This is a genomic window from Methylopila sp. Yamaguchi (assembly GCF_002897035.1).
Classification (GTDB): domain Bacteria; phylum Pseudomonadota; class Alphaproteobacteria; order Rhizobiales; family Methylopilaceae; genus Methylopila.
Map to the genome: position 1 here is coordinate 169,216 of NZ_BAUX01000001.1, position 56,563 is coordinate 225,778.

The window sequence follows — 56,563 nt, forward strand, 5'->3', positions numbered from 1 at the left end:
TCCGCACGAGCGAAGTGGGCCTCGCTCATTTTTCCCACGCGATCGCGTAGAGCTTCGGATTGTTCGCGAAGGCCTTGCCGATCGCCTCCCGCACCTTGGGAGAGGAGTGGTAGATCTCCACGAACTTGAGAATGTCGGGGTCGGTCTCGCGCCCCTTCTTCGCGACGAAGCGGATCGCGAACTGCCGGTCCTCGATGCCGGAGTAGATCAGCGCGGAGCCCGGATCGAAGGTCTTGGCGGCGACGATGAAGTGCGGATAGCCGAGCGCCAGGTCGACGTCGGCGGTGATCCGCACGAGCTGCGGGCCCTCGACCTCGGTGAAGGTGAGCTTCTTCGGGTTCTCGACGATGTCGTCGAGCGTGCCGAGGAAGCCGACGCCGTCCTTCAGCTTGATCAGCCCCGCCTTCTCCAGCAGCAGCAGCCCGCGCCCCTGGTTCACCGGGTCGTTGGCGATCGCGACCGTCCCGCCGGTCGGGATCTCTGCAAGGCTCTTGTGACGGAGGGAGTAGAGCCCGATGTTCGCGAGCGTTCCGACGCCGGCGTCGGTAAATGCGTAGCCGCGCTGCTTGATGGCGTTGTTCAGGAACGGCTGGTGCTGGAAGTAGTTGACGTCGATGTCGCCGGCCTCGAGCGCGACGTTGGGCGTGGTCCAGTCGCTGAACTCCACCACTTCGACGGCGAGCCCCTGCGCCTTCGCCTCCTCGGCCGCGGCGGCGACCGAATCGGCATAGGCGCCGGGCGTCACCCCGATCTTGAGGCCGGCGGCGGCGGCCGGCGTGACGACCGCGGCGGCGAACAGGGCGACGGCTGCGAAAAGTCTGCGGTTCATTGTCCGAGATCCGGTGAAGCTTGAGGAAAGCGGGTCAGCCGTGGCGACTGTGAGCGGGCGCCCGCTCCAGGGCGGCGTCGAGGGCGGCGGCCACGGCGCGGGCGGCCTCGTCGAGGTCCGGCGACCGGCGGCGGCGCGGACGGGGGATATCGATCGCGATCCGCGCGGCGATCCGGCCGGGCTTCGCCGCCATCACGGCGACCTCGTCGGCGAGATAGACCGCCTCCTCGACGTCGTGGGTGACGAGGACCAGCGTGGTCTTCAGCTCCGCCCAGAGCTCCAGCAGGTGGTCCTGCAGGTCGGCGCGGGTGATGGCGTCGAGCGCGGAGAACGGCTCGTCCAGCAGCAGAGCCTGCGGCCGCGCCACCAGCGCGCGGGCGAGCGCGGCGCGCTGCGCCTGGCCGCCCGAGAGCTGCCGCGGCCAGGCCTCCGCACGGTCGGCGAGGCCGACGCGGGCGAGCGCGGCGTCGACCCGCTCCCTGCGCTCGGAAGCGAAAAGATGCTCGAGTCCGAAGCCGACGTTGCCGCGCACGGTAAGCCACGGCAGCAGCCGCGGCTCCTGGAAGACCAGGCCGATCGCCTCCGTCGGGGCCGTAACCGCCGCGCCGTCGAGCCGCACGCGGCCGGCGCTCGGGGCGTCGAGCCCGGAGGCCATGCGCAGCAGGGTGCTCTTGCCGCAGCCGGAGCCGCCGACGATCGCAAGGATGCGGCTCGGCGCGACGGCGAGCGAGACGTGCGACAGCACGAGGCTGCCGTTGGCGAAGACCTTGGTGACGTCCTCGAAGGCGAGCGCCGCGCTCACGACCGCGTCTCCGCCGTGTCCTGCCAACGCAGAAAGGGTGCGGAGGCCGCGACCAGCAGGCTGTCCGTCGCCTTGCCGAGCAGGGCGAAGACGAGGATGGCGGCGACGATCTGGTCGGGCTTGCCCAGCTGCTGGCCGTCGACCAGCAGATAGCCCAGGCCCTCGGAGGCGCCCATGAACTCGGCCGCCACCACGAACATCCAGCCGAGGCCGAGGCCGGCCCGGAGCGAGAGCGCATAGGCCGGCAGGATCGCCGGCAGCAGCACGCGGCGGGCGAGCGCGAGCCGCGACAGCCGGAAGATGCGGCCCACCTCGATGGTCTTCCGGTCGACGGAGGCGATCGCGCCGAGCACGCCGAGATAGACGGGGAAGAACACCCCCGCCGCGATCAGCGCGATCTTCGGCGTCTCCAGGATGCCGAGCCAGAGGATGAACAGCGGCACCCAGGCGATGGACGGCACGGCGCGCAGGCCCTGCAGCGTCGGGTCGATGATGCGGCGCACGAGGGTCGATCCGCCGGCGATAGCGCCGAGCAGGGTGCCCGCCGCGACGCCGATGCCGAAGCCCGCGGCGACGCGAGCCGCGGTCGCGCCGATGTGGAGCGCCAGATCCCCGGTCCGCCACAGCTCGACCAGCGTCGTCGCGATGCGGCTCGGCGGCGCCATCAGCCGCCCGTCGGACAGGCCGGCCCGCACCGCGAGCTCCCACGCGGCGGCGACGCCGAGCGGCAGGGCGAGGCCCAGCAGCGGACGCGACCAGCCGCTTGCAGCCCGCCGGACCGCCGGGCGCTCGTCGCGCGCGGCGGAGCCGGATTGCAGAAGCTCGACGGCGGACATGGCTCGGCCGCCCGTCAGTTCGTCAGCTTGGCGTCGAAGGCGCGGTCGATCAGGTCGCCCGTCACCTTCGTCACGTCGGTCTCGGCCGGAATGACGCCGGCTTGGGCGAGCGCCTCGCCTGCCGCGGCGACCGCCTTCACGTCCCCGTCCCCGATCGGGGTGTACTTGATGGTCGTGCGCTCGAGCTGCCGGGCGACGACGTCCTCGGGCAGCTTCGCCGCCTTGGCGAGCAGCGCGTTCAGCTCCTTCGGATGCTCCAGCGACCAGGTCCGGGCCTGGTCGTAGGCCTTCAATACGGTGTCGACGAGGGCGGGGTTCTCGGCGGCGAAAGCCTGCCGCACGTTCAGCGCCCCCCAGCTGTTCAGCGAGGGATCGCGATAGACCAGCTTCGCGCCGTCCTGCAGTTCGGCGGAGGCCATCATGGGATCGAGGCCCATCCAGGCGTCGATGTCGCCGCGCTGGAGCGCGAGACGGCCGTCGGCGTGCTGCAGCAGCACCAGCTTGACGTCCTTGTCAGTGAGCTTCTCGCGGGCCAGCGCGCGGATCAGGAAGATGTGCGGATCGGTTCCACGGGTGACGGCGACGCGCTTGCCCTTGAGGTCCGCGACGCTCGCGATCCCGCTGTCGGGCTTCGTCACCAGGGCGGTCCATTCGGCGCGCGAGTAGACGTAGATCGACTTGATCGGGTTGCCGTTGACGCGGGCGATGAGGGCGGCGGCGGACGCCGAGGAGCCGAAGTCCAGCGAGCCCGCGTTCAGGAATTCGAGCGCCTTGTTGGAGCCCAGCGACTGCACCCAGCGCACCGAGATCCCCTGCGGCTCGAGCGCCTTCTCGAGGAAGCCGTTCTCCTTCAGCGCGACGCTGACCGGGCTGTAGGTCGCCCAATCGAGCCGGATTTCGGTTGGCGCCGCGTGGGCCCGGAACGGCGTGACGAGGGCGGCGAGCGCAAGGCCGAGGGCGGCGGCGCGGCGGGTGAGGAACATCGAACCAGTCTCCAGACGCCGCGACCCCTGCCGGCGGCTCGATCTAAAGACATTAATTCCATAAATTCAGTCAACATAATTTTGCATGCCACGCCGGGAGGCGGTATCAAGCCCTCCTGACGAGTCGACGCGACCGGAGACGACGCTCATGACCAAACCGCTCAGCCTGTTCTGGTTCATCCCCACGCAGGGCGACGGGACCTATGTCGGAACCGACGTCGGCCATCGGCCCGCGGACTACGGCTACCTGCGGGAGGTCGCGACGGCGGTGGACCGGCTCGGCTTCGAGGGCGTTCTGCTGCCGACCGGCAAGGGATGCGAGGAAAGCTGGATCGTCGCGACCGCGCTCGCGACCGCCACCGAACGGCTCAAATTTCTCGTGGCGCTGCGGCCGGGGGTGACGAGCCCCGCCTTCGCCGCGCGGCAGGCTGCGGCGCTCGACCGGATCAGCGGCGGGCGCTTGCTGCTGAACGTGGTGGTCGGCGGCGACGCGGCCGAGCTCGCAGGCGACGGCGTGTTCCTCGACCACGACGCCCGCTACGACCAGGCGGCGGAGTTCCTCACCGTGTGGCGGCGGATGCTCTCCGGCGAGACGGTCGACTTTGAGGGACGGCACTTGACGGCGAAAGGCGCGGAGCTGGCGTTCCCGCCGGTGCAGACGCCGCACCCGCCGCTGTGGTTCGGCGGCTCCTCGGACGCCGCGATCGAGCTCGCAGCGGACCAGACCGAAGTCTATCTCTCCTGGGGCGAGCCGGTGGAGCAGGTCGCGGAGAAGATCGCGCGGGTGAAGATGGCGGCGGCGAAGCGCGGGCGCACGCTGCGCTTCGGCCTGAGGATCCACCTCATCGTGCGCGAGACGGCGGAGGAGGCCTGGGCCGCGGCGGACCGGCTGATCAGCAAGGTCAGCGATGAGGCGATCGCCGCGACGCAGGCTAAGGTCGCGCAGTCGGACTCGGTCGGCCAGCAGCGCATGACGGCGCTCCACGGCGGCCGGCGCGACCGCCTCGAAATCGCGCCCAACCTCTGGGCGGGGCTCGGCCTCGTCCGCAAGGGCGCCGGCACCGCGCTGGTGGGCGATCCCGCGACCGTCGCCGAGCGGCTGCGGGAGTACCAGGCGGTTGGGATCGACACCGTCATCGCCTCCGGCTACCCGCATCTCGAGGAATCCTACAAGGTCGCCGAGCTGCTGTTCCCTGAACTCGGGATCGGCCCCGCCCGCCGAGGCGCCCATGGCACGATCGCGGGCGAGTTCGGCGTCCGCGCGCAGGACAGGCGCGCCGCGACCTCGTGACCGCGGTCCGCGACTGGCGGACCCGCTAACGCAAAGCCTCGACGCGAAGGACGGCGGGTACTATATCAACCGGTACAAAAACACTGGGATACCGGAGATGGGCCGTCACAAGGAGTTCGACGTCGACGAGGCGCTCTGCGCCGCGCTGCAGGTGTTCTGGCGCCGCGGCTTCGAAGGCGCGTCGCTGACCGATCTGACGGAGGCCATGGGCATCACGCGCCCCAGCCTCTACGCGACCTATGGCAACAAGGAAGAGCTCTTCCGCAAGACGCTCGACCGCTACGAACAGATGCACCTCTGCTTCGTGGCGCAGGCCATGGAGGCGCCGACCGCGCGCGGCACGATCGGCGAGCTGCTGCGCGGCTACGCCGATGTGTTGACCGATCCCATGCATCCGCCCGGCTGCCTCGGCGTCAACAGCTCTGTCTGCACCGGCGGCGGCGAGGCGGAGACGATCCGGCAGGAGCTGATCGCCCGCCGCTCCCTCAACGAGGAGACGCTGAAGCGTCGTCTGGAGCGGGCCGCCTCCGAAGGCGAGTTTCCCGCCGACGAGGACCCCGCCGACTGGGCGCGCTACGTCATGTCGGTCGGTCTCGGCATGGCCGTGAAGGCGGCCGCCGGCGCGACGCGCTGCGAGCTCCACCGCGTCGCCGAGATCGCGCTGCGCGCGCTCCCCGCGCGGGAGCCGGCGCTGGCCTGAGCCAGCGCGTCTTTTCCCTCTAATTCAGATACGAGCCTTGAGCCGGGACCCGGACGCTCGCCCGCTCGAGAGCTGACGCCCCGCCCGTCCCTCCCTGTCTGAAACGGGCGTTCCTGGGTCCCGGCTCGAGGCCGAGACCGCAACCGAAGCGTCCGTGGCGACCGTTCGGCCAGCCTCGATCCACCTTGCAAAACAGCGACGGCCGCCGGGGGATCGTCGGCGGCCGTCGTCGTCGGGAGGGGCGAGAGAGCGTGGGACGCTTCGCGTGCCGCCCCTCCTAACCGATGGAAAGCGGATCGGCGTGGCCGGGCGCCGGTCCTGTCGGCGCAGGGCCTGCCGGCGACGGCTCATGGCCGTGGCTCTTGAGCTTGCGGCCGCCGGCGAGCGTGCGGATCACGACGTAGAACACCGGCGTTAGGAACAGGCCGAAGGCGGTGACGCCGATCATCCCGGAGAAGACCGCGACGCCCATGGCGGCGCGCATCTCCGAGCCCGCGCCGGTGGAGGTGACCAGCGGCAGCACGCCCATGATGAAGGCGAGCGAGGTCATCAGGATCGGCCTCAAGCGGAGCCGGCTGGCCTCGACCGCGGCCTGCAGCGGCGTCCGCCCGGCGATCTCCAGCTCGCGGGCGAACTCCACGATCAGGATCGCGTTCTTCGCCGACAGGCCTACCAGCACGATCAGGCCGATCTGGGTGAAGACGTTGTTGTCTCCGCCTGAGAGCCACACGCCGACCAGCGCCGCGAGGATGCCCATCGGCACGATCAGGATGATCGCGATCGGCAGCGTCAGGCTCTCGTACTGGGCGGCGAGCACAAGGAACACGAGGAAGATCGCCACCGGGAACACGATCATCCCCGAGTTGCCGGCGATGAACTCCTGGTAGGTCAACTCGGTCCACTCGAAGGTGAAGCCTTTCGGCAGCGTCTCCGCCGCGATCTTGGTGACCGCCGCCTGGGCCTGGCCGGTGGAGAAGCCCGGAGCCGCGCCGCCGTTGACGTCGGCCGAGAGGAAGCCGTTGTAGCGCATGGCGCGCTCAGGTCCCGCGCTGGGCTTCACCGTCATCAGCGCCGACAGCGGGATCATCTCGCCCGAGGTCGCGCGCACCTTCAGGAAGCCGACGTCCTCGGCGCGGGCGCGGTAGTCCTGGTCGGCCTGGACGCGGACCGAATAGGTGCGGCCGAACTTGTTGAAGTCGTTGACGTAGAGCGAGCCGAAATAGATCTGCAGCGTGTTGAACACCTCCGCGATCGGCACGCCGAGCTGGCGGGCCTTGGTGCGGTCGATGTCGGCGAAGAGCTGCGGCACGTTCACCTGGTAGGAGGAGAACAGCCCCGCGAGCTCGGGGGCTTGGTTCGCCCGGGCCAGGAAGGCCTTGGTGGCCTCGTCCAGCGCCTGGTAGCCGCGGCCGGCCTTGTCCTCGATCTGCAGCTTGAAGCCGCCGATGGTGCCGAGGCCCTGCACCGGGGGCGGCGGGAACATGGCGATCACCGCGTCCTGGATGCCGGCGTATTGCTTGTTCAGCTCCATCGCGATGGAGCCGGCGCTGAGCGACGGGTCCTTGCGCTCCTCGAACTCCTTCAGGCCGACGAAGACGATGCCGGCGTTGGACGAGTTGGTGAAGCCGTTGATGGACAGGCCGGGGAAGGCGATCGCGTTCTTCACGCCCGGGGTCTTGAGCGCGATGTCGCCCATCTTCCGGATCACGTCCTCGGTGCGGTCGAGGCTCGCAGCGTCCGGCAGCTGGGCGAAGCCGACGAGGTATTGCTTGTCCTGGGCCGGCACGAAGCCGCCGGGGATCGTCTTGAACAGCTGGCCGGTCACGCCGATCAGCCCGGCGTAGAGCACGAGCATCACCAGCTTGCGGCCGATCGCGAAGGTCACGCCGCGGCCGTAGGAGTCCGCGCTCCAGGCGAAGAAGCGGTTGAAGCGGCGGAAGAACCAGCCGAACAGAAAATCGATCCCGCGCGTCAGCCGGTCCTTGGGCGCGCCGTGGCCCTTCAGCAGGAGGGCGGCGAGCGCCGGCGACAGCGTGAGCGAGTTGATCGCCGAGATCACCGTCGAGATCGCGATGGTGAGCGCGAACTGCCGGTAGAACTGGCCGGTGAGGCCCGAGATGAAGGCGAGCGGCACGAACACCGCGATCAGCACCAGCGCGATCGCGACGATCGGACCGGACACCTCCTGCATCGCCTTCAGCGCGGCGGCGCGGGGGGCGTGCCCCTCCTCGATGTTGCGCTCGACGTTCTCCACCACGACGATCGCGTCGTCGACGACGATGCCGATGGCGAGCACCAGCCCGAACAGGCTGAGCGCGTTGATGGAGAAGCCGAAGAGGTGCATCACCGCGAAGGTGCCGACGATCGACACCGGCACGGCGATCAGCGGGATGATCGAGGCCCGCCAGGTCTGCAGGAACACGATCACCACCAGCACGACCAGCGCCACCGCTTCGAGCAGCGTGTGCAGCACGGCCTCGATCGACGAGCGCACGAACTGGGTCGTGTCGTAGACGATCGAGTAGTCCACGCCGTCCGGCATGTTCGCCTTGATGTCCTCCATCTCGGAGCGCACCCGGTCCGCGATCTCGATCGCGTTCGAGCCCGGCGCCTGGAACACCGGCACCGCGACGGCGGACTTGTTGTCGAGCAACGACCGCAGCGCGTAGTCCGAGGCGCCCATCTCGAGGCGCGCGACGTCGCGCAGACGCACGATCTGGCCGTTCGCGCCGGACTTCACGATGATGTCGCCGAACTCCTCCTCGCTCTGGAGCCGCCCCTGGGCGTTGAGCGACAGCTGCAGGTCGACGTCCGAGGGCGCCGGCGCGCCGCCGACCACGCCGGCCGCCGCCTGCACGTTCTGCGCGCGGATCTCGGCGACGACGTCTGACGCCGAAAGGCCGTGCTCGGCGACCTTCTGCGGATCGAGCCACACGCGCATGGAGTAGTCGCCCGAGCCGAACAGCTGGACCTGGCCGACGCCGCGGATGCGGGCCAGCCGGTCCTTCACGTTCAGCACGGCGTAGTTGCGCAGATACTTGGAATCGTAGCGGCCGTCCGGCGAGGTCAGGTGGACGACGAGCGTCAGGTCCGGCGAGGACTTCACCGTCGTCACGCCGAGCGCGCGCACTTCTTCCGGCAATCGCGGCTCGGCCTGGCTCACCCGGTTCTGGACCAGCTGCTGCGCCTTGTCGGGATCGGCGCCGAGGGCGAAGGTCACGGTCAGCGTCATCACGCCGTCGGTGGTCGCCTGCGAGGACATGTAGAGCATGTCCTCGACGCCGTTGATCTGCTCCTCGATCGGCGTCGCCACCGTCTCCGAGATCACCTTCGGGTTCGCGCCGGGGTAGGTCGCGCGCACCACGATCTGCGGCGGCACCACGTCCGGGTACTCCGAGATCGGCAGCGCCGGGATCGACAACAGGCCGGCCAGGAAGATCACGGCGGAGAGGACGCCGGCGAACACCGGCCGGTCGATGAAGAACTTCGAGATGTTCATGGCCGGAGCCTTCGGGTCGCAGCTTGGGCGTCGTCCCGGACGCCGGCGTGCGGCGGAGCGGGGTCAGGCGCGGGGAAAGGCGTTCAGTTCTCGGGGGCGTCCCGGCGCGGCCTCGCGGCGGGTCGGGACGCCTTCACGTCATCGCGCCGCGGAGGCCTGGCGCTCGACCAGCTTTGCGCCGTCCATGCCGACCGGCTCCGGGGCGACCAGCGCCCCCGGACGAAGCTTCTGCAGCCCGTTCACGACCACCCGCTCGCCGGCGTTGAGCCCGCTCAGCACCACCTTGAGGCCCTCGGCGGACGGGCCGAGCTTCACCTCGCGGTACACCGCCTTGTGGTCATCGCCCACCACCAGCACGAAGGTCTTGTCCTGGTCGACGCCGACCGCCCGCTCGCTGACGAGCAGCGCCGGGGCGGACTTGGCCTGGCCGAGCCGCAGCCGCGCGAACTGGCCGGGCATGAGCTTGCCGTCCGGATTGTCGAACGCCGCGCGCAGCCGCACCGTACCCGCCGTCACGTCGACCGAGGGATCGACATAGGACAGACGGCCGATCACCGGAGCGCCCGTCGCGGTGGTCATCTCGACCGGAATGGCCGAGAGCTTGTCCGCGTGGTCGCCGCCGTCGGGAAGGCTCGCGAGCGCCCGCGCCACCGCGCCCTCGTCGGCGTCGAAGCTCGCATAGATCGGATCGACCGAGACCAGTCTCGCGAGCGACGGCGCGCCGGGACCCGCGGCGATCAGGTTGCCGACGGTCACCTCGATCCGCCCGACGCGGCCGGCGACGGGGGCGCGGATCTCGGTGTAGCCGAGGTTGAGCTCCGCGGTCCGGAGCGCCGCCTGCGCGCCCTGCGCGGCGGCCTCCGCCTGCCGCACCGCGCTGTCGCGGTTGTCGAGATCGCGCTCGGAAATGGTGGAGGCGGAGGTCATGCGGCGGCCGCGCGCGAGATCGTTGCGGGCGAGCGAGACCCGCGCTTCGGCCGCGGCGAGATCCGCGCGGGCGCGGTCCACCTCGGCCTGATAGGGCTCGGGATCGATGGTGAAGAGCGGAGCGCCCTTCTCGACCAGCGCGCCCTCGCGGAAGTGGACCGTCCGGATTTCGCCGGCGACCCGCGAGCGGACCTCCACGCGGTCGACCGCCTCGAGACGGCCTGAGAAGCTCGACCAGTCCACGATGTCCCGCGGCTCGACCGCGGCGACGCTCGCGGGCGTGGCCTGGGGCGCAGCGGGCGCGTCGGCGGACACCACGCCGGTCGGCGACAGAACGACGGCGGCGAACGCCGCGACGGCCGCGGCGCCCAGAGAGGCGGCGCGGGCGGAACGAAGGATCATCGGTTGCGTCCCCAGCACGATGCAAAACCATACCGATCAGTATGGTACCGATAGGTAGATTTGCGGGGGCGGGGAGTCAAGGCGAAAGATATCGGACGGTATGAAAAACGCCAGCACGCGTCCGCGCGCCCGGCGGCGCATAGCGCCGCAGGCTGCGGACGTCCGGGTTCAGCGAGGTCTGATCACGTCGCGGCATTCCGTTCGCCGCCGCAAACACGCTCCACGTCGTCCCGGCCGAAGCGCCGGGACCCAGAAAGTTAGCCGGGTCGGGTCAGTCTGCGACGCGGCATTGAAGGATGCCGGCGCTTCGGCCGCCATGGCGACGGCCCGCGGACCCGAGCGAGCTCATTCGGCGGCGACCGCTCGGCCTTCCGGATCGTCGCCGCGCTCGATGTAGGCCTGGGCGTCCTCGCGGCGCTCGAACACATGGGGCGCGAGGCCGCGCCGGCTAAGAGCCTCCTGCATCTTGAGGCGCAGGAAGGCGCTCGTCGCGTAGCGCGTGGTCTTCAGGTAGTGGTGCTCCGACATGTACTCGATCATCTCAGCGTAGGCGTCGTAGAGGTTCTCGCTGATCTTAAAGCCGTCGTGGTTGATCACCGAGTTCACGCGCCGCCCGACCGCCTTGCAGGCGTTGATCAGGATGCGGCGCAGGTCCGCGATGTCGTTCTTGCTGCGCGCCTGCCAGCCCTCGAGGTTGACGAACAGAATGTTGCGCTCGTGGTCGTAGCTGACGCGCTCCGGCAGGCGCAGGTTCAGCAGGTCGGCCTTCAGCTCCATGGGCTCGTCCATGAAGATGCGCCGATCCATCAGACCCGGGTTCTTCACGATCGGCTTGAAGTCCATGTGCGCGAGGATGTCCTCCTCGATCTCGATGCCCGGCGCGACCTCGATCAGTTCGAGCCCCTCGCGGGTGAGCTGGAACACGCAGCGCTCGGTGACGTAGATCACCGGCTGGCCGCGTTCGGCCGCGAACTCGCCCGAGAACGTCACCTGCTCGACATGGTCGATGAACTTCCGCGAGCGGCCTTCCTTGACGATCTTCACCTCGCCGTTCTCGATCTTCACGTCGAGGCCGCCGACGGTGAAGGTGCCGGCGAACACCACCGCGCGGGCGTTCTGGCTGATGTTGATGAAGCCGCCGCAGCCGTTGAGCTTGCCGCCGAAGGACGATGTGTTGACGTTGCCGTAGCGGTCGCACTCGGCCATGCCGAGGCAGGTCATGTCGAGGCCGCCGCCGTCGTAGAAGTCGAACATCTGGTTCTGGTCGATGATGCAGTCGGCGTTGCTCGCCGCGCCGAAGCTCGACCCGCTCGCCAGCACGCCGCCGACCGCCCCGGCCTCGGTGGTGAGGGTGATGTAGGGCGTCACCTTCTCCTCGGCGGCGATCGCCGAGATGCCCTCCGGCGCGCCGACGCCGAGGTTGACCACGCCGTTCGGCGGCAGCTCGAACGCTGCGCGGCGGGCGATGATCTTGCGGGCGTCGAGCGCCATCCTGGCCATGGAGGCGGCGGGCACGCGGACCTCGCCGGCGAGCGCGGCGTTGTAGGTCACGCCGTAGTTCATGCGATGCATGTCGCCTTCGGCGAGCACCACGCAGTCGACGAGGATGCCCGGCACACGCACGTCCTTCGGGCGCAGGGAGCCGTCCTCGACGATGCGCTCCACCTGCGCGATCACCACGCCGCCGTTGTTGCGCGCGGCCATCGCCTGGGCCAGCACGTCGAGCGTCAGCGCCTCCTTCTCCATGGAGATGTTGCCATGGGGGTCGGCGCTGGTGCCGCGGATGAAGGCGACGTCGATCTTGGTGGCCTTGTAGAACAGCCACTCCTCGCCTTCGACCTCGACCAGCTTGACGATGTCCTCCTCGGTCAGCTCGTTCACCTTGCCGCCGCCGAGGCGGGGGTCGACGTAGGTCTTCAGGCCGACCTTGGAGAACAGGCCGGGCTGGCCCGCGGCGCAGGCCCGGTAGAGCTGCGAGATCACGCCCTGGGGCAGGTTGTAGCCATAGATCTTGTTGGCCTTGGCGGCCTCCGCCACCTTGGGCATGCGGCCGAAGTTGGCCGCGATCACGCGCTTCAGCAGGCCGTCGTGGTGCAGCCGGCCGGTGCCCAGGCCTTTGCTGTCGCCGGCGCCCGCGGTCATGATCAGCGTGAGGTCGCGCGGCGCGCCGGTCTCGACATAGCGCTTCTCCAGGGCCGCGTGCAGCGCCTCGGGAATGCAGCTCTGGACGAAGCCCGTCGTCGTGACGACGTCGCCGTCCCGAATGAGCGCGATCGCCTCGTCCGCCGTGATGACCTTGTTCTTTTTCATGCCCCGCCGTGTCCTGACCTGCGCCGCCCGGGCCCGCCGTCCGGCGGCAGCCGCGCTCTGCGCTTGTCGCGAATGTAACGGATGCGTTCCAGAACGTGCAATCGCTCCGTAGGGAGGAATACCATCGGAGCGGCCGGAGAAAAGAGCACCCCGCGAACAGTTGTGCCAGGCCAAGGGCCTCCGCTTGTCGCCCGCTTAACGAGAGAATGCGGAACGACCGGCCTGCGCTGGCATTCCAGATGCCTTGCTGCAGCGCAGCATGAACATGGCAATACTTTACGGCCCGGCCATCGCGAGACGGCCCGACGCGACGGCTGCGTCGGGGATTGAACCGTGACGCCGGCCGCGCAATGGTGCCGCCGAAACACCGGGAACATTTTCCATGCGCATGCTCACTGTCGCCGTTCTTCTCGCCTCCGCCGCCGCCCTACCCGCGGCGGCCGCTGGTTTCGAGCTTCCGCCACGCAAGCCCGGCCAATGGGAGATGTCGATCCAGGTCGACACCGCGGCCATGCCGCCCCAGGTGATCCGGATGTGCCTCGACGCGGAGACCGACAAGCTGCTGAACCAGAAGTTCAGCGGCATGGCCTCCAACATGTGCTCCAAGCAGGAGCAGACGAAGGACGGCGACGCCATCGTGCTCGACAGCGTGTGCCAGCTCGGCGACATGAAGTCGGAGTCGCGCTCGGTGGTGACGGGCGACTTCGACAGCGCCTACACCATGAAGACCGACGTGAAAATGAGCGGCAGCAACGCGCCGAACGGGGTGAAGAACATCACCCCCGGCGGGCCGATGTCGCAGCAGACCACGCTGAACGCCAAGCGCACCGGCGAGTGCGAGGCCTCGATGAAGCCGGGCGACATCGATCTCGGCGGCGGCCGCGTGATGAACGTCCGCGACATGCCCTCGCCCAACATGCAGTGAGCGACGGCGGCCCCAGGGTCGCGTAAGGCCGCGTCAGGCCGCGCGCGGGCGCTCCGCCGCGCCGTAGAGCATCCGTCCCGCGTCGGTCAGCGCCAGCTTCGCGCGCTGGGTGCGGGCGTCGCGCGCCGCGACGGCCACGAGGCCGAGGTCGTCCGCGAGATCGGCCACGGCGCGCAGCACCAGCGCATGGGCGAGGCCGAAGACCTTGGCGAAGGAGCGGCTGTCGGCGGCGACGCCGGCCCCGAGCGCCGTCACCAGCCCCGCATGCAGCGGCGTCAGTCCCGGCGCGGCCTCGGTCACGGCCTCGACCGCCGCCATGAAAGCGGTCTCGTCTTCGGCGAGGGCGGCGCTCACGCCGCCGCCTCCGCGCGCGGCGCAAGCGACACCAGCACCGACTTCGACAGCGGCGTGTCGCTGAGGTCGCCGACCTTGTTGAACGGCACCACGGCGTTGAGCTCGGGGTAGTAGCCGGCGATGCAGCCGCGCGGGATGTCGTAGGCGATCAGGCGGAAGTCCTCGGCGCGCCGGGTCCGGCCGTCGTCGGCCGCGCCCAGCACGTCGACCCGCGCGTTCGGCTCCGCGCCCAGCGCGGCGATGTCGTCCGCGTTCATGAAGAGCACCCGGCGCTCGCCGTAGACGCCGCGGTAGCGATCGTCGAGGCCGTAGATCGTGGTGTTGTACTGGTCGTGGCTGCGGAAGGTCTGCAGCACGAACTGGCCGCCGGTCCGGCGCGCCGCCTGGTGCTCCACCTCGGCCGGGAGCGGGACGGCCGAGAACTCCGCGCGGCGGGAGGGCGTCTCCCACGCGCGTTCGGCGGCAGGATTGCGCAGCCGGAAGCCGCGCGGCCGGCGCACGCGCACATTGTAGTCTTCGAACCCCGGGATGACGCGGGCGATGCCGTCCCGCACGAGGTCGTGGTCCTCGGCCATGGCCGCCCAGTCCACGTGGGCCGAGCCGACGGTCGCCGCCGCGATGCCGCAGATGATCGCGACCTCGGACTTCAGATGCGGCGAGGCCGGCTTGTTGATGCCGCCGGACCCGTGGACCATGCTCATCGAGTCCTCGACGGTCACGATCTGCGAGACCTTGCGGGCGTTGCGGTCGATCTCGGTGCGGCCGAGGCACGGCAGGAGGTAGGCGACCTCGCCCACCGACATATGGCCGAGGTTCGGCTTGGTCGCGATCTGCACCGTCAGCCGGCAGGCGCGCAGCGCCGCCTCGACGACCTCGGTGTCCGGCGTCGCGCGGGCGAAGTTGCCGCCGAGCCCGATGAAGGCCTTGGAGCGACCCTCGACCATCGCCTCGATCGCGTGCCGCACGTTGTGGCCGGGTTTGCGCGGCATGGCCTTGCCGTAGACCGCCTCGAGGTTGTCGAGCAGCCAGGCCGGCGGGTTCTCGTTGATGCCGACGGTGCGGTCGCCCTGCACGTTGGAATGGCCGCGCACCGGGCATAGACCCGCGCCCTCGCGGCCGATATGGCCGCGCAGGAACAGCAGGTTCGCGATCTCGCGCACAGTCGCGACGGAGTGCTTGTGCTGGGTCACGCCCATCGCCCAGGTGGCGATGACGCGCTCGGCGCCGAGGTAGACGTCGGCGAGCGTCGCGATCTCGTCGTAGGTCAGGCCCGACTGGTCCTCGATCGCCCCCCAGGACGTCGCCTCGACCTCAGCGCGCCAGGCGTCGAGCCCCGTGGTGTGCTCGGCGATGAAGGCCTCGTCGAGCAGCGATGCGCGGCCCGCCGCGCGTTCGGCGGCGTCGCGGGCGAACACGACCTTCGCCACGCCGCGGATCGCGGCCATGTCTCCGCCGAGCTTGGGCTGGAAGTAGTGGCTCGCGATCGAGGTCGAGCCGCCGCGCAGCATCTCGATCTTCGCCTGCGGATCGGAGAAGCGCTCCAGCCCCCGCTCGCGCACCGGATTGAGCACCGCCACCCGGGCGCCGCGCTGCGCCGCCTTGCGCAGGTCGCCCAGCATGCGCGGATGATTGGTGCCGGGGTTCTGGCCGATGACGATGATCGCGTCGGCGTGGTGGAAGTCCTCGAGCGTCACCGTGCCCTTGCCGACGCCGATCGACTGGATCAGGCCGACGCCGCTCGCCTCGTGGCACATGTTGGAGCAGTCGGGGAAATTGTTGGTGCCGTAGATCCGCGCGAACAGCTGGTAGAGGAACGCCGCCTCGTTGGAGGCGCGGCCCGAGGTGTAGAACTCGACCTCGTCGGGGTGGGCGAGCGCGTTGAGCTCCTTCGCGATGCCCGCGAAGGCCTGCTCCCAGCTCACGGGGACGAAACGGTCGGTCGCGCGGTCGTAGGCCATCGGCTCGGTTAGCCGGCCCTGGCCCTCGAGCTCGTAGTCGCTCCAGCCCCGCAGCTCGCTCACCGAGTGCCTCGCGAAGAACGCCGGCGTCGCGCGCTTTTCCGTCGCCTCCCAGGCGACCGCCTTTACGCCGTTCTCGCAGAACTCGAAGGACGAGCCGTGCTCCGGATCGCCCCAGGCGCAGCCCGGGCAGTCGAAGCCGTCGGGCTGGTTCGCCTTCAGCATCGCCTTGGCGCCGGTCAGCATCGCGCCGCTCGCCATCAAGTGCTTCCCGCAGCTGCGAAGAGCGCCCCAGCCGCCGGCGGCGTGGGAGCGTTTGAGCGGAGCGGCCGCCTCGGTCATGAGTCAAACCATTCTAAGGAGAAGCGCGAGCCCTCACCATTTGGGCCAGCAATCGATCTGCGAGATAATCCCGGATCGCCCTCCCTGCAACAACAGTTCGCTCGAATACTAGCTTATGCGAAGCTGCATGGCTCCTATGCGTTAAGACTATAAAAATTCAAGAGAGAGCTATCCGCGTCCTTACTATCGCATCTCGCTATCGATCGATCGAAGAATCGGTATCAGTATTTAAGATCATCTACACGCATGATCGACCGATAGGGAAAACGCATCATTCCGCGGCGCAATATCGAAACCGCGTCCGTGGAGGGTTTTTCCGGCCGGGTCGAGTGATTAGATTGCGCGTCCGCCGTCGCCTGCCGCGACGGAGCAAAGGCGTCTGTCCCCGCATGCAATCCATCATTTCGATCTCGGGCCTGTCGAAGACCTACGACGGCGGGTTTCAAGCGCTGAAGCGCGTCGATCTCGACGTCGCGCCTGGCGAAATCTTCGCGTTGCTGGGGCCGAACGGCGCGGGCAAAACCACGCTGATCTCGATCGTCTGCGGTCTCGTGAACGCGAGCGGCGGATCGGTGCGCGTCGGCGGGCACGACATCGTCGCGGACTACCGGGCGGCGCGCTCGCTGATCGGCCTCGTGCCGCAGGAGCTTTCGACCGATCGTTTCGAAAGCGTGTGGGACACGGTGGCGTTTAGCCGCGGTCTGTTCGGCAAGCCGAAGAACCCGGCCTACGTCGAGAAGCTGCTCCGCGACCTCTCGCTCTGGTCCAAGAAGGACGAGCGCATTCTCGCGCTCTCCGGCGGCATGAAGCGGCGCGTGCTGATCGCCAAGGCGCTCGCCCACGAGCCGCGCGTGCTGTTCCTGGACGAACCGACCGCCGGCGTCGACGTCGAGCTGCGCCGCGACATGTGGCGGCTGATCCGAGAGCTGCGCGACACCGGCGTCACGGTGATCCTGACGACCCACTACATTGACGAGGCTGAGGAGATGGCCGACCGCATCGGCGTCATCCGCGCCGGCGAGCTGATCCTCGTCGAGGAGAAGACCGCGCTGATCGCCAAGCTCGGCCGCAAGGAGCTGATCCTGCAGCTCGGCGCGCCGCTGGCGGAGGTTCCGGCGTCGCTCGCCCGCTACGGGCTGGAGCTCCGGCGCGAGGGCTGCGAGCTCGCCTACGTCTACGATGGCGCCCGCGAGCGTGCGGACCTCGCGGCGCTGCTGACCGAACTGACGGCCGCGGGCGTCGCCTTCAAGGACATCCGCACCACCCAATCCTCGCTCGAGGACATCTTCGTCGATCTGATGAAAGAGCGCGCATGACCAGCTCCGTGAACCTGCGCGCCGTCGGAGCCATCTACAAGTTTGAGATGGCCCGCGCGCTCCGCACGATCATGCAGAGCGTGATCTCGCCGGTGATCTCCACCTCGCTCTATTTCGTGGTGTTTGGCGCGGCCATCGGCCAGCGCATGCAGGAGATCGACGGCGTCCCTTATGGGACCTTCATCGTGCCGGGCCTGGTCATGCTGTCGCTGCTGACGCAGAGCATCGCCAACGCCTCGTTCGGCATCTATTTTCCGCGCTTCGCCGGCACGATCTACGAGGTCCTTTCGGCGCCCGTGTCCTACCTCGAGATCGTCGTCGCCTACGTCGGCGCGGCGGCGACCAAGTCGATCGTGATCGGCCTGATCATCCTCGCCACCGCCTCGCTGTTCACGCCGCTCACCGTCGAGCATCCGGTCCTGATGGTGACCTTCCTGCTGCTGACGGCGGTCACCTTCAGCCTGTTCGGCTTCATCATCGGCGTCTGGGCGGATGGGTTCGAGCAGCTGCAGATCATCCCGCTGCTCGTGATCACGCCCCTCACCTTCCTCGGCGGCAGCTTCTACTCCATCGACATGCTGCCGCCGTTCTGGCGGGCGGTGAGCCTGTTCAACCCCGTGGTCTATCTTGTCAGCGGCTTCCGCTGGAGCTTCACCGGGAAGGCCGACGTCCACATCGGCGTAAGCCTCGCGATGACGGCGGTGTTCCTGCTGGCCTGCCTCGTGGCGATTCGCTGGATCTTCAAAACGGGATACCGGCTGAAGGCGTGAGGGGCGCGCGTCCCGATCGCAACAAGCCTAAAGCGTCGTTCCGGGCGAAGTCCCGGAACCCATCACCCCGCCGTTTAAGCTTTCCCGACACGGCGGGGTGATGGGTTCCGGAATTCCGCTTCGCTGCAGCCGGAACGACGCTCTCGCGCGCCTAGCCTGCAACCTGCTCAGTCCGCCGGCTTGACCTTCAGCGTCGAGCCCTCGGCCGCCATCACCCGCACCCGCGCGCCGGCGGGCAGGTCCGGTCCGGTCGCCCGCCAGACGGTGTCGTCGATCCGCACGCGCCCCGCGCCATCGACGAGCGGCTCGTCGAGCGACAGCACCCGCCCGACGCAGGCGTGCGCGCGCCGGTTCAGGAGCGGCCGGTCGCTGACGGCGGCGTTGTCGCGGCGGCCGAAGAACCACCAGCCCACCGCGGCTGCGAGGCCGAGCACGGCGAAGGCCAGCACCTCGGTCTGCCAGCCGGGATCGACGACGAAGGCGAGCGCGCCGACGACGACCGCCGCGAGCCCCAGCCACAGCAGCACGGTTCCGGGCGCGACGAGTTCGATCGCGAGCAGCGCCACTCCCAGCGCCACCCAGCGCCATGGCCCGAGGCCGCCGATGAGTTCGACCAGCACCGCCTCAGCCTCCCGACGCCGGAGACGGGCCGACGTTCGGCACCGAGCCGCGCCGGGACCCGGAGGTCCGGGCGGCTGGCGTCGCGCCGCCGTCGCTCCCGAAGGTGTCGCGCGCGATCTCCGCGATCCCGGCGAGCGAGCCGATCAGCGCCGTCGCCTCATAGGGCACGACCAGCGTCTTCTGGTTCGGCGAGGTCGCGAGCGCCTTCATGGCGTCCACGTACTTCTCTGCGATGAAGTAGTTGAGCGCCGCCATGTCGCCGCGCGAGACCGCCTCGCTGACCAGCGACGTCGCCCGCGCCTCGGCCTCGGCCTGCCGCTCGCGCGCTTCGGCGTCGCGGAAGGCGGCCTCCCTGCGGCCCTCGGCCTCCAGGATCTGCGCCTGCTTCGCGCCCTCCGCCACAAGGATCGAGGCGCGTTTCTCGCGCTCGGCCTTCATCTGCCGGCCCATGGCCGCGACGAGGTCCGCCGGCGGGGTGATGTCCTTGATCTCGATGCGGGTGACCTTCACGCCCCAGGGCCCGGCGGCGGCGTCCACCACGTGCAGCAGCTTGACGTTGATCTCGTCGCGCTGGGACAGGATGTGGTCGAGGTCCATGGAGCCCAGCACCGAGCGGATGTTGGTCATGGTCAGCGCCATCATCGCGCGCTCGAGGCTCGTCACCTCGTAGGAGGCCTGGGCCGCGTCGATCACCTGATAGAAGGCTACGCCGTCCACCGTCACGCTGGCGTTGTCGCGGCTGATGACCTCCTGGCTCGGGATGTCCAGCACCTGCTCCATCATGTTCACCTTGCGCCCGATCTGGTCGATGAACGGCACGATGATGGTCAGGCCGGGATCCAGCGTCCTCGTGTACTTCTGGAAGCGCTCGACGGTGTAGTTGAAGCCCTGAGGGACCGTCTTCACGCCGGCGAAGATGACGAAGATGATCAGCAGCGCCGCCGCGATCGCGACGATGTCGAAGCCGGACAGCATGAACGAGACCCCCCCTTTGGCGGGGGCCATGAGGCGCCAAAGGCCTTGGGAACGCAAGCCGCTGGGCCGGCGGCGCTTCTCCGGCGGCGGGACCCCTGCGACGCTTGAAAGCCGCGCGTCCCGCGCCCACCTTAACGATCGGCCGGAACCACCGGCCTTCGGAGCGCTTTGTTTACGAGGCTCCGTCAAAGTCGCTTATGCGAAGGACTTTGAACATGTCGCGTATGACGAGTTTTCAGAGCCCGTTTCTGCTCGGGTTCGACGGCCTTGAGCGCGCGCTGGATCGCGTGGCGAAGAGCGCCGACGGCTATCCGCCGTACAACATCGAACGGGTGGGCCCGTCCATCGACGGGCCGGAACGGCTCCGCATCACGCTCGCCGTCGCAGGCTTCCAGCCCGAACAGCTGGAGGTCACGATCGAGAAGAACGAACTGGTGATCCGCGGCCGGCCGCCAGCCGAGCGCGAGGACCGCGTCTACCTCCACAGAGGGATCGCGGCCCGTCAGTTCGTGCGAGCCTTTCTGCTCGCCGAAGGCATGGAGGTTCTCGGCGCCGATCTTGCGACGGGACTTCTGGTCGTCGATCTCGTTCGTCCAGAGCCGAAGCGCGAAGTTCAACGTATCGCCATCGCGTCGCGCGACGAAAGCAGCCGCTTAGCGGAGAAGGAGTGAGTCATGATCCGGGAAAACGCTTCGGTCCGTCGGGGTCCCCTGAGCTCGGCCGAATTTGCGGCCGTCGGCGACGGCCACATCGCTTACGTCAAGCCGATCCTCTCCGAGGAGCTCAACGCCCTGTTTCCGGAAGCCCCGGAGCTTGAGCCGGGCCTGAAGCTGTTCGCGCTGCTCGGCGCCAACGGGCAGCCGATCGTTGTCGCCGACAGCCGCGAAGCGCTGTTCGAAAGCGCCCGCGAGCACGAACTCGTCACCGTCAGCGTGCACTGAGATCAGCCGCGAGCGATGCAGAACGGGACGCCGCGTACCTCGGGGCGTCCCGCGCCTGCGTGACGCCGGCGTCCGCCTGTAAACTAAGCAGGCTACGCCGCGTTTGAGGCGATCGGCTGGGTGAGCACGGCGTGCAGCGCCGTGGCGTCACGGGAGGCGCGGAGCTTCTGCGCGGTCGCGGGATCGCGCAGCACCCGTGCGACCCGCGCGAGCGCCTTCAGATGGTCCGCCCCCGCGGTCTCCGGCGCGAGCAGAAGGAAAGCGAGGTCGACCGGCTCGCCGTCCAGCGCGTCGAAGTCGATCGGACGGTCCAGCCGCGCGAACAGGCCGAACAGCCGGTCGAACTTCGGCAGCTTGCCGTGCGGGATCGCGATGCCGGCCCCCACGCCCGTGGAGCCCAGCCGCTCCCGCTGCAGCAGCGTCTCGAACACGTCGCGCTCCGGCAAGCCCGTGAGCTCCGCGGCGCGGGCCGCAAGCTCCTGGATGGCCTGCTTTTTCGAATTCACTTTGAGCGCCGGTAATATCGCGTTCTGCGCGACGAGGTCGGCTAGGGGCATCTGACGTCGAAACCTCGGCTGCGCGGCCCGCAGCGACGCATGGGGAACTCGCCCACACGCCGCGACCGCGGCTCGAATTTAGTGGCCGTCCGCGCCGCCAACCGGGGGCGGGTCAATCCAGCCGACGTTACCGTCAGCACGGCGATACACCATATTGATGCGGCCGTGAACCGCATGCCGGAAAACCACCACAGGCGCGCCGGTCAGATCGAGCTCCATCACCGCGAAACCCACCGTCATGCGGCGCAGCTTCGTGGTCGTCTCCGCCACGATGACCGGGCTCCAGCCGTCGTCCTCGAGATCGGTGTCGTCCGTCGGGGTCTCGAACACGACGTAGGGCGCGCTGTCGTTCGAATCGGCGTCGGCGTGGTGGTCCTTGAGGCGGGCCTTGTACCGCTTCAGGCGGCGCTCGATGCGGGCCGCGGCCTGGTCGAAGCTCGCGTAGGCGTCCGCGGCCGCGCCGGCGGACTGCAGAACGATCCCGCTGTCAAGATGCAGCGAGCACTCGGTGCGGAACCCGGAGCCGTCCTTGGCGACGGTGACGTGGCCCGAGAAGCCGCCATCAAAATACTTCGACATCGCGCCAGAAATACGATCCTGAACTTGCTCTCGAAGGGCCTCTCCAAGATCGAGGTTCTTTCCGGAAACGCGCAACGACATGGATTTCGCTCCACGACTGACGACAGGAGGTCGGTCGGACGTCCGAACACTGCCTTCAACGCCGCCAAAACCGCGCCGCCGAACGCACCGTCGTCGCCCTCCTTTTAAGACCTAAGAGCCGCCCATATCGAAGTCAATCGGCCCTTCGGCGCGATCATTTTTCCGCTAATGCCTTGAAAAACTTATCGGAACTCTATTGGGCCGAGGCGTTGCGGCTCGACGTCTTCTCGCGCCTGCGCTGCACCGACGACGGAATGCGCAGGCTCTCGCGGTACTTGGCGACGGTGCGCCGGGCGATCTCGACGCCGCCGTCGTGCAGCCGCTTCACGATCGTGTCGTCGGACAGCACGTCGTCCGGACTCTCGGCGTCGATCATCGTGCGGATGCGATGCCGCACCGCTTCCGCCGAATGCGCGTCGCCGCCGTCCGCGCTCGCGATGGAGGCGGTGAAGAAGTACTTCAGCTCGAACACGCCGCGCGGCGTCGCCATGTACTTGTTGGCCGTCACCCGCGACACGGTCGACTCGTGCATGCCGATGGCGTCCGCGATCGTGCGCAGGTTGAGCGGCCGGAGATGCGCGACGCCGTGGACGAGGAAGCCGTCCTGCTGGCGCACGATCTCGGTCGCGACCTTGAGAATGGTCCGCGCCCGCTGCTCCAGGCTGCGCGTCAGCCAGTTCGCCGTCTGCAGGCACTCGGTCAGGAAGGTCTTCTCCCCCTCGTCCTTCGCGACCCGGACGACCTTGGCGTAATAGGCCTGGTTGACGAGCACGCGCGGCAGGCTGTCGGCGACCAGCTCCACCAGCCAGGCGCCGTCCGGGCCGAGCCGCACCAGCACGTCCGGGCTGACCGACAGCACCACCTCGCCGCCGAACCCGCGCCCCGGCTTGGGCTCGAGCCGCTTCAGTTCGGCCAGCATGTCGGCGAGGTCTTCCTCGTCGACGCCGCACAGGCGACGCAACGCCGTGAAGTCGCGGCGCGCGACAAGCTCGAGGTTTTCGATGAGCGCCTGCATGGCCGGATCGTAGCGGTCGCGCTCCCGCAGCTGGATCGCGAGGCACTCCGCGAGCGTGCGCGCGCCGACGCCGCTCGGCTCGAAGGTCTGGATGACGCGCAGCACGCGCTCGACCGCTTCCAGCGAAGCGCCGAGGCGCTCGGCGATCGACTCGATCGGCTCGCGGATGTAGCCGGCGTCGTCGACGAGGTCGATCAGGTGCAGGCCGATGGCGCGCTCGACGGTCGACGACACGGCGAGCGCGAGCTGGCGCTCGAGGTGATCGGCCAGCGTCGGGCGATCGGCCACGAAGGCCTCGAGGTCGGCGCCCTCGCCCGAACTTGCGGACCCCGGACCCATCGACGACCAGTCGCCGGCCTCGGGCGGCGTCTCCGCCGGCGTCCGGACCGCCTCCGGGGGAGCGTCGTCGGGGAAGACGTTGCCGAAGTCGGTGTCGAGCGGCTGCTCGGGCTCTGATCGGGAGCCGGCGCCGCCGTCCTCGCTCCAATCGTCGGGGCTTTTCGCGCCCTCGAAGGCCTCCTCGAGGCGGCGCTCCTGCGCCTCGTCCGGCCGGTCGTCGACCCGCTCCTCCTGCCGCTCCAGGAGCGGATTCTGCTCGAGTTCGTTCTCCACGTAGGTGGCGAGGTCGAGGCTCGACAGCTGCAGCAGCTTGATGGCCTGCATAAGCTGCGGCGTCATCACCAGCGACTGTGATTGGCGCAGAAGCAGCTTAGGGGTCAGGGCCATGAGTGCGGACGCTCGGACGGCTGAGGCGGCGCGGCCCCGGCCGTCGCGCACTCGTCAGCGGCGGCCAGTCCGCGTCGTCGACACGGGAACAGGACGGGCGCGAAACGCCCGCCGAGCCGATCGTCTGCGACTTCGACCCTCGCCGCAAGGCGTGTGGGCCGATTCTTGCATAACGAACCGCTTCGCCGTTCTTAAAGCCGAAACTCTTCGCCGAGGTAAAGCCGCCGGACGTCCGGATGAGACACGATCTCGTCGGGCGTTCCCTCCATCAGCACGCGCCCCGCGTGGATGATGTAGGCGCGATCGATCAGCCCCAGCGTCTCGCGGACATTGTGGTCCGTGATCAGCACGCCGATGCCGCGGTTGGTGAGGTGCCGCACCAGCGCCTGAATGTCGCCCACGGCGATCGGATCGATGCCTGCGAACGGCTCGTCGAGCAGCATGAAGCTCGGCCGGCTCGCGAGCGCCCGGGCGATCTCGACGCGGCGGCGCTCGCCGCCGGACAGCGCGATCGACGGCGACTTGCGCAGCCGCGCGACGCCGAACTCGTCCAGCAGCGCCTCGAGGTCGTGCTCGCGCCGCTTCCGATCGGGCTCCACGACCTCGAGCACCGCGCGGATGTTGTCTTCGACCGACAGGCCGCGAAAGATCGAGGCCTCCTGCGGGAGGTAGCCGACCCCGAGCCGCGCCCGACGGTACATCGGCAGGCGCGTCACGTCGTTGCCGTCGAGTTCGATCCGGCCGCGGTCGGCCGGAACGAGACCCGTGATCATGTAGAACACCGTGGTCTTGCCGGCGCCGTTGGGCCCGAGCAGGCCGACGGCCTCGCCGCGCCGCACGGAGAGGCCGACGTCGTGGACGACTGCGCGGGAGCCGTAGCTCTTGGCGAGCCCGCGCGCGACCAGCGCGCCTTCGGCGACGTCCGCGGTTTCGAAGTCATGACCGTCCGCCGCCGGCGAGTACGCGGCCTCAGGCTGCCGCCGGCCGGCGGCGAAACGCGACATCGGGTTCACGCGGCGCTCCTTAGGGCTGCTGGCGCTGCGCGGGCTTGAACACGCCCTGCACGCGGCCCCCGCCCGCCGCGCTCTCGATGCGCGACCGCTGGCTCGTCAGATCGACGTGCAGCCGGTCGCCGCGGATCACGTTGTCGCCTTGGGAGACCACCACGCCGCCCGTCAGCACGACGGTGTTGCTCGGCATGTCGAACACCCCGTGCTGGCCCGTGGCCCTCTGGTTCTTCGAGGTGACGACCACATTGCCGTCCGCCTCCAGCCGGCGGATGTCGCGGCCCTGGGGCGCGCTCGGCGTGCCGGTCGGGCCCGAGGTGGCGCCCTGGGTCGGACGCTGGCCATCCTTGGGCTTCTGAGGAGGCTGATCGTTCGGGCCGTAGTAGTAGATCGTCAGCTCTTTGGACTTCAGGGTCGAATCGCCCTGCACCACCTGAACGTTGCCGGAGAACACCGCGGCCTGGTCCTTCTCGCGCACCTCGAGATTGTCCGCCTCGACGTTGACCGGCTCGTTGGAGCGGCCGGAGAACCCTTCGAACGCGCTTGTGACGGACTGCGCCGAAGCGACCGCCGGCAGCGCGAGACTTGCGAAGATCGCGAGAACGAAACGCATCGGCGCCTCCTTGGGCGTAGTGTTTTGAGCTTTCACGGCGTTTGCGGGGGATTGGCGGGGGAAGCGGCGGCCGCGGCGGATTCCCGACGCAGCGTCAGCTTAACACGGCCGGAGAAGCGCATGCTGTCGCCGCTGTGCAGGATCTCCATGCGATCCGCGGTGAGCAGCGAACCGCCCATCTTGATGGAGACGGGTTGGTCGGACACGATTCGTCCCGTCTTCAGCTCCGCCCGGGCGCTGGCGAAGGTCGCGTCGTCGCCCTTGTCGGAGATGGCGCGCACGCTCTGCGTGAGGTCCAGCACCTGCGCCGTAGCGTCGTAGACGCCGGCGTTGGAGGTGAGCGTCGCCCACCCCTGGTCGGTCATCTCGATTCGCGCGCCGAGGCCGTCGAGCTCGATCCGGTTGGGGCTGGCGACGGTCTGCCGCGCGGTGCGGGCCGTGACGTCGTAGGCGCGGTCCTGGCCGTTGAAGCCGCGCAGCCGCGGCGCGTCCATCGCCACGGTGGAGCCGCCGACGTCGATGCCGGCCACGTCCACATGCACCTCGTCGGAGAGCGGCTCGAGCACCGCGGCCGCGCCGGCCGCGACGACGAGCGCCGCCGCGAGCGCCGGCGTGGCGATCCTTAGCCGCCGCACGAGCCGGCTGTGCCGTTCGGCGCGCCGGAACGCCTCGACCGGAACGGCGCCCGCCGCGGCCATGGCGATGATGGGGGAGGACCTCAGCACGCGGTCGTTCCGTCAGGCGTGCGAGAAGATGTCGTTCTCGGCCCAGCCCGCAAGATCGAGCGCCGCGCGCACCGGGACGAAGGCGAAGCAGGCGTCGGCGAAGGCAGTCCGGTTTTCGCGCGCGAGCACCCCATCCAGCTTGGCGCGCAGGGCGTGCAGATGCAGCACGTCGCTCGCAGCGTAGGCGAGCTGGGCGTCCGACAGCTCGTCCGCGCCCCAGTCCGACGACTGCTGCTGCTTGGAGATCTCGACGCCGAGCATCTCGCGCACGAGATCCTTTAGGCCGTGGCGGTCGGTGTAGGTGCGGACCAGCTTCGACGCGATCTTCGTGCAATAGACCGGCTCGGTCATGACGCCGAAGGCCTTGTAGAGGGCCGCGACGTCGAAGCGGGCGAAGTGGAACAGCTTGGTCACCGCGCGGTCGCGCAGCAGCGCCTCGATGTTCGGGGCGCGGGTCTGGCCGGGCGCGATCTGGACGAGATCAGCCGAGCCGTCGCCGGTCGAGAGCTGGACCAGGCAGAGCCGGTCGCGATGGGGATTGAGGCCGAGGGTTTCGGTGTCGATCGCGACCGCAGAACCGGGAACGTAATCGTTGGGAAGATCGCCCCGATGGAGTCGGATCGTCATGCGCGCTCTACCGATCATGCGCGCCGGACGCGGGACGGAACGAGGCCGCCGGGCGGGCGCGCGTCAAGACGAACACGTTCGAGCGCCGCGAATGAAACTTCGCGACGCTCGAACGTGGATGTGGTGCCCAGAAGAGGACTCGAACCTCCACGGTGTTACCCACACGGACCTGAACCGTGCGCGTCTACCAATTCCGCCACCTGGGCTCGCGGTGGGTCTTAGGGGGTCGACCGGGGGCCTGTCAATGGCGCCGTCGGGCTAATCCGCGGCTTTCGGCCTGAGCGCTCCGGCGGGCCGAGAGCCGCCGCGCGGCTGCGGGCTGCGCAATTCGGCCCTATTCCTTGACGAAGGATGAACGCGGGACCGGCCGAACGTCATCGCAGGGATTTGCACGATGTTTCTCAACACACCGTCCGCAGCCGCGCTCGCCGCGACGCTCGCCCTCGCCTCCTCCGCATCCGCCCAGCAGGCGCCGAGCGCCGCGCAGGCCGCCGTCGCATTGGTGGGTCAAGGCGTCGCCACGCGTGCTGCGGACGACGCCGCTTGCCCGCGTGTCGTGACTCTCAAGGGCGCGGAGAGCTTCCCACGCGGCAGGACGGGCGCGAATCGTGCGCAACTCGGAGCCCTCGCCCGCGACTGCGCCGCACTGGGCGCCGAGACGCTGGTGAAGGTCGCGGTGACGGGCGACGGCGCCCGCGCGACGACGGCGGGACCCAGCTGGTTCAACGCGCCGCTCACCATCGCGGTGCTCGACGACCGCGGACGGCCGGTCGCGACGCGGCGCGCCAAGGTGAAGGTTCAGCTGCCGCGCGACGCGACGTCCGGCCCGTTCGCCTATGTGGTCGAGGACCTGTCGCTGCCGCCGGCGAAGGACTACGCCGGCTGGTCCGTCGTGGTCGGCTTCGAGATGAGCCAGGCCGAACTGCGGCGGGCCGCGAAGGTGGTGACAGCGGGGCGGTGAGGCCGCTGCTGATGGGCGGGATAGGCTAGGCCGGAGCCTCAGCGCTTTGTCGGGACGTTGCCAATTTCCGGTATCAACTGAGCGGACGGAGTTTCAAAATCAATCAGATAACGATTCCGCAATTCATCTATCGGCTTATTCTCGACCAAGAATACGCGCGCTCCAAAATTCTCGTAAATATCCTTGGTCACTTCATCCCATGTTTCGAAACTGCATACCTTCGGGACTGTCTCACACGGCACCGACTGTTTCATGACGGCAGCACCAGCTGGACTTCAATCGGAATCGATACTGCTAATAAATTGACTTGCATCGAATGCGGTCTTATTGCATCTAAAACTGTGAGTTAAATGGCAGAATCTCCAGAAGTGCTCTTTATAGTATTCGAACGAATACGAACTTATTTCTTCATTTAATAGATTATTTGACGCCTCTTGAGTCAGAGCTCTGTTCGGCTCATCTTTAAGTAATTTGTTAGCAATATGTCTGCTTGGGTCTTCTTCAACCTTCTTGATGACCTGCAGCAGACCGCGGCTACTGCCGGGAAAGATTGGATACCGACCTGAGACCGCGAAGATTATAGCGGACACTCGTTGATCTTTTTCATATTTACCGCCCAGCATTGCGATCGCCTGCTCGACGGTCTGCCCTTTTAATTCCTCATAAGAGCCGACGAAAACATACTTCAGCGCCGGCGGCCCTAGCGTGCGCAGTCGGCCGACAGCAAGGTCCGGTTGTTTGTCAGGGTAGTAGGGTATCAGCCGGATCAACCAGCTAACACGCGCGTTCGTGGCGAGATTGGCGAAGATCTGGTCTTTGGGAACGATCTTGATCGGCCTGTCGGTGCGGTTCAGGAGCGCGACCGCCGGCCCTGCGATCGAGAACGCGACGCCCGATATGAGGCCCGCCGCCATGGTCAGCTTCAGCCAGGTGGCGGGCTCCCCTTCCCGGTTGATCGTCCGGAAAAGCGCAGCGAAAGCGAAAGCCATCAGCGCGAGCCCGACCACCGACAGCGTTGCGGCGGTCTGGATCTCGGCAACCAGTTCGATCGTGCGTCGGACTTCCGCAAAAAGCTCGGTCATGACCGCCCCCGTGTGAGGCACGCGATTACACCATTAAATGGTGACTTTCATCAATGCTCTTATTAGTTGCGCTGACGTGCATCGCAAACGAAAAAAGCCGCCCGGAGGCGGCTCTTCGAAACGTGACGTGCGCGGCGTTCAGTTGAGCTTGGCGCGGAGCTCCGAAAGACCGTTGTCGAACAGCTTGTCGCCCAGCGGCCCGCGAGCCTGGGAGGTCAGCACCTCGGCGGCGGCGGAGACGGCGGCGTCGGCGGCCGCGGAGCGCACCTCGGTGACGGCCTGGGCCTCGGCCATGGCGATCTTCTGCTCGGCCTGCTTGGTGCGGCGGGCGACGAACTCCTCGACCTTGGCCTTCGCGTCGGCCGCCAGACGTTCGGCGTCGGCGCGGGCGGAGGCGACGATCTCTTCCGCCTCACGGTCGGCCTGGTCGCGCTTGCGGGCGTATTCGGCCAGCAGGCGGCTCGCCTCCTCGCGCAGGGCGCGGGCTTCGTCGAGCTCGGCCTTGATCTTGGCCGCGCGGCGGTCGAGCGCCGCGGTCACCTTCCCCGGCACGCCGAGATAGACGACGATTCCAATGAAGATGACGAAGGCGACGAGAACCCAGAATTCAGCGCTTCCCACGGTCTCGTCTCCTCAGCGTGCGAGCGAGGCGTCGACCGCCCGCTCGATCTCGGCCGCCGGCGCCGAGGCGCCCGCCAGCCGCTCGACGATGGCTGAGGCCGCGTCGACCGCGATCACGCGAACGTTGGACAGCGCCTGCGCCTTGGTCGCGCCGATCAGCGCTTCCGCCGCTTCGAGCCTGGCGTTGAGCTCGGCCTCGGTGCGCTTGCGGTTGTCGTCGGCCTCCTTGGAGACCCGCTCGCGGGTCTCGGACGCGATGGCCTGCGCCTTGGAGCGCGCGTCCGCGAGCGCCTTTTCGTAGGCCTCGCCGGCCGCCTTGCTTTCGGCCCGCAGACGCCGCGCCTCGGCGAGATCGCCTGCGATGCGTTCGGCGCGGCCTTCGACGATGTTGGCGACGCGCGGGATCGCGACCTTGCTCATCAGCAGGTAGAGCAGGCCGAAGAAGATCGCGAGCCAGAGGATCTGACCGGCGAAGGTGGACGAATCGAACGGCGGAAACGCGCCGCCGCCGCCATGGCCGCCGCCGTGCGCTTCCGTGCCGGCGTGCGTCTCGGCGGGCGTCGCATGCTCCGCCTGCGCCAGGATGATTGTGCCGGCCGGACCAGCGGTCTCGGTCATCGAAAGCTCTCCATCGATCGCGCGTCAGGCCGCGCGGGCGGCCGCGAGGGCCGCCTCACGCGGGAGGTCCGTCCGAAATCAGACGGCGAACAGCAGCAGCAGCGCGACGAGCAGCGAGAAGATGCCGAGCGCTTCCGTCACCGCGAAGCCGAAGATCAGGCGGGCGAACTGGCCGTCGGCGGCCGAGGGGTTGCGCAGCGCGCCGGCGAGGTAGCTCGAGAAGATGTTCGCGACGCCGACGGCTGCGCCGCCCATGCCGAGGGTGGCGAGACCGGCGCCGATGAACTTGGCGGCTTCAGCTTCCATGACGAGAACTCCAATTGGGACAGTGGGTTTCGGGGCGATGACGCCGCAGGCTTGATCAGTGGCCGGGGTGCAGCGCGTCGTTGAGGTACATGCAGGCCAGCAGCGTGAAGACGTAGGCCTGCAGGAAGGCGACGAGGAACTCGAGCGCGGTGATGCCGATCGCCAGGATGAGCGGCAGGACGCCGAGCGCGAGGCCGACGCCGCCGAGGCTCGCGGAGAGCATCGTCACGAAGCCGGCGAAAACCTTCAGCGTGATGTGGCCCGCGAGCATGTTCGCGAACAGACGGACGCTGAGGCTGATGGGGCGGGAGAGGAACGAGATGACCTCGATCGCCGCCACGAGCGGAAGGATGTAGCCCGGCACGCCGGACGGCACGAACAGGTGCAGGAAGTGCGTGCCGTGCTTGGCGAAGCCGTAGATCACGACCGTCAGCATCACGACCATCGACAGCGCGAAGGTGACGATGATGTGGCTGGTGACGGTGAAGGTGTAGGGAATCAGGCCGATCAGGTTCGCGAACAGGACGAACATGAAGAGCGAGAACACCAGCGGGAAGAACTTCATCCCGCTGTCGCCGGACGTTTGTCGGACCGTGCCCGCTACGAACTCGTAGGACATCTCCGCCAGCGACTGCAGCCGGCCCGGCACCAGGGTGCGGGCCGAGGTGCCGATCATCAGGAAGCCCGTGATCAGGACGACCGTCAGCGCCATGTAGGCGGCGGAGTTGGTGAAGGCGAAGGCGCCCTCGCCGATGAGCGGAACGATCTGGAACTGGTGGATCGGATCAAGTGCGCCGGCCATCGTTCCTTCAGCCTGTTACGGGCGCGCCGCTCTCGGCGTCCCTCGTCCTCGAAAAATCGGACGTCTCCGGGGTTCCGAAGGCGTCCGACCAAACTGCGCGACGCGTTCCGGGAGGCCTACTGGCCCGGGCCTTTGACGAGGCCCGCCGAGCGCAACACATTCAACACCCCGGCGGCGAAGCCGAGCAGCAGAAAGACGATCAGGCCCCAAGGGCTCGATCCGAACAGCTTGTCGACCAGGAAGCCGACGATGCCGCCCGCCACCACGCCCGCGACGAACTCCGAGCTGAGCCGGAACGCCTGAGCGAGGCCCGAGGAGGCGTCGCCGCCGGAGCGGCCGTCAGCGCCGGCAGATTTGGGGGAGCCTCGCTTTTCGATCTCGCGATCGAGCCGCTCGAGACGCCCGGCCAGATCGCCGTCGCCGGGAGCGTCGTTCTGATCCGAATGGTGGTTGGAGCCTTGCGCCATTACGCCCGCGTCTCCTCCCGACCCCCGGAGCCGTTCGTCGCCCCCTTCAAGTCGCGCGCACCCTAATTTTTGGGGCATAGGCTGTCAAGGTTCCGCCGCAAAGTTACAACGCCTTGAAAATAATGTGAAAAACGGCGTCGAACGGGGGTGCGGCGGAAACGTCGCGGGGGCTGGACGGTATCTGTTGCGGGATATCCCCGTTGAAGTCGCGGGGCCGCCGTCCGGCAAATGCGCGCAGGCCGGCGCCAAAGCCGACGCGGAGGCCGCCTGAGCGGCGAATCTCCGTCCGCGAGGGCCCCGGCCTTGAACGAAGAAGGCCGGCGCCTCCCAGGAGGCGCCGGCCCAAAATTTCATACGAAGTTCGGTCGATCAGTCGAAGACCGCCTTGCCGTTGGCGTCCACCTTCACGTCCTTCTTGCCGTCCGCGGCCGCCACGTCGATCTCGTAGGCGACCGCGCCGCTCTCGCGCTCGACTTCGGCGCTGATCGCCTTGCCGCCGCCGAGCTGCTCGGCCGCGGCCACCGCCGCCTTGAGCTGGGTCGAAGCCTTGTTGAAGTCGGCGGGCTTCAGCATGGTGAAATAGACCTCGATCGGCTGGTTCTCCTCGCCCGTCACCTGGCCGGAGTTCGGGTCCACATAATACTCAGTGAGCTTGTCGCCCGCCGCGTTCAGGACCTTCACCTCCCAACGGCCGCCGTTGTCGTCCTCGAACTCCACCTCGGTGGCCTTGCCGCCGCCCTTGGCCTCGGCCGCGTCCAGCGCCTGAACGAGCGACACCTTCGCGTTCTTCGCCATCTCCGTCTCATCGGCGCGGGCGCCAGAGACCGGGGCGAGAGCGACGGCGCCGAGCGCGAAAGCGCCGAGAGCGATGCGGGACACGGTGGACATGACGTAACCTCCAGATGCCGGTCGGTTGAAGCCGACCGGGTGTTAAACGAGGGCGGCTGTCGCCGACCTAGGGGAGGCTCAACGCGGAGGCGCTTGCTATGTTTCGTCCCGCGCAGGAAATAAAGCGTGAGCCCGCACCCTTGGCCAAGGCCTGCGGCCGCCCCATGCACTTGCTTCTAGGACGCCGCCTTGCCCTCTCCCCTCTCGGCCGTTCTCAGCCGCGATCTCGCGCTCGCCCGCGGCGGCGGAGCGGGGCTCGGCGTCGTCTTCTTTCTCCTGGTGGTGACCGTCACGCCCTTCGCTGTGGGGCCGGACCTGCCGCTTCTCGGCCGCATCGGCCCGGCGATCCTCTGGCTCGGCGCGCTTCTCGCCACCCTGCTCGGGCTTGATCGGCTGCTGCAGGCGGACCACGAGGACGGCGGGCTCGACCTGATGCATCTCGCGCCTGCGCCTCTCGAGCTTGTCGTCGCGGCCAAGATCCTCGCCCATTGGCTCACGACGGGCGTGCCGCTCGTCGTCGCCGCGCCGCTGTTCGCGGTAATGCTCGACGTCGGGCCTCAGACCTCGCTCAAGGTCGCGGCGTCGCTCCTGCTCGGCACGCCGGCGCTCGCCTGCCTCGGCGCGGTCGGCGCGGCGCTCACCGTCGGCCTGCGCCGCGGCGGCCTTCTGGTTCCGGTGCTGATCCTGCCGCTCGCGATCCCGGTGCTGATCTTCGGCGTCGCCGCAAGCGATCCGGCGCGCGACGGCTTCGGCCCGCTCGGCGTGCTGGCGGGCCTGGCCCTCGGCTACGCGGTGCTCGGCCCGGTCGCGGCCGCCGCCGCGCTCCGGCTGCTGCGCGATTGAGATGTGAACGGCTTGCGACGGATGGCGCGTTTCCTGCGACGCAAAGGCGCCTTAGGTAACTGCGACCTCGGGATCGACGTATTCGACGAGTTTAGATCCTGGGATGATTGACGATCCCGGCTCGCCGGCTTCGCCGCCGACGACCACGAACGGACCGGCCCGACCGAACCCATGGCCCTGCTCTCCGCCGTCACCTCGCTCGCGAACCCCTCGCGCTTCGCGGCCTTCGCCGAGCGGCTCACGCCGTGGCTGATCGGCGTGACCGCGGTGGTCTTCGCGGTCGCGCTGTACCTCGCGCTGGTCGTCGCCCCCGCGGACTACCAGCAGGGCGAGACGGTGCGGATCATGTTCATCCACGTGCCCTCGGCCTGGCTCGCCATGTTCGCCTACACGCTGATGGCGATCGCTAGCCTCGGCGTGCTGATCTGGCGCCACCCCATCGCCGACGTCTCGGCCAAGGCCGCCGCGCCGCTCGGCGCCGCCTTCACCTTCCTCGCGCTCGCCACCGGCTCGCTGTGGGGCAAGCCGATGTGGGGAACCTGGTGGGTCTGGGACGCGCGGCTGACCTCGTTCCTGATCCTCTTCATCATGTATCTCGGCCTGATGGCGCTGCGCTCCGCGATCGAGGAGCCGTCGCGCGCCGCCAAGGCCTGCGCGATCCTGACGCTGGTGGGGTCGGTCAACATCCCGATCATCAAGTTCTCGGTCGACTGGTGGAACACGCTGCACCAGCCGGCCTCCGTGATCCGCGCGGGAAGGCCGACCATGGACCCGTCCATCCTTTGGCCGCTGCTGATCGCGGCGGTCGCCTTCACCCTGCTGTTCACGACGTTGCACCTCGTCGGCATGCGCACCGAGCTGCTGCGCCGTCGGGCGCGCACCCTGCGCCTCACCGCCGCGGCCTCGGCGCCCTCAGCCCTCGCGGCGGAGCCAGCGGAATGACCGACCCCCACTTCGGCTATATCGCCGCCTCGTACGGCATCGCCTTCGCGGTGATCGCAGGGCTCATCCTCTGGACCGCGCTCGACCAGCGCGCCCAGCGCCGGGCGCTGGCGGAGCTCGAGGCCCGATCGGGGCGGCGGCGGTCCGGCGAAGGGCTTCGCCCATGAAGGCGCCGTTGCCGGCGACGACCCCGGACGACCGGCCCTCGCCGCTGCGCCGGGCGCTGTTCGCGCTTCCCGTCGCCGTGGTCGCGGTCGGAGTCTGGTTCTTCTACGGCTCGTTGACGAGCGGTCGCGACCCCGCGGCCCTGCCCTCGGCGCTGGTCGGGCGGGCGGCCCCGCAGACGGCGCTGCCCGCCCTCGAGGGGCTGCTGGCGAACGGCGCGCCGGTCGCGGGCTTTTCGACCGCCGACCTCGCCACCGGGCAGGTCACGCTGGTGAACGTGTTCGCCTCCTGGTGCGCCCCCTGTCGGCAGGAGCATCCTGTGCTGATGCGGCTGCGCGAGCAGGGCGTCCGCATCCTCGGGCTGAACTACAAGGACACGGTTGAGAACGCCCGGCGCTTCCTCGGCGGCCTCGGCAACCCCTACGAGCGCGTCGGCGTCGACGCCAACGGCCGGGCTGGCGTCGAGTGGGGCGTCTACGGCGTGCCCGAGACCTTCGTGGTGACGGGCGACGGCCGCGTCGCCTTCAAGTTCGTGGGCCCGCTGACGATGGAGTCGGCCGAGGCGACGCTGAAGCCGCAGATCGAGAAGGCGAGGGCCGCGACGCCCGCGACGGACAAGCCGTCGAGCTGACGGGGCCGCAGACTTCGTCCGGGCCCCTCCCCGCCGGCCGCGGAGCTCTTATCTCTCACGCGTGTCCACCCGCGCCCGCGTCCCCTCCGCAGCCGTGCTGCCCGACCGCTTCGTGCGCTGGTTCGCCGGGCGCGGCTGGAGCCCGCGCGTCCATCAGCTCGAACTCATGGCGCACGCCCAAGCCGGGCGCGACGCGCTGCTGATCGCGCCCACCGGCGCCGGCAAGACGCTGGCGGGCTTCCTGCCGACCTTGGTCGAACTCGCGGAGCGCGGGCCGTCGAACTCCGACAATGCGGGAACCCACACGCTTTACGTCTCGCCGCTAAAGGCGCTCGCCGTCGACGTCGCGCGCAATCTGGAGCGGCCGATCGCGGAGATGGGTCTGCCCATCCGCGTGGAAGGCAGGACCGGCGACACGCCCGCCGCCCGGCGCAAGCGGCAGAAGGAGCGCCCGCCGGACATCCTGCTCACGACTCCGGAACAGATCGCGCTGCTGATCGGCGATCCCAGCGCGGGTCGGCTGTTCGAGACGGTGAAGCGCGTGGTGGTGGACGAGCTGCACGCGCTGGGCCCCACCAAGCGCGGCGACCAGCTGGCTTTGGCGCTCGCCCGCATCCGGGCGCTCGCGCCGGGCGTCGTCACGGTCGGGCTCTCCGCCACCGTGAGCGACCCCGACGCGCTGCGGCGCTGGCTGGTCGACCCGCGCCGGGGCCGCCCGCTCGCGGAGCTCGTGCAGATCGCCGGCGGCGCGGCGCCGGACATCTCGATCCACCAGACCGACGAGCGCCTGCCCTGGGCCGGCCATGGCGGCCGCCACGCGCTGGGCGCGATCTACGAGGAGATCAAGCGGCACAAGACCACGCTGCTGTTCGCCAACACCCGGGCGCAGGCCGAGCTGACGTTCCAGGAGCTGTGGCGGATCAACGAGGACACCCTGCCGATCGCCCTTCACCACGGCTCGCTCGACGTCGGCCAGCGCCGGAAGGTCGAAGCGGCCATGGGCGAGGGCCGGCTGAAGGCGGTGGTCGCGACCTCCACGCTCGATCTCGGCATCGACTGGGGCGACGTCGACCTCGTGGTCCACATGGGATCGCCCAAGGGCGCCTCGCGCCTGCTGCAGCGGACGGGGCGCGCCAACCACCGGCTGGACGAGCCCTCGAAGGCCATCATGGTGCCCGCCAACCGCTTCGAGGTGATCGAGTGCGAGGCGGCGCGGGCCGCCGCGCTCGCGGGCGAGCAGGACGCGGAGGCCGCGAAGCCCGGCTCGCTCGACGTGCTGGCGCAGCACGTGCTGGGCGTCGCCTGCGGCGGCCCGTTCGACGCCGACGCGCTGTTCGCGGAGGTCACCTCCGCCGCGCCCTACGCCGACGTCGACCGCGCGACCTTCGACGACGTCGTCGCTTTTGTGGCGACCGGCGGCTATGCGCTGCGCTCCTACGAGCGCTTCGCCAAGATCCGGAAGACCAAGGACGGCTTGTGGCGGGTCTCGAACCCGCAGGTTGCGCAGAGCTGGCGCATGAACGTCGGCACCATCATCGAGGCGACGACGCTGAAGGTGCGCCTCGCCAAGGCGCGCCGCTCGAAGGCCGGCACGGTCGCGCCCGGCGGCTTCGGAGGGCGGGTGCTGGGCGAGATCGAGGAGTATTTCGTCGAGACCCTCACCCCCGGCGACACCTTCATGTTCGCGGGCGAGATCCTGAAGTTCGACGCCCTGGTCGACACCGACGTCTACGCTTCGCGCTCGACCTCCGACGCGCCGAAGGTGCCGACCTACGTGGGCGGCCGCATGCCGCTGACGACCGACGTCGCGGCCCGCGTGCGTGGCATCATCGACGACCGCTCGAGCTGGCCGACGCTGCCCGAGCAGACGCGCGAATGGCTCGGCCTGCAGCAGCGCCGCTCGCTGATCCCGGAGCCGGAGCAGCTCCTGGTCGAGACCTTTCCGCGGGCCGGCAAGAACTTCCTCGTGGCCTACACCTTCGAGGGCCGGCTCGCGAACCAGACGCTCGGCATGCTGCTGACCCGCCGTCTGGAGCGCGCGCACGCCGCACCGCTCGGCTTCGTGGCGAGCGACTACTGCCTCGCGGTCTGGGCTTTGCGCGACATGAGCGCGATGATCGCGGGCGACCTGCTCTCGCTCGACGCGCTGTTCGACCAGGACATGCTCGGCGACGACCTGGAGGCGTGGCTGGAGGAGAGCGCGTTGATGAAGCGCACCTTCCGCAACTGCGCCATTATCGCCGGCCTGATCGAGCGCAACGTGATCGGCGCGAAGCGCAAGACCGGGCGGCAGGTCACCATGTCCACCGACCTGATCTACGACGTGCTGCGCCGGCACGAGCCCGATCACGTCCTGCTCCGCGCCGCCCGCGCCGACGCCGCCCGCGGCCTGATCGACCTCGAGCGCATCGTCGAGATGCTGGCGCGGGTGAAGGGCCACATGGTCCACAAGCCGCTGTCGCGCGTCTCGCCGCTGGCTGTGCCCGTGCTGCTGGAGGTCGGCCGCGAGCCGGTCTACGGCGCCTCCCAAGACGCGCTGCTGAAGCTTGCGGCCGACGATCTGGTCGCGGAGGCGATGGCGGAGGATTGACCCGGTGGCGGCGTGCCCGCCGCCGGAGGCCGAGCCGGGATCATCCCCTGACGCTTCCTGCGAGCGCGTCGGTTTGATCCGCGTCAAAGCGGCGGCTGCGGTTCGGGGCTGTTCTCCTCTCATTCAAGAGGAGAAACCCGGATGCCCGCCGAAACCCTGTTCGTCGTCGCCGCCGTGCTCGTGATGTTCGGCGCCTTCGCCGGCACGCTCGCCTGGGCCGGCTCCCGAGCGCGCCCGCGCTGACGCGCCGGAGGCGTGGACGGGACTCCGCGGTTCCTGCTACGTTCCGCGGAATGATTCCGTCCCGCCCTTCCAAGAGCGCGTCCGAGCCGACGATCACCGTCGCCGGCGCGGCCCTCGTCGCCGATCCGCTCGGCGCGCTGTACGAGCCGGGCTCGGGCGCGCTGATCGTCGCGGATCTGCATCTGGAAAAGGGCTCGTACTTCGCCCGCCGCGGCCAGATGCTGCCGCCCTATGACACCGCCACCACGCTCGGGCGGCTCGCGCGCCTCGTCGCCGCCTATCAGCCGCGCGTGGTCATCGCGCTCGGCGACAGTTTCCACGACGACGGCGGCCCCGCCCGCATGCACGAGGCGGACCGCGCGGCGGTGGCGGAGCTGCAGCGCGGGCGCGACTGGATCTGGATCGCCGGCAATCATGATCCGGCGCCGCCCGCGAACCTCGGGGGCGAGGCCAGGCTGACCCTCGTTCTCGGCGCCCTCACCCTGCGCCACGAGCCGACGGCCGGCGCCGCGCCCGGCGAGCTTGCCGGCCATCTGCATCCGGTGGCGAAGGTGGCCGTGCGCGGCCGCGGCCTGCGCCGCCGCTGCTTCGCGACCGACGGCGCGCGCGTGGTGCTGCCGGCCTTCGGCGCCTACGCCGGCGGCCTCAACGTGCGCGACCAGGCCTTCGCCGGCCTGTTTTCGGGCGACGCCTTCACGGCCTGGATGCTCGGCGACGCTGGCGTCTACGCCTTCGCCGCCCGGGGCCTCCGCCCGGACTGACGCGTTCTTGCTTCCCTTCTCACCCTGCCGGAGAACGGCAGGAAGAGGCCGCCTTTCGGATGGCCGGCGCCCCTAGATCCGCACCCGCTTCTCGGCCACGGCGGCGAACAGCTCCGCGTCGAGCGGCGTGAAGCGACCCTCGGTCGGGTGGGCGAGATAGAGCGGGTCGGCGATCAACGCAGGGTCGCAGCCCTCCCGCACCAGATCCACCTTGCGCTGCTTGAACGTGCCGGTGACGTCGATCGTCCGGCCGATCCTTAGGAACACCGGTCGGGCGTAGGGCGGCAGGCTGGACGCCAGGAAGGCATGGAGCCCCGCGAGGTCGAGCTCGCCCTCGGTCACCACCAGCGCCATGCCGGCCCGGCCGTCGTAGCCCGGCGCCGCCACGCCGTAGACCGTGACGTCGGTCACGCCGGGGAACATCGAGATCGTCTCGGAGACCTCCGAGGTCGCGACGTTCTCGCCCTTCCACCGGAAGGTGTCGCCGATCCGGTCCACGAAGTAGAAGTAGCCGTTCTCGTCCCGCCGCATCAGGTCGCCGGTGCGGAACCAGCGGTCGCCGGGCTCAAAGGCGTCCGTGAGGATCTTTCGCTTCGTCGCCTCCGGGTCGGCGTAGCCCTCGAAGCGCATCGAGGGCTTTGACGGGTCGTTGAGGATGCGCCCGACCACCTCGCCGACCTCGCCCGGCGGGCACTCGACGCAGCGGCCCGAGGCGTCGCGCACCTCCGCGCAGGCCTCGACGTCGAAACGGATCACCTTGGTCGGGAACTTGCGCTTCATGTACCAGGGGATGCGCCCGACGGCGCCCGGCGTGCCGTCGAGGTTGAACAGCGCGACGTTCCCCTCGGTCGCCGCGTACCACTCCAGAATGAACGGGATCCGGAAGCGCTCGGCGAACTGCGGCCAGACGTCCGGCCGCAGGCCGTTCCCGCAGACGAGGCGCAGCTTGTGTCGCGTCTCGGCCTCGCACGGCGGCGTGTGCACGAGGTAGCGGCAGAGCTCGCCGATGTACTCGGCCAGCGTGCACTCCGTCGCGACCACGTCGTCCCAGAACCGGCTGGCCTGGAACCGCTCGCGGATGACCACCGAGGCGCCGGCGAGCAGAGGCGCGCAGGCGGCGATGACGCCCCCGACCGTGTGGTACATCGGCAGGCAGTCGTACATCCGGTCGTCCGGCCGCACGCCCATCGCGCCCATGAAGCCATGGGTGATCGCCATCAGCCGGTAATGGTTGATGTTGGCGGCCTTGGGCATGCCCGTGGTGCCGCTGGTGTAGATGAACAGCGCGCGGTCCTCGACCGTCAGCCGCGGCAGGTCGACGGCCGGCAGCGGCGCGCCGGAGAAGCCGGACAGGGCCTCGTCGATCCGCGGCCAGTCGAACGCAGCCTCGCCCTGGACGTCGCCATGAAGCCAGACCGCCGGGCGTGGATCCACGCTCACGAAGGCCTCGGCGGAGGCGTAGGCGGCGGCGAGGTTCGCGCCGACGATCACATGCTTCGGCCCGACGATCGAGACGCAGTGGGCGAGCGGTCCGCCGGACAGATTGGTGTTGAGCAGCGCGACCACGCCCCCGACGCGGGTAATCCCGAGCCAGCAGGCGAGATAGTCCGGCCGGTTGGTCATCATCAGGGCGACGACGTCGCCTTTGACCACGCCGTTCGCCTTCGCCCAGCGGGCGTAGGCGTTGGCGCGCGCGTCGAGCTCCGCGAAGCTGTAGGTCTCGTGCTCCGAGATCAGGGCGGTGCGGGATCCATGCTTCGCCGCGAGCTCCGCCACGACGTGCGGGAACACCCGCCCGCGGTCGCGGCCGATCGGCATGGTGGCGCGCAGCGCCCGCAGAACTCCCTTGAGGAAAAGCCAGTCCCGCGCAAGCCGCGACCACGGCGCCATGCACCCTCCTGCGCCTCGTTCAGCCCGCGACGCGGCGGCGAAGCGTCTTCGTTGTCGTCCCGCAGTGAAGCCCGGCGGCCCAAGCGCTGTCCACCCCTGCGAAGAGGCGACGCTCGCGACCGTGAACGGTTATCCCAGCAGACCTCCGGCGCGCGGGGCGAGCGGATTGTCGCTCATGGCCGCGCGGTCCGGCCGGTCCGGCGCGATGCGGCCGGCGAAGGCGGCGTAGAGCTTCCCGAGCAGATCGGGCTCCAGCCCCTCCCCGATCGCGACAAGCCGGGTGCGGCGGTCGTCGTCCGGCCAGGCGTCGAGGAAACGCGGGGCGGCGAAGACGTGGCGCACGCCCTGCACCACCAGCGGCCGGTCCGGCTCCTCCGCCAGCCGCACCAGCCCCTTAAGCCGCAGCAGCTTCGGCGCGTGGGCCGAGCGCAGCAGCTCCACGAACAGATCGTAGGACGCACGGGTCAGCGGCGCCTCGCTCGCCAGCGCGACCGAGACCACCGAACCATGGATCGCCGGCAACGCCGGAAGATCGGGCTTCGGCGCGTCGTGCCGCGCGAGCGCCTCGCCGGCCGCCACGGTCGCGGCGTCGACGACGCGCGCCATCGGCGCGAGGGATCCGACCGCCGCCCGCGTCGCGGCGGCCTCGGAGGCGCTCGCAATGTCGATCTTCGACAGCGCGACGAGATCGGCCATCGCCGCCTGCCGGGCGGCCTCGGCGCGCTCCGCCAGCGTCGCGGCGCCGTCGACGGCCGAGACCACGGCGACGACGCCCGCCACCTGAAAACGCAGCGCGAGATAAGGGTGCAGCGACAGCGTCTGCAGCACGGGGACGGGATCGGCGAGGCCCGTCGTCTCCAGCATCAGGCGGCTGAACTGGGGGATGCGGCCGTTGTCGCGGGCGCGCAGCAGGCCTTCGAGCGTCTCGATCAGGTCCCCGCGAAGCGTGCAGCACAGGCACCCGCCCGCGAGCGCCACGACGCCCTCGGCCGCGTGCTCCACCAGCAGATGGTCGACGCCGATCTCGCCGGCCTCGTTGACCACGACGGCCGCGTCCGACAGCGCGGGATCGCGCAACAGCCGGTTCAGCAGCGTGGTCTTGCCCGCCCCCAGGAAGCCGGTGAGCACGGTGAGCGGGATCGGGGCGAGGCGGGGATCGGTCATGGAGGGTGCGGCACGGGCGATTGAGGCAGGAGGACGCGACCTTAGAGAACGCTCCCCACGGGCCACGCTCAGCGCGTCATCTCCCGGCTTGTCCGGGGGATCCAGGCGTCATGGGACCGCAGCGTCCGAAAAGCGGACGCCCCGGATAAACCGGGGCGTGACGAGCCTTATCCTGAAACGTTCGCGAGGGAGCGCTCAGAACGACGACTTGCCCTCGGTGGGCGCGGCGTTGCGGTAGATCCCGCCGGGCACGGCGACCGGCGAATTGGAGGCGGCGTTGGGGCCCGGCGACAGCGTCGGGCCGGCGCTCTTCGGCGTGAGCTCGATCTTGACGCGGCCCTTCTTCTCCGTAGAGGCCGCGGTCTTCTTCGGCGCCTTCGCGGAGGCCTTCGCCTTCTGCGGCGTCGCGGCCTTCAGCGGCTTCACCTTGGCCGAGCCCGGCTTCACGGCCGCGCCGGGGATCAGCGCCGGGGTCGTCGAGGCCTTCGGCGCGAAGGCCGGCGGGTCCTCGTCGAGGCCGCTCGGCTTTGCCGCCACCTGCGGCGCGTTCGGCGCCGGCGTGGCGTAGACCATGACCGGGTTCACCTGGGTCTTCGCCATCAGGATCGGCCGCCAGGGATGGCCGTTGGGGTCGAGCTTGCGGGCGGCGCGGATCTTGGCGGTCGACTTGCCGCACATCTGCTCGCGGAGGTCGACGGGGAAGGCCGCCGTCACGTCGGGGAGGCTCGCCAGCGTCCCGCGCGCGGAGGTCGCCGCGAAGCCGCGCTCGAAGGCGTCGATCGCGGTCTCGGACCGCTCGATCGGCGTCGGCGCGCCGAGCACCACGGTGACGAGGCGGCGGCTGCCGCGGGTCGCCGTCGCCACCACGTTGAAGCCGGAGGAGCAGACGTAGCCGGTCTTCATTCCGTCCGTGCCGGGATAGCGCCCGACGAGGCCGTTGTGATTGCGGAGAATGCGGTCGCCGATCTGGATCGCGTCGAGCGAGAACAGGCCGGCCCACTGGGGGAAGTCGCGGTAGAGCCGGGTCGCCAGCACCGCCATGTCGCGCGCCGTGGTGCGCTGCAGGTCCGGACCGGGGCGCACCGGCAGCCCGTTCGGATTGACGAAGTTGGTGCTCGTCATGCCGATGCGGCGGGCGGTGGCGTTCATCTCGGCGACGAAGCCCTCGACGCTGCCGGAGGCGCCCTCGGCGAGCAGGAAGGCGATGTCGTTCGCCGACTGCACCATCAGCATCTTCAGCGCGTCGTCGACCGTGACGGTCTGGCCGACCTGGAAGCCCATCTTCGAGGGCGGCTCGGCCTGGGCCCGCGCGCTGTAGACCAACGGGGCGTCCCGGCGGAGCTTGCCGTTTTCAATCGCCTGCAGGACCACGTAGGTGGTCATTAGCTTGGTCAGCGAGGCCGGGTACCAGGGGACGGTCGGCTCCTGCGCCTCCAGCACCTGGCCGGTGGCGACGTCCGCGACGACGAGGGGGTTCGCCGCGGCCGGCGCGACCAGCGCGAGCGTTGCGGCGAGCCACGCGACGGCGCGGCGGGCGGGGGACTGGGGCATGGGCGCGATCGTACTCGTGATGCGTGGTCGTCGAAGCGACGCTCTCGCCCTCGCGCGTCGCCGACGCGCGTCCGGGCCAAGGACGCTGCCTAAAGAACGCCTGCCTGAGGCAGGACCGTTGTACCTTCAGAGTCGGAAAAGTCCAACGACGGAGGTTCACGAGGGACGGAGCGCGACGAGGCGGGCGAAGCGCCAATCCGTCCGGGGGCGCGTCAGGCGCCCTGCAGCGCCGCGTCTTTCTCGTCCGCCGCGTGCGCCAGCGCCTGGGCCGCGACCAGCTTCGCGAAGGGGCCGTTCGCCGCTGCGAGACGGGCGAAGGAGCCGCTTTCGACGATCCGCCCGCGCTCGAACACCAGCACGCGGTCGGCGGAGCGCACCGTCGCCAACCGGTGGGCGATGACGAGCGTGGTGCGGCCGGCGCGCGCGGCGTCGAGCGCCGCCTGGACCTTCTGCTCGGTGTGGGCGTCGAGCGCGCTGGTCGCCTCGTCGAGCACGAGGATCGGCGGGTCCTTCAGCAACGCGCGGGCGATCGACAGCCGCTGGCGTTCGCCGCCCGAGAGCGAGGCGCCGCGCTCGCCGAGCACGGTGTCGAACCCTGCGGGGAGGCGCCGGACCACGTCTAGCACCTCGGCCTTGGCGCAGGCGGCCTCGAGCTCCGCGTCGGTCGCCTCGGGCCGGCCGACGCGGAGGTTGTCGGCGATGGAGCGGGCGAACAGCATCGGCTCCTGGAACACGACGCCGATGTTGCGCCGAAGCCCCTCCAGCGTCAGTTCGCGAATGTCGACGCCGTCGATCAACACGCGGCCCTCCTGGGGGTCGAAGGCGCGGTGCAGCAGCGACAGCGTGGTGGACTTGCCCGAGCCGGTCGCGCCGACGAGCGCCACCGTCATGCCGGGCGTCGCCTCGAACGAGACCTCGGCGAGCGTCGGCCTCCCCGCCTCATAGGCGAAGGAGACGCGGTCGAAGGTCACCTCGCCACGCACCCGGCCGGGGTCGCGCGCGTCCGGGCGCTCGGCGACCTCGGGCACGGCGTCGAGCAGGCGAAGGAATTCGCCGATCCGCGGAGCGTTCAGCAGCGCCATGTTGACGAGCGCGACCGCGTCGCCGAGCCGGGCGACGACGAGGGTGGCGAGGGCCGCGAAGGTGACGATGTCGCCGACGCTCGCGAGCCCTTGCGCGTTCAGCGCAGCGCCCGCCAGCACCACGCCGAGGACCGTCAGCGTGCCGGCGGCGGGAGTCGCTGCGGCGGCGTAGGCCCACCACGACAGGATCGGCATCTGCGCGTCGAGCAGGCGCTGCATCACGCCGCGCACGACCGCCATCTCCCGCCCGACGCTTGCGAAGCTCTGCACCACCGCGACGTTGCCGATGGCGTCGGCGGCGTGCTGGGCGAGGTCGGAGTGGTAGCCCTCGATGTTTTCCTGCTGGGTCTGCGTCTTGCGCAGCAGGGTGATGAGCGCGATCCCGAAGACGGCGACCAGCCCGAGCAGGATCAGCCCGAGCCACAGGTTTAGCGCGAGCGAGGCCGGCAGCAGCGCGACGACGCCGACCAGCGTCGCGAGCCCCGAGCGGAAGAACGACAGCCAGACGTCGGCGAGCGCGTTCGCGCCCATGGTCAGCGCCTTGACGATCCGCCCGGAATGGGTGCGCCGGTGGTAGCTCAGCGGCAGCGTCAGCACATGGCCGAAGGCCTCGGTCATGGCGGCGAGCCGCCGGCGGTGCGACAGCCGGTCGGCGTGAAGGCCGACCAGCACCCGGCCGACGATGGCCGCGAGCGCCACCCCGCCCCAGGCCACGGCGAGCGCCGGGATGGCGTCCGCCTCCCCACGCGTCAGCTTGTCGATCACCTTGCCGAACAGCACCGGCTCCGCGAAGGCGGCGAGCGCCAGCGCGACGTTGCCGAGCGCGAGCATCACCGCGAGCGGCCGTTCCGGCCCGAGCAGGCCGATAGCGCGGACGTAGGTGGCGAAAATCCCCGGAGCGGGGCGATCGGCGGAGGGCGGGACGGACATGGCCGGCAGCATCGCCAAAACGTCCCGTCGCGCAAGGCGACGCGGTAACGCAACCTTAAGATCGGCGCCCGGCCGGGCTACACGTTAACAGGTTGTTTACCCTCTTCGTTAACTGTGCGTTGAGAGGTCCACGCCCGGCGCGGCCCTCGATCAGAGCCCCCAACCCGCCGCGCGGAGCCGGACAGCCGGGCGCGATGGGACGGGGCGACGCCCAGGGTGCGCGCCATGAGCTTCAGCGATCCGAGACACGTGACGGCCGGCGCCGACCAAGCCGAGGCGGGCGGCCATCGGCTGGAGCGGCTGGCGGAACGCCTTTCGGACGCGCGGCGCGCCAACGACAGCTCCTCTCCCCTGCCGGAGCTCGAACAGCTGGTGTCCATGCTGGCGCAGCGCAACATCCAGACCGAGGACCGGCTCGCCAACGCGCTCGAGGGCCTCGCCCGCTGGGTCGAACGGTCCGGCCCCGCTGCCCCGGCCACGATTCCGACGCCCGAACCGATCGCCCCGACGCCCGCCCCCGCGTCCGCGGCCGAGGCCCCCGCGGACGACCTCGAGGCGCGTCTCACCGCCTTCGCGCGCGCGCTCACCGAAGCCCCGGCGCCCGCTGCCGTTACGCCCGCGCGACCGGCGGACAAGGCGGCCCAGCCCGGCTCGCTCCGCGCCGCGCTCGCTGAGATCGCCGCCCGCCAGAGGGATCTCGACGCCGACGATGAGCCCCCGGCGCCCCGCGCCGTCGCCGCTCCCGTCGCTCCGCAGGCGCCTGCCGCGACGATGGTCGATCCGATCGCGGTCGCCGGCCTGCGCGAGGAGATCGAGACGCTGGGCTCCGCGATCCGCGACATGCCCACCCGCGCCGAGGTCGACGGTCTCGCCCGTGAGATGGCGGCGCTCGCCGCGCGGCTCGGCGAGGAGCGGCCGGCCCGCCTCGATTCCGTTTCGCTGATGGCGATCGACACCCTCGTGTCCGAGGTCGATCGCATGCGCGGCGACGCGGCGAGCCCGCAGATGCTGGCGCGCTTCGCCGACGAGCTCGGCGCGGTCGCGACCCGGCTCGATCATCTGACGCCGGCGAACCCCGAGCTGTTCGACACGCTGGCGCTTCGCATCGAGCAGGTGCGCGAGGAGCTCACGCAGTTTCCGCCGATGGCCGCGGTCGAAGGCCTCGCGACCGAGATCCAGGCCGTGCTCGCCCGCCTCGACGCGCAGGAGCGCGCCGCCGCGCCGACCCAGCAGGCGGTCGCGGAGCTGTCGGGCAAGGTCGCGGTTCTCGGCGGCAAGATCGACGGCATCGCCGCCGCCGCCGAACAGCGCGCGGAGGAAGCCGAGCGCATGGGCCAGGCGGTCCGCGCCGAGCTCGCGACGCTTTCCAGCGCCGACGCGATGGAGAGCTTCAGCCGCCAGATCGAGAGCCTGACCGCGAAGCTCGAGAGCCGGCGCGAGCAGGGCCTGCCCACGGCCGAGCTCAGCGCCAAGATCCCCGCGCTGATCGACAAGATCGACGCGCTGACGGCGGCGTCGGACGCCGAGCGCGTCGCCGAGGCGGTGCGCGCCGAACTCGCGGCGATCGCGCAGCCCGCCGCCAAGCTCGACGACATCGGCCGCCAGATCGAGGGGCTCACGCTCGAGCTGGCCCGGCGCCCTTCGGGACCCGACGGCGTCGAGGCCCTCGCCGGGAAGATCGACGGCCTCGGCATCCGGCTGGAGGCGGTCGCCGCCGCCGCCCGCGCGCGCGGCGCTTCCGCCGAGCGCGTCGAAGAGGCGGTCCGCGGCATCGCCGAGCACCTGATCGCGACCGCGCAGGCCGACGCCAGCGGGCCCAAGTCCTTCGGCGGCCTCGATACGCGCATCGAACAGGTGGTCGAAGGCCTCGACCGCGCCGGCGGCCGGCTCGACGATCTCAACGCCGGCTTCGCCTCGCTCGCCGCGAGGGTGGAGCAGGCCGCATCCGAAGCCGGACGCAACGCCGTCGCGGCGCTGCGGGCGGAGGGCGCCCAAGGCGCCACGCCGTTCGCCGACGGCTCCGACCAGCTCGCCCACGCCCTGCTCGAAATCAAGGCTGCGTCCAAGCGCGACGACCGGCGCACCTCCGACACGCTGGACGCCGTCCGGCTCACGCTCGAACGCCTGATCGAGCGGATGGAGGCGATCGACGAAGCGCTGAACGCCCACAGCATCGGCGTCGTCGAACGCCGGTCCTCCGCCTTCGACGACCGTCCGCAGACCGCGCCCGCGCCGCGCGTCGACGCCACGGAAGCCGCCCGCGCCGCCGCGCGTCGGGCGATGGAGGAGATGGAGGCCTCCGGCGATCTCGCCGCGCGCTTCGGACGCCCGCCCGCCGACGACGCCTTCCGGCCGGTCGCCGATCTCGCGTCCGATCACCCGCTCGAGCCGGGCGCGGCGCTGCGCGTGGAGCGCCGGACCGACGGCCTGCTGGACGCCCCTCACGACCCGCAGCCCGAGAGCCCGTCGAGCGACGTCGGGGCGCTGAGCGCCGCCGCTTTGATCGCTTCGGCCCGACGCGCCGTAACGCGGCCGGCGGCCGACGCCGAAAACGTCCTCGCCGAGACGGCGACGGACGAGCGCCGCTCCCGCGCCGCCGGCGTTCTGGCGGTCCTGAAGGCCCGCCGCCGTCCGATCCTGCTCGGGATCGCGGCCGCTTTGATCGTGCTCGGCGTGCTGAAGGCCGCCACCAGCATCAGCGACCATGGCGCCGAGACGGCGCCCGAGCCGGCCGCCCCGACCGCGGAGAGCGCGCCGCCCGCCCAGCCGACCCCGCAGCTCCAGGCGCCCGAACCCGCGCCCCAGCAGCCCGCCCCCGCCGCGCCCGCGGCCCCGGCGGCGCCTGCGGAGCCGCAACCCATCGAGCCCGCTCCGGCGCCGAAGCCGCGCGCCGAGATCGCCCCGCCGCGGGCGAAGGCCGCCGACATCACCGATTTCGCCTTCGCCCAGACCCTCGATCCGTCGGGCCAGAAATTCACGCCGCCCCCGAAGAAGGACGACATCGTCACGGGCTCGATCAACCGCGGCGACACGCTGCCGGATTCGATCGGCGGCTCCATGCTTCGGCTGCGCGCCGTGCAGGGCGATCCCTCGGCGCAGCTCGAGATCGCGGACCGGCTGGCCGCGGGCCGCGGCGTGGAGGCCGATCCGGTCGCCGCCGCCCGCTGGCTTGAGAAGGCCGCGGTCCAGGGCCTCGCCCCGGCGCAGCATCGCCTCGGCAGCCTCTACGAGAAGGGCCGCGGCGTGCCGCGCGACCTCGCCGCCGCCCGACGCTGGTACGAGCAGGCGGCCGCCTCCGGAAACGTGCGCGCCATGCACAATCTCGGCGTGCTGCACGCCGAGGGCGGCCTCGGCAAGCCGGACTTCGGGGCGGCCATCGTGTGGTTCCGCATGGCCGCCGAACGCGGCCTCGTGGACAGCCAGTACAATCTCGCCGTGCTCGAGGCCCGCGGCCTCGGCGGCAAGCGCGATCTGGCGGACGCCTACAAGTGGTTCTCGCTCGCGAGCGCCCAGGGCGACCAGGACGCCGGCCGCAAGCGGGACGACGTGGCGAAGGCGCTCGGAGCCGCCAATGTCGCGAGCGCCGATCAGCTGGTGGCGAACTTCAAGCCGCGCGCGGTCGACCCCGCCGCAAACGAGGTCCCCGCCCCTCCCGGCGGCTGGGACCAGGCCTCCACGAACGCCGCCGCCGCCCCGATGCAGCTGCGCTGATCGGCGCCCGACGCGTTGACAACGCCCGCCGCGGCGGGCGTAACCACATCTGACCGGACGGCGCGGCGGGCGCGTCGCCGGCGCGTCGCGGTCCATGCAGATCTATCTTCCGATCGCTGAACTTCCGGTGGACGTGCTGCTCGTGATCGGCATGAGCCTCGCGGTCGGCTTCGTGTCGGGCCTGTTCGGCATCGGCGGCGGCTTCCTCATGACCCCGCTGCTGATCTTCATCGGCGTTCCGACCGCCGTCGCGGTCGCTTCCGAAGCCCCCCAGATCGCCGCCTCCGCCTTCACCGGCGCCCTCTCCTACTGGCGCCGCCGCGCGATCGATCTGAAGCTCGCCGGCGTGCTGCTCGCGGGCGGCGTGGCCGGCACGGGATTGGGCGTCTGGTTCTTCAACGCGATGCGGGCCGCGGGGCAGCTCGAAGTCGTGATCGCGGTCTCCTACGTCGTCCTGCTCGGCGCGATCGGCGGGATCATGCTGACGGAGTCGCTGAAGACGCTGCTCAAGACGAAGCCCTCGGCGCCCGCCCGCCGCATCGGCGGCCGCAGCCTGATCGACCGCCTGCCGCTGAAGCTGCGCTTCAAGCAGTCGATGATCTACGTGAGCGCGATCCCGCTGGTGGGCCTCGGCGTGTTCGTCGGCTTCGTCGGCGCGGTGCTCGGGATCGGCGGCGGATTCCTGCTCGTGCCGGTGCTGGTCTACGTGTTCCGCGTGCCGACGGCGGTGGTGGTCGGCACCTCGCTCGCACAGATCCTGATCACCATGCTCGCGGCCACCGTGCTGCACGCGACCGTCAACGCTTCGGTGGACGTGGTGCTCGCCATTCTGCTGATGCTCGGCGGGTCGATCGGCGCGCAGTTCGGCGTGCGGGCCGGCCAGAAGCTGCGCGGCGAGCAGCTGCGCCTGCTGCTCGCGCTGCTGCTGCTGGCCGTGGGCGCCCGCTTCCTGGTCGAACTCGTGGCGGAACCGGCTGAGCCGTTCTCCGTCTCGACGACGGGCCGGCCGAAATGAGACCGCTCGCGGCTCTGGCCGTACTCGCGCTGCTCGCCGCGGCGGCGCCGGCGCGGGCGGAGAAGCTCGTGGTCGCGCTGTCCTCGCAGCAGATCGCCATCGCCTCGAATTACGCCGGGGGCGACATCACGCTCTTCGGCGCCGTCCGCGCGGACCCGGAGAGCGACGGCGCCCCCCGCCGCTACGACCTCGTGGTCACCGTGCGCGGACCGGGGACCACGCTCGAGGTGCGGGAGAAGCAGCGCACCGCCGGGCTCTGGGTCAACCGCGAACGCCGCCGGTTCCCGCGCACGCCGTCCTATCTCGCCACGCTTTCCACCCGCCCTCTCGACGTCATGCTGTCGCCGGAGATCCGCGATGGGCAGCGGCTTGGCCTCAAGGCGGCGGCCGCCCCGCGCGGCGAGGACCTCGGCCGTCCGGAGTTTTCCGAGGCGCTGATCCGCCTGCAGACCGCGCGCGGCCTGTGGCGCGAGGAGCCGAAGGGCGTCGTCTTCCTCGACCCCACGCTGTTCCGCACGACCTTCCACCTCCCGCCCAACGTCCCTTTCGGCGCCTTCGAGGCGGACGTCCGCCTGTTCTCCGCCGGGGTGCCGATCGCGCGCGAGACCATCACCTTCCGGGTGGTGAAATCCGGCTTCGAGGACCGGGTCGCGGCGCTCGCGGAGAACTGGCGTCTCGCCTATGGTGTCGCGACGGCGCTGCTGGCGCTCGCCTTCGGCTGGACGGCGAGCGTCGCGTTCCGCCGGGATTGAGCCCGACCGCCGCCGCGGAGCCGCCCATGACGCTGATCGCATCCGAGCCGGCCGGCGACGACCGCGACATCCCCGAAACGCCGCTGGCGCTGGGCCTCGCCGGGCTCACGCCCTTCATCGGGCTCGCGCTCGCGCTCGCGCTCCAGCATCCCGTGGTGTTCGGAGTCGACGCCGCCTTCGCGCTGACGGCTTATGGCGCGACCATCCTGTCCTTCCTCGGCGGGGCGCACTGGGGCCTCGCCCTGCGCCACCCCGCCCCAGACGTCCGGCGCGCGCTGTACGTCGGCGCCATGGTCCCGCCGCTGTGGGCCTGGGCGGCCCTGCTGGTCGGCGGCGCAGGCGGTCTCGCGCTGCTCGCGGCCGGTCTCGTAGGCCACGGAATCGTGGACGCTGCGCGGTCCGGCCGTTTCGCGGCGCCGCGCTGGTACGGACGGCTGCGCCTCGTGCTGACGGCGGTCGCCACGATCGCGACCGTGGCCGCGGCCGTCGTCGTCGGTTACGCCGGATGACGTCGCCTCCGCCGAAGGCCGCGGTCGCGACCGTCGGCTTCTGGCGCGCGGCCGGCCATGACCGCTGGTACGATCGGAGCGACGCCTTCGACGCCCTCGTCCGCCGCCGGCTCGGCCGGCTGCAGCGCCAAGCGGCCGCGGGCGCCCTCGACGACTGGGCGGGAACGCCGGTCGGCGCCCTTGGCCTGCTGATCCTTCTCGATCAGGCGCCCCGCAACCTGTTCCGCGGCGCGCGCGAAGCCTTCGCGACCGATGCCGCCGCCCAGGAGGTGGCGGCGGCCGCCGTCGCCCGCGGCTTCGACCGCCGCACGCCCTGGCCGCTGCGCCAGTTCTTTTACATGCCGTTCGAGCACGCCGAAGATATTGCGCTGCAACGCCGGGCGATCGCGTTGTTTCGCGCGTCGGGCGACGACGAATGCCTGCGATGGACCGTCGTTCACGCCGAGATCATCGAGCGGTTCGGGCGGTTTCCACATCGCAACGTCATACTTGGACGGCCATCGAGCGCCGCTGAGCTGGAATACCTCGAAAACGGCGGCTTTCAGGGATGACTTCGTTTACGATCTTCCCGAACCCATCCTTAAGCGCGGCGGCGTTATTCGATTGCCTCAATCGAATAGGGATCGTCGAATGCCCAGCGACGCCAGCGCATGCCATGACGGCCGCGACGCCCAGGAGCCGAATGGGGTGACCCCCTTCGCCCGTCTGGCCGCGCGCCTGCGCGGGCTGCTCGCCGACCGCTCGGACACGGCCACCGCGAAGAAGGTGGCGGGCGGCGCGTTCCTGTTCCGGGTCGGCAACGCCGGCATCGCCTTCGCGTCCCAGATCCTGCTCGCGCGCTGGATGGGCGAGAGCGAGTACGGAATCTACGTCTACGTCTGGACCTGGGTGCTGCTCCTCGGCGGCATGACGAGCCTCGGCCTCGCCTCCGCGCCGCAGAAGTTCATCCCCGAATACGCCGACGGCGGCGACCACGCGCTGCTGCGCGGCTTCCTCCTCGGCAGCCGGCTGCTGTCGATGGTCTTCGCCACCGTCGTCACCGCGGTAGGTCTGCTCGCGCTCTGGCTGTTCGGCGACGTCCTCGACCACTGGGCGATCGTGCCGCTGGTGCTCGCCCTGGTCTGCGTGCCCATGTACGTGCTGACCGACGTCCAGGACGGCATCGCCCGCACCTACAACTGGATCGACGTCGCGCTGGCCCCCGCCTATCTCGTCCGGCCGCTGCTGATCCTGGCGCTGCTCGCGGCGCTGAGCTGGGCGGCCTACGCCCCGACCGCCGTGACCGCCATGGCCGCGACCATCGTCGCCACCTGGGTCACCGCCATCGCCCAGCTCGCGCTGCTCGAGAAGCGCCTGCGGGAGCGCACGCCGCGCGGCCCCCGCGCCTTCGCGCCGCGCACCTGGATGGCGGTGTCGCTGCCGATCTTCATGGTCGAGGGCTTCTACCTGCTCCTCGCCTACACCGACGTGCTGGTGCTCTCCGCGTTCCGCGAGCCGCACGAGGTCGGCGTCTACTACGCCGCCGTGAAGGTCATGTCGCTCGTCGCCTTCGTGTCGTTCTCGGTCTCGGCCGCGGTCGCCCACCGCTTCACCGAATACGCCGTCGCCGGCGAGCGCGAGCGGCTCGAGACCATGGTGCGCGACGCCGCCCGCTGGACCTTCTGGCCCTCGCTCGGCGGGGCCGTGATCATCCTGGCGCTTGGGTGGCCGATCCTGTGGCTGTTCGGCCCCGCCTTCGTCGAGGGCTATCCCGTGCTGTTCGTGATCGCGATCGGGCTGCTCGCCCGCGCGACCGTCGGCCCGCTTGAGCGCCTGCTCAACATGCTCGGCCAGCAGAACGTCTGCGCCGCAGTCTATGGGGGCGCCTTCCTCCTCAACATCGCGCTCGCGCTCGCCTTCGTGCCGCCCTTCGGGATGATGGGCGCCGCCGCCGCCACCTCGCTCACCCTGGTGATGGAGTCGATCCTGCTGTTCGTCATCACCCGCCGCCGGCTCGGCCTCGGCGCCCTGCCCTGGGGACGCGGCCCGGGCGGCCGTCCCGTCGTCTCGCGGGTGGCCGACAGCGTCGCGGCCGGCGCGACGGACATGGGCGTCGCCGGCCCCCCGCCCGCGCTCGATCTCGGCGTCGCCTCCGGCGCCCGCTTCGAGATCCTCGACGTCGCGGGCATGACGCGCGTCCGCGCCGCCTGGGCGGACCTCGCCGCCCGCGCAGCCGAACCGACGCCCTTCGCGGCCCCCGACTTCGCGATACCGGCGGCCGCTCATCTCGCGACCGCGCGCCGCGTCCGCTTCGCGGTGGTGTGGGCCGCGGACGGTTCGATGCTCGCGGCGCTGCCGATCACTCCGCGCCGTCTGCTGCCCTGGGCCGCCGGCGCGTCCACCACCCTCTGGGCCTATCTCGGCCCGCTCGGCACCCCGCTCCTCGACGCCGCGCGCGCGCCCGAAGCCATGGCCGCGCTGCTCGACGGCCTCGCGCAGTCGGGCCGCGCCACGCTGCTGTTCCGCCTGCTGCCCGAGCACGGCCCCGCCGCCGTCGCTCTCCGGACGGCGCTCGCCGCCACCGGCCGCGCTTCGGAACGGATCGACGGCTACGGCCGCGCCCTGCTGGTCACCGGCGCAGACCCCGAGGCCTTCCTCACGGCCTCGCTGTCGTCGAAAAAGCTGAAGGAGCTGCGCCGCCAGCTCCGCCGCCTGGGCGACGAGGCGCCGATCTCCTTCTCCGAGGCCCGCGGGGCGCAGGAGACGCCCGGCGCGCTCGACCGCTTCCTCGCCCTCGAGGCCAGCGGATGGAAGGGCAAGGGCGGCACCTCGATGCGCGACAACGCCGATCAGCTCGCCTTCATCCTTGAGACGATCAGAAACCTCGCGGCGAACGACGACGTCCGCTTCCTCGAGATGACGGCCGGAGACGCCGTCGTCGCCTCGGCGCTGGTGCTCGTGAACGGCCGCCGCGCATGGTATTATAAAACCGCCTACGACGAGCGCTTCGCTAAGAACTCGCCGGGCGTGCACCTGACGCTCGAACTCACGCGCCGCCTTTTGGAAGACCCGGAGATCGACAGCGTCGACTCCACCGCCATCGCGAACCACCCGATGATCGACCACATCTGGCGCGACAAGCTCGCCCTCGTCGACCTGATGGTGTCGTCGCGCCCCGGGGCCGCCCGCACGCTCGCCCTCTCCGCCGCCGCCGAACGCCTGCGCCGCCGCGCCCGCGTCCAGCTGCGGGACCTCTACCTCCGCGCAAAAGGACTCGTTCGATGACCGCAACGCTCAGCGCCGCCGCGACGGATCTCGCGGCCTCCTACCCCCTCCGCCACTTCCGCATCACCCACGATCTCGCTTCGCATCCGCTGCTGCAGCTGCCGCGGCTGATCGCGCTGACGAAAGAGCTCGAGCGTGACCGGTTCGAGTACAACTCCGGCAAGCTCCAGCCGAACCAGAAGGCCGAGGACACGCCGCTGGTCAGCCTCACGCCCGAGGAGGTGGTGGCGCAGATCGAGACCGCCGGGGCCTGGATGGTGCTGAAGCGCGTCGAGAGCGTGCCGGCCTACCGCGCGATGATGGAGGAGGCGCTGCTGTCGATCGCGAAGCAGCTCGGCCACGCCAGCCTTGACGGCGCGAGCTTCCGCGACATCGAGGGCTACATCTTCGTCTCCTCCGCGAACTCGGTGACGCCGTTCCACAGCGACAACGAGGACAACTTCTTCGTCCAGATCCGGGGCCCGAAGTTCTTCCACCTGTTCGACAACGACGACCGCTCGCTGGTGTCGGAGGAGCTGCTGGAGAGCGCGCCGTCCAAGCACCGCAACCTTCCCTACGAGCCGAGGTTCGAGGAGCGGGCGACGGTCTACGACCTGAAGCCCGGCGAAGGCGTGTTCGTCCCGTATCAGGTCCCGCACTGGGTCCGCACCGGCGACGACTACTCCATCTCGATGGCGATCACCTGGCGCTCGGACGCGGTGGTGCGCCGGAACAAGCTGCTGTTCATGAACGCCTGGCTGCGGGAGAAGGGGTTCCCCCAGGCGGCTCCGGGCAAGAAGCCGGCGCTCGACGGCCTCAAGGTCGCGGCCTACACCGCCGCGCGGTCGGCGATCGAGCCGCTCCGCCGCAACGAGACCATGCGCCGGTGGCTGCGCTCGGCCGTGTTCGGCAAGAAGGCGAACTACTACTACGAGGCCCAGAAGGCCGCCGAGAAGAAGGCGGCCTGAGGCCCACACGCATCATCCCGGACGGCGGAAGCCCAAGCCGGGATGATCGTCAGGCGTCCGCTTATGACTCGCACCAGTTCGAAGGATGATCCCGGCCCTCCGCTTTGCGGCGACGGGGATGACGCCTACCCCCGCTCGCGGAGCAGGCGGCGGATGACCTTGCCCGTGGTCGTCAGCGGCAGCTCGGCGACGAACTCCACCTCGCGCGGATATTCGTGCGCCGAGAGCCGGTCGCGGACGAAGGTTCGGATCGCGTCGGCCAGCGCGTCGTCGCCGACAACGCCCTCGCGCAGCTGCACGAAGGCCTTCACGATCTGGGTGCGGGTCGGGTCGGGCTTGCCGACCACCGCCGCGAGCGCCACCGCCGGATGGCGCGACAGACAGTCCTCGATCTCCGTCGGGCCGACGCGGTAGCCGGAGGAGGTGATGACGTCGTCGTCGCGGCCGATGAAGCGCACGTAGCCGTCTTGGTCCGCGACCGCCTGATCTCCGGTCGTCATCCACTCGCCGCGGAACTTGGCCGCGGTCGCCTCCGGCTGGTTCCAGTAGCCGAGGAACATGACCGGGTCCGGCCGGCGCACGCAGATTTCCCCCGGCTCGCCCGGGGCGCAGGGGCGTCCCTCGGGGTCGAACAGCGCCACCTCGTGGCCCGGCGTGGGCTTGCCGATGAAGCCCGGCCGCGACACGCCGACGCCGGCGGCGGAGGCCAGCACGTAGTTGCACTCGGTCTGGCCGTAGACCTCGTTGACGATGAGGCCGAGCTCGTCCTGGGCCCAGCGAAACGCCGTCTCGCCCAAGGCCTCGCCGGCGGACACCACCGACCTCAGCTCCAGCCGGAACCGCTCGCGCGGCTTCGCGACCGCGGCCATCAGCCGGAGGGCGGTGGGCGGCACGAAGGCGTTCCGGACCTCGCCTTCCTCCAGCAGCGCGAAGGCGGCCTCGGGATCGAACTTGGCGCGGGGCTGCGCGACCACCGGCACGCCGTAGTGCAGCGCCGGCATCGCAAGGTTGAGCAGGCCGCCGGCCCAGGCCCAGTCCGCCGGCGTCCAAGCGCGGTCGCCGGCCCTCGGCAGGAAATCATGGGTCATCCGGAAGCCCGGCAGATGCCCGATCAGCA

General features: G+C 70.1%; 51 protein-coding genes and 1 tRNA gene (1 of these 52 cut by a window edge). 21 read left to right on the forward strand and 31 right to left on the reverse strand.

All coding sequences use genetic code 11. The annotated features are described in order from the left end of the window. Window positions 1–25 precede the first annotated feature (25 nt). The 4 genes from METY_RS00810 to METY_RS00825 are packed head-to-tail and all read right to left on the reverse strand — an operon-like array spanning window position 26 to window position 3,450. Window positions 26–829: a MetQ/NlpA family ABC transporter substrate-binding protein gene (locus tag METY_RS00810; RefSeq protein ID WP_103119498.1), complete on the reverse strand. Its 804-nt coding sequence runs from the start codon at window positions 827–829 to the stop codon at window positions 26–28. A 34-nt stretch (window positions 830–863) separates the two neighbouring features. Further along, window positions 864–1,631, reverse strand: a complete 768-nt coding sequence (locus METY_RS00815) for an ABC transporter ATP-binding protein (protein ID WP_103119499.1) — start codon at window positions 1,629–1,631, stop codon at window positions 864–866. Further along, complete coding sequence (locus METY_RS00820) at window positions 1,628–2,467, reverse strand: ABC transporter permease (RefSeq protein ID WP_103119500.1); 840 nt, start codon at window positions 2,465–2,467, stop codon at window positions 1,628–1,630. Before METY_RS00820 ends, METY_RS00815 begins: the two co-directional genes overlap by 4 nt. A gap of 14 nt (window positions 2,468–2,481) precedes the next feature. Continuing rightward, window positions 2,482–3,450, reverse strand: coding sequence for an aliphatic sulfonate ABC transporter substrate-binding protein (locus METY_RS00825; RefSeq protein ID WP_103119501.1), 969 nt, complete (start codon window positions 3,448–3,450; stop codon window positions 2,482–2,484). Window positions 3,451–3,598: 148 nt separating this feature from the next. Here METY_RS00825 and ssuD point away from each other — a divergent pair, with 148 nt between their 5' ends. Then, window positions 3,599–4,741: an FMNH2-dependent alkanesulfonate monooxygenase gene (gene ssuD, locus METY_RS00830; RefSeq protein WP_103119502.1), complete on the forward strand. Its 1,143-nt coding sequence runs from the start codon at window positions 3,599–3,601 to the stop codon at window positions 4,739–4,741. A 97-nt stretch (window positions 4,742–4,838) separates the two neighbouring features. Continuing rightward, window positions 4,839–5,441: a TetR/AcrR family transcriptional regulator gene (locus METY_RS00835; RefSeq protein WP_103119503.1), complete on the forward strand. Its 603-nt coding sequence runs from the start codon at window positions 4,839–4,841 to the stop codon at window positions 5,439–5,441. Window positions 5,442–5,718: 277 nt separating this feature from the next. Here METY_RS00835 and METY_RS00840 read toward each other — a convergent pair whose 3' ends face one another. The 3 genes from METY_RS00840 to METY_RS00850 form a co-directional block, all read right to left on the reverse strand. Then, complete coding sequence (locus METY_RS00840; protein WP_103119504.1) at window positions 5,719–8,940, reverse strand: efflux RND transporter permease subunit; 3,222 nt, start codon at window positions 8,938–8,940, stop codon at window positions 5,719–5,721. Between the two features lie 138 nt (window positions 8,941–9,078). Beyond that, complete coding sequence (locus METY_RS00845) at window positions 9,079–10,269, reverse strand: efflux RND transporter periplasmic adaptor subunit (RefSeq protein WP_103119505.1); 1,191 nt, start codon at window positions 10,267–10,269, stop codon at window positions 9,079–9,081. Between the two features lie 345 nt (window positions 10,270–10,614). After that, complete coding sequence (locus METY_RS00850; protein ID WP_103119506.1) at window positions 10,615–12,579, reverse strand: acyl CoA:acetate/3-ketoacid CoA transferase; 1,965 nt, start codon at window positions 12,577–12,579, stop codon at window positions 10,615–10,617. A 382-nt stretch (window positions 12,580–12,961) separates the two neighbouring features. Here METY_RS00850 and METY_RS00855 point away from each other — a divergent pair, with 382 nt between their 5' ends. After that, on the forward strand, window positions 12,962–13,504 hold the full coding sequence (locus tag METY_RS00855; protein ID WP_103119507.1) for a DUF3617 domain-containing protein: 543 nt from the start codon (window positions 12,962–12,964) through the stop codon (window positions 13,502–13,504). A gap of 33 nt (window positions 13,505–13,537) precedes the next feature. On the opposite strand, the gene METY_RS00860 is transcribed toward METY_RS00855, so the two are convergent. Further along, a complete protein-coding gene (locus METY_RS00860; protein WP_103119508.1) occupies window positions 13,538–13,858 on the reverse strand; it encodes a hypothetical protein in 321 nt (106 codons plus the stop codon). After that, entirely contained in the window at window positions 13,855–16,158 is a 2,304-nt protein-coding gene (locus tag METY_RS00865) for an FdhF/YdeP family oxidoreductase (RefSeq protein WP_103119509.1), read from the reverse strand. The genes METY_RS00860 and METY_RS00865 overlap by 4 nt, the downstream gene beginning before the upstream one ends. A 389-nt stretch (window positions 16,159–16,547) precedes the next feature. Here METY_RS00865 and METY_RS00870 point away from each other — a divergent pair, with 389 nt between their 5' ends. Together METY_RS00870 and METY_RS00875 are read left to right on the forward strand one after the other, a co-directional pair. Further along, a complete protein-coding gene (locus METY_RS00870; protein ID WP_103119510.1) occupies window positions 16,548–17,474 on the forward strand; it encodes an ABC transporter ATP-binding protein in 927 nt (308 codons plus the stop codon). Beyond that, window positions 17,471–18,244 carry an ABC transporter permease gene (locus METY_RS00875; RefSeq protein ID WP_444849060.1) on the forward strand — a complete coding sequence of 258 codons (774 nt, stop codon included), beginning with the start codon at window positions 17,471–17,473 and terminating at the stop codon, window positions 18,242–18,244. The genes METY_RS00870 and METY_RS00875 overlap by 4 nt, the downstream gene beginning before the upstream one ends. A 167-nt stretch (window positions 18,245–18,411) precedes the next feature. On the opposite strand, the gene METY_RS00880 is transcribed toward METY_RS00875, so the two are convergent. Further along, entirely contained in the window at window positions 18,412–18,864 is a 453-nt protein-coding gene (locus METY_RS00880) for an NfeD family protein (RefSeq protein WP_103119511.1), read from the reverse strand. A 4-nt stretch (window positions 18,865–18,868) separates the two neighbouring features. Beyond that, window positions 18,869–19,870: an SPFH domain-containing protein gene (locus tag METY_RS00885; RefSeq protein WP_200819563.1), complete on the reverse strand. Its 1,002-nt coding sequence runs from the start codon at window positions 19,868–19,870 to the stop codon at window positions 18,869–18,871. Window positions 19,871–20,055: 185 nt separating this feature from the next. Here METY_RS00885 and METY_RS00890 point away from each other — a divergent pair, with 185 nt between their 5' ends. Together METY_RS00890 and METY_RS00895 are read left to right on the forward strand one after the other, a co-directional pair. Further along, on the forward strand, window positions 20,056–20,511 hold the full coding sequence (locus METY_RS00890) for an Hsp20 family protein (protein WP_103119512.1): 456 nt from the start codon (window positions 20,056–20,058) through the stop codon (window positions 20,509–20,511). 3 nt (window positions 20,512–20,514) lie between these two features. Further along, window positions 20,515–20,781, forward strand: coding sequence for a DUF1150 family protein (locus tag METY_RS00895; protein ID WP_103119513.1), 267 nt, complete (start codon window positions 20,515–20,517; stop codon window positions 20,779–20,781). A 92-nt stretch (window positions 20,782–20,873) separates the two neighbouring features. Here the strand turns inward: METY_RS00895 and ptsN are convergent, their stop codons facing one another. The 8 genes from ptsN to METY_RS00935 all read right to left on the reverse strand — a co-directional run bounded on the left by ptsN (window position 20,874) and on the right by METY_RS00935 (window position 26,917). Then, window positions 20,874–21,338 carry a PTS IIA-like nitrogen regulatory protein PtsN gene (ptsN, locus tag METY_RS00900; RefSeq protein WP_103119514.1) on the reverse strand — a complete coding sequence of 155 codons (465 nt, stop codon included), beginning with the start codon at window positions 21,336–21,338 and terminating at the stop codon, window positions 20,874–20,876. Between the two features lie 78 nt (window positions 21,339–21,416). Further along, complete coding sequence (gene hpf / locus METY_RS00905) at window positions 21,417–21,998, reverse strand: ribosome hibernation-promoting factor, HPF/YfiA family (protein WP_103119515.1); 582 nt, start codon at window positions 21,996–21,998, stop codon at window positions 21,417–21,419. 193 nt (window positions 21,999–22,191) lie between these two features. Continuing rightward, window positions 22,192–23,739, reverse strand: coding sequence for an RNA polymerase factor sigma-54 (gene rpoN / locus METY_RS00910; protein WP_103119516.1), 1,548 nt, complete (start codon window positions 23,737–23,739; stop codon window positions 22,192–22,194). A gap of 191 nt (window positions 23,740–23,930) precedes the next feature. Next, entirely contained in the window at window positions 23,931–24,752 is an 822-nt protein-coding gene (gene lptB / locus METY_RS00915; RefSeq protein WP_103119517.1) for an LPS export ABC transporter ATP-binding protein, read from the reverse strand. 10 nt (window positions 24,753–24,762) lie between these two features. Next, entirely contained in the window at window positions 24,763–25,359 is a 597-nt protein-coding gene (locus tag METY_RS00920; RefSeq protein ID WP_103119518.1) for an LptA/OstA family protein, read from the reverse strand. A gap of 32 nt (window positions 25,360–25,391) precedes the next feature. Beyond that, window positions 25,392–26,084 carry an LPS export ABC transporter periplasmic protein LptC gene (lptC, locus tag METY_RS00925; RefSeq protein WP_146035633.1) on the reverse strand — a complete coding sequence of 231 codons (693 nt, stop codon included), beginning with the start codon at window positions 26,082–26,084 and terminating at the stop codon, window positions 25,392–25,394. A gap of 12 nt (window positions 26,085–26,096) precedes the next feature. Beyond that, on the reverse strand, window positions 26,097–26,711 hold the full coding sequence (locus METY_RS00930; protein WP_103119520.1) for a ribonuclease D: 615 nt from the start codon (window positions 26,709–26,711) through the stop codon (window positions 26,097–26,099). A 121-nt stretch (window positions 26,712–26,832) separates the two neighbouring features. After that, a tRNA-Leu gene (locus METY_RS00935) sits at window positions 26,833–26,917 on the reverse strand. A gap of 188 nt (window positions 26,918–27,105) precedes the next feature. Between METY_RS00935 and METY_RS00940 the strand changes: the two genes are divergently transcribed. Then, window positions 27,106–27,672 carry a hypothetical protein gene (locus tag METY_RS00940; protein ID WP_103119521.1) on the forward strand — a complete coding sequence of 189 codons (567 nt, stop codon included), beginning with the start codon at window positions 27,106–27,108 and terminating at the stop codon, window positions 27,670–27,672. A gap of 275 nt (window positions 27,673–27,947) precedes the next feature. On the opposite strand, the gene METY_RS20745 is transcribed toward METY_RS00940, so the two are convergent. The 7 genes from METY_RS20745 to METY_RS00975 form a co-directional block, all read right to left on the reverse strand. Beyond that, on the reverse strand, window positions 27,948–28,754 hold the full coding sequence (locus METY_RS20745; RefSeq protein WP_146035634.1) for a hypothetical protein: 807 nt from the start codon (window positions 28,752–28,754) through the stop codon (window positions 27,948–27,950). Window positions 28,755–28,892: 138 nt separating this feature from the next. After that, window positions 28,893–29,375 (reverse strand): F0F1 ATP synthase subunit B family protein, encoded by a 483-nt coding sequence (locus METY_RS00950; protein WP_103119523.1) that lies wholly within the window; start codon window positions 29,373–29,375, stop codon window positions 28,893–28,895. Window positions 29,376–29,387: 12 nt separating this feature from the next. Further along, the gene (locus tag METY_RS00955) at window positions 29,388–29,993 is read right to left on the reverse strand and encodes a F0F1 ATP synthase subunit B (RefSeq protein ID WP_103119524.1); all 606 of its coding nucleotides are present in this window, start codon (window positions 29,991–29,993) and stop codon (window positions 29,388–29,390) included. A gap of 78 nt (window positions 29,994–30,071) precedes the next feature. Continuing rightward, complete coding sequence (locus METY_RS00960) at window positions 30,072–30,299, reverse strand: F0F1 ATP synthase subunit C (protein ID WP_020187966.1); 228 nt, start codon at window positions 30,297–30,299, stop codon at window positions 30,072–30,074. A gap of 55 nt (window positions 30,300–30,354) precedes the next feature. Then, window positions 30,355–31,101, reverse strand: a complete 747-nt coding sequence (locus METY_RS00965; RefSeq protein WP_103119525.1) for a F0F1 ATP synthase subunit A — start codon at window positions 31,099–31,101, stop codon at window positions 30,355–30,357. Between the two features lie 116 nt (window positions 31,102–31,217). Next, window positions 31,218–31,568, reverse strand: coding sequence for an AtpZ/AtpI family protein (locus tag METY_RS00970; RefSeq protein WP_103119526.1), 351 nt, complete (start codon window positions 31,566–31,568; stop codon window positions 31,218–31,220). A 369-nt stretch (window positions 31,569–31,937) separates the two neighbouring features. Next, complete coding sequence (locus METY_RS00975) at window positions 31,938–32,456, reverse strand: PepSY domain-containing protein (RefSeq protein ID WP_103119527.1); 519 nt, start codon at window positions 32,454–32,456, stop codon at window positions 31,938–31,940. A 189-nt stretch (window positions 32,457–32,645) separates the two neighbouring features. Here METY_RS00975 and ccmB point away from each other — a divergent pair, with 189 nt between their 5' ends. From ccmB to pdeM, 6 genes are all read left to right on the forward strand, one after another. Beyond that, the gene (gene ccmB / locus METY_RS00980; RefSeq protein ID WP_024816628.1) at window positions 32,646–33,299 is read left to right on the forward strand and encodes a heme exporter protein CcmB; all 654 of its coding nucleotides are present in this window, start codon (window positions 32,646–32,648) and stop codon (window positions 33,297–33,299) included. Between the two features lie 171 nt (window positions 33,300–33,470). Next, entirely contained in the window at window positions 33,471–34,241 is a 771-nt protein-coding gene (locus METY_RS00985) for a heme ABC transporter permease (protein WP_103119528.1), read from the forward strand. Then, on the forward strand, window positions 34,238–34,408 hold the full coding sequence (ccmD, locus tag METY_RS00990) for a heme exporter protein CcmD (protein WP_103119529.1): 171 nt from the start codon (window positions 34,238–34,240) through the stop codon (window positions 34,406–34,408). Before METY_RS00985 ends, ccmD begins: the two co-directional genes overlap by 4 nt. Further along, window positions 34,405–35,037 (forward strand): DsbE family thiol:disulfide interchange protein, encoded by a 633-nt coding sequence (locus METY_RS00995; protein WP_103119530.1) that lies wholly within the window; start codon window positions 34,405–34,407, stop codon window positions 35,035–35,037. Before ccmD ends, METY_RS00995 begins: the two co-directional genes overlap by 4 nt. Window positions 35,038–35,098: 61 nt before the next feature. After that, window positions 35,099–37,627 (forward strand): ligase-associated DNA damage response DEXH box helicase, encoded by a 2,529-nt coding sequence (locus METY_RS01000; RefSeq protein WP_103119531.1) that lies wholly within the window; start codon window positions 35,099–35,101, stop codon window positions 37,625–37,627. 293 nt (window positions 37,628–37,920) lie between these two features. Next, window positions 37,921–38,631 (forward strand): ligase-associated DNA damage response endonuclease PdeM, encoded by a 711-nt coding sequence (pdeM, locus tag METY_RS01005; protein ID WP_103119532.1) that lies wholly within the window; start codon window positions 37,921–37,923, stop codon window positions 38,629–38,631. Window positions 38,632–38,703: 72 nt separating this feature from the next. Here pdeM and METY_RS01010 read toward each other — a convergent pair whose 3' ends face one another. The 4 genes from METY_RS01010 to METY_RS01025 form a co-directional block, all read right to left on the reverse strand. Next, the gene (locus tag METY_RS01010) at window positions 38,704–40,521 is read right to left on the reverse strand and encodes a long-chain-acyl-CoA synthetase (protein WP_103119533.1); all 1,818 of its coding nucleotides are present in this window, start codon (window positions 40,519–40,521) and stop codon (window positions 38,704–38,706) included. A 129-nt stretch (window positions 40,522–40,650) separates the two neighbouring features. Beyond that, window positions 40,651–41,685: a CobW family GTP-binding protein gene (locus METY_RS01015; RefSeq protein ID WP_103119534.1), complete on the reverse strand. Its 1,035-nt coding sequence runs from the start codon at window positions 41,683–41,685 to the stop codon at window positions 40,651–40,653. Between the two features lie 195 nt (window positions 41,686–41,880). Next, a complete protein-coding gene (locus METY_RS01020) occupies window positions 41,881–43,236 on the reverse strand; it encodes a D-alanyl-D-alanine carboxypeptidase family protein (RefSeq protein ID WP_103119535.1) in 1,356 nt (451 codons plus the stop codon). Window positions 43,237–43,448: 212 nt separating this feature from the next. Then, window positions 43,449–45,248: a glucan ABC transporter ATP-binding protein/ permease gene (locus METY_RS01025; RefSeq protein ID WP_103119751.1), complete on the reverse strand. Its 1,800-nt coding sequence runs from the start codon at window positions 45,246–45,248 to the stop codon at window positions 43,449–43,451. A gap of 225 nt (window positions 45,249–45,473) precedes the next feature. On the opposite strand from METY_RS01025, the gene METY_RS01030 reads away from it, so the two are divergent. From METY_RS01030 to METY_RS01060, 7 genes are all read left to right on the forward strand, one after another. Beyond that, the gene (locus METY_RS01030; protein ID WP_103119536.1) at window positions 45,474–48,959 is read left to right on the forward strand and encodes an SEL1-like repeat protein; all 3,486 of its coding nucleotides are present in this window, start codon (window positions 45,474–45,476) and stop codon (window positions 48,957–48,959) included. A gap of 94 nt (window positions 48,960–49,053) precedes the next feature. After that, window positions 49,054–49,974, forward strand: coding sequence for a sulfite exporter TauE/SafE family protein (locus tag METY_RS01035; RefSeq protein ID WP_103119537.1), 921 nt, complete (start codon window positions 49,054–49,056; stop codon window positions 49,972–49,974). After that, on the forward strand, window positions 49,971–50,726 hold the full coding sequence (locus METY_RS01040; protein WP_103119538.1) for a TIGR02186 family protein: 756 nt from the start codon (window positions 49,971–49,973) through the stop codon (window positions 50,724–50,726). The genes METY_RS01035 and METY_RS01040 overlap by 4 nt, the downstream gene beginning before the upstream one ends. A 26-nt stretch (window positions 50,727–50,752) precedes the next feature. Then, a complete protein-coding gene (locus METY_RS01045; protein WP_103119539.1) occupies window positions 50,753–51,235 on the forward strand; it encodes a DUF3429 domain-containing protein in 483 nt (160 codons plus the stop codon). After that, a complete protein-coding gene (locus tag METY_RS01050) occupies window positions 51,232–51,786 on the forward strand; it encodes a DUF924 family protein (protein ID WP_103119540.1) in 555 nt (184 codons plus the stop codon). Before METY_RS01045 ends, METY_RS01050 begins: the two co-directional genes overlap by 4 nt. Window positions 51,787–51,865: 79 nt before the next feature. After that, on the forward strand, window positions 51,866–54,499 hold the full coding sequence (locus METY_RS01055; RefSeq protein WP_244593464.1) for a GNAT family N-acetyltransferase: 2,634 nt from the start codon (window positions 51,866–51,868) through the stop codon (window positions 54,497–54,499). After that, window positions 54,496–55,446: a cupin-like domain-containing protein gene (locus METY_RS01060; protein ID WP_103119542.1), complete on the forward strand. Its 951-nt coding sequence runs from the start codon at window positions 54,496–54,498 to the stop codon at window positions 55,444–55,446. The genes METY_RS01055 and METY_RS01060 overlap by 4 nt, the downstream gene beginning before the upstream one ends. 125 nt (window positions 55,447–55,571) lie before the next feature. On the opposite strand, the gene METY_RS01065 is transcribed toward METY_RS01060, so the two are convergent. Continuing rightward, on the reverse strand, window positions 55,572–56,563 hold the 3' portion of the coding sequence (locus METY_RS01065; protein WP_200819567.1) for an AMP-binding protein. 622 nt of this gene lie beyond the right edge of the window; the window shows 992 of its 1,614 coding nt (coding positions 623–1,614); the start codon falls outside the window, past its right edge — the gene reads right to left on this strand; it ends in the stop codon at window positions 55,572–55,574.

Coding starts and splice junctions, on each gene's coding strand:
- METY_RS00840 (WP_103119504.1), bottom strand. CDS start 8,940: ATGAACATCTCGAAGTTCTTCATCGACCGGCCGGTGTTCGCCGGCGTC.
- METY_RS01025 (WP_103119751.1), bottom strand. CDS start 45,248: ATGTCCGTCCCGCCCTCCGCCGATCGCCCCGCTCCGGGGATTTTCGCC.
- METY_RS00975 (WP_103119527.1), bottom strand. CDS start 32,456: ATGTCCACCGTGTCCCGCATCGCTCTCGGCGCTTTCGCGCTCGGCGCC.
- METY_RS20745 (WP_146035634.1), bottom strand. CDS start 28,754: ATGACCGAGCTTTTTGCGGAAGTCCGACGCACGATCGAACTGGTTGCC.
- METY_RS00825 (WP_103119501.1), bottom strand. CDS start 3,450: ATGTTCCTCACCCGCCGCGCCGCCGCCCTCGGCCTTGCGCTCGCCGCC.
- ptsN (WP_103119514.1), bottom strand. CDS start 21,338: ATGCCCCTAGCCGACCTCGTCGCGCAGAACGCGATATTACCGGCGCTC.
- METY_RS01015 (WP_103119534.1), bottom strand. CDS start 41,685: ATGACCGATCCCCGCCTCGCCCCGATCCCGCTCACCGTGCTCACCGGC.
- METY_RS00875 (WP_444849060.1), top strand. CDS start 17,471: ATGACCAGCTCCGTGAACCTGCGCGCCGTCGGAGCCATCTACAAGTTT.
- METY_RS00920 (WP_103119518.1), bottom strand. CDS start 25,359: ATGCGTTTCGTTCTCGCGATCTTCGCAAGTCTCGCGCTGCCGGCGGTC.
- rpoN (WP_103119516.1), bottom strand. CDS start 23,739: ATGGCCCTGACCCCTAAGCTGCTTCTGCGCCAATCACAGTCGCTGGTG.
- METY_RS00995 (WP_103119530.1), top strand. CDS start 34,405: ATGAAGGCGCCGTTGCCGGCGACGACCCCGGACGACCGGCCCTCGCCG.
- METY_RS00895 (WP_103119513.1), top strand. CDS start 20,515: ATGATCCGGGAAAACGCTTCGGTCCGTCGGGGTCCCCTGAGCTCGGCC.
- METY_RS00845 (WP_103119505.1), bottom strand. CDS start 10,269: ATGATCCTTCGTTCCGCCCGCGCCGCCTCTCTGGGCGCCGCGGCCGTC.
- METY_RS00850 (WP_103119506.1), bottom strand. CDS start 12,579: ATGAAAAAGAACAAGGTCATCACGGCGGACGAGGCGATCGCGCTCATT.
- METY_RS00970 (WP_103119526.1), bottom strand. CDS start 31,568: ATGGCGCAAGGCTCCAACCACCATTCGGATCAGAACGACGCTCCCGGC.
- METY_RS00890 (WP_103119512.1), top strand. CDS start 20,056: ATGTCGCGTATGACGAGTTTTCAGAGCCCGTTTCTGCTCGGGTTCGAC.
- METY_RS00940 (WP_103119521.1), top strand. CDS start 27,106: ATGTTTCTCAACACACCGTCCGCAGCCGCGCTCGCCGCGACGCTCGCC.
- METY_RS00885 (WP_200819563.1), bottom strand. CDS start 19,870: ATGGCCCCCGCCAAAGGGGGGGTCTCGTTCATGCTGTCCGGCTTCGAC.
- ssuD (WP_103119502.1), top strand. CDS start 3,599: ATGACCAAACCGCTCAGCCTGTTCTGGTTCATCCCCACGCAGGGCGAC.
- METY_RS00960 (WP_020187966.1), bottom strand. CDS start 30,299: ATGGAAGCTGAAGCCGCCAAGTTCATCGGCGCCGGTCTCGCCACCCTC.
- METY_RS00855 (WP_103119507.1), top strand. CDS start 12,962: ATGCGCATGCTCACTGTCGCCGTTCTTCTCGCCTCCGCCGCCGCCCTA.
- METY_RS00965 (WP_103119525.1), bottom strand. CDS start 31,101: ATGGCCGGCGCACTTGATCCGATCCACCAGTTCCAGATCGTTCCGCTC.
- METY_RS01030 (WP_103119536.1), top strand. CDS start 45,474: ATGAGCTTCAGCGATCCGAGACACGTGACGGCCGGCGCCGACCAAGCC.
- ccmD (WP_103119529.1), top strand. CDS start 34,238: ATGACCGACCCCCACTTCGGCTATATCGCCGCCTCGTACGGCATCGCC.
- METY_RS00955 (WP_103119524.1), bottom strand. CDS start 29,993: ATGACCGAGACCGCTGGTCCGGCCGGCACAATCATCCTGGCGCAGGCG.
- METY_RS00930 (WP_103119520.1), bottom strand. CDS start 26,711: ATGACGATCCGACTCCATCGGGGCGATCTTCCCAACGATTACGTTCCC.
- METY_RS01040 (WP_103119538.1), top strand. CDS start 49,971: ATGAGACCGCTCGCGGCTCTGGCCGTACTCGCGCTGCTCGCCGCGGCG.
- METY_RS01050 (WP_103119540.1), top strand. CDS start 51,232: ATGACGTCGCCTCCGCCGAAGGCCGCGGTCGCGACCGTCGGCTTCTGG.
- METY_RS01045 (WP_103119539.1), top strand. CDS start 50,753: ATGACGCTGATCGCATCCGAGCCGGCCGGCGACGACCGCGACATCCCC.
- METY_RS01010 (WP_103119533.1), bottom strand. CDS start 40,521: ATGGCGCCGTGGTCGCGGCTTGCGCGGGACTGGCTTTTCCTCAAGGGA.
- METY_RS01055 (WP_244593464.1), top strand. CDS start 51,866: ATGCCCAGCGACGCCAGCGCATGCCATGACGGCCGCGACGCCCAGGAG.
- pdeM (WP_103119532.1), top strand. CDS start 37,921: ATGATTCCGTCCCGCCCTTCCAAGAGCGCGTCCGAGCCGACGATCACC.
- METY_RS00870 (WP_103119510.1), top strand. CDS start 16,548: ATGCAATCCATCATTTCGATCTCGGGCCTGTCGAAGACCTACGACGGC.
- METY_RS00810 (WP_103119498.1), bottom strand. CDS start 829: ATGAACCGCAGACTTTTCGCAGCCGTCGCCCTGTTCGCCGCCGCGGTC.
- METY_RS00865 (WP_103119509.1), bottom strand. CDS start 16,158: ATGACCGAGGCGGCCGCTCCGCTCAAACGCTCCCACGCCGCCGGCGGC.
- METY_RS00820 (WP_103119500.1), bottom strand. CDS start 2,467: ATGTCCGCCGTCGAGCTTCTGCAATCCGGCTCCGCCGCGCGCGACGAG.
- METY_RS01060 (WP_103119542.1), top strand. CDS start 54,496: ATGACCGCAACGCTCAGCGCCGCCGCGACGGATCTCGCGGCCTCCTAC.
- hpf (WP_103119515.1), bottom strand. CDS start 21,998: ATGTCGTTGCGCGTTTCCGGAAAGAACCTCGATCTTGGAGAGGCCCTT.
- METY_RS01035 (WP_103119537.1), top strand. CDS start 49,054: ATGCAGATCTATCTTCCGATCGCTGAACTTCCGGTGGACGTGCTGCTC.
- METY_RS01020 (WP_103119535.1), bottom strand. CDS start 43,236: ATGCCCCAGTCCCCCGCCCGCCGCGCCGTCGCGTGGCTCGCCGCAACG.
- METY_RS00835 (WP_103119503.1), top strand. CDS start 4,839: ATGGGCCGTCACAAGGAGTTCGACGTCGACGAGGCGCTCTGCGCCGCG.
- METY_RS00985 (WP_103119528.1), top strand. CDS start 33,471: ATGGCCCTGCTCTCCGCCGTCACCTCGCTCGCGAACCCCTCGCGCTTC.